We start from the raw sequence: 55,360 nt of genomic DNA, 5'->3' as shown, positions 1-55,360 counted from the left end.
TCCGCGATAGCGCCAGTTCTTTCTACTGTTTACAAGCTGGGTTCGCCAGTATCGCGTATGTTCGTCAATTATTTGGAATTGATACCCGGAATCGCGCAGCTTCGGCATCGTGAAGCCTTCGGGGATAATCAGTTCGTCATCGGCGTCGATGATCAACACGTAATCCGCGTGGCGCCGCGCGAGCTTCAGGGCCTCGTTTCGATTGAAAGCGAAGTCGACCCATGGCCGCTCGACAAGGACGCCCGGCATGTCGGCCATTGCCGCGCGGACGATGTCCTGGGTTCCATCCGTAGACCCCGTATCGACGACGACCCAGTGATCGATGATCGGGCGGACCGAATCCAGACATCGTCGTATAACGTGCGCCTCATTCTTGACGATCATCGACAAACAGATCGTCTGACCGGCTTTCTTTGTCATCGGTCCGCCCTGCGCATTCGCTTTCGAGTCTCACGAAAATCATCGCGAAGCCTAACACGCCGTTCTGACGGAGCAAAATAATAGATATACAGTGGTTTGTTTGAAATTTTGAAAAAGTAATTGCGCGTTTATCGCCATTTGATAGCAGAAATGCCGGAAATAAAGCAAACGAGCATCGGTTCAAGATGGTGCAAGTGACGGGTCTTCGGCCGTGCCTCAGACCGATACATAGCTAACAGGCCCATCGGACCGGGTCGGGTGCGCTCAGCCCCGGAGCGTCATCGTGCTGCCGGCGACGCTGAAGTCGTGCAGTCGCCTGAGGAACGACATCCCCAGCAGGCTGGTCGCGAGGAGCCCCCGCGGGATCACCACGGCTTCCACGTCCCGCACCGTAATCGAACCGATCTGCACGACCGCGATCCGGATCGGCGCGACGCGCACCGGCCCGTTCGCCGTGTTCCAGACGCGCGTGAAATCCGCCGGATCGACCCGGATCCCAATCCGCGCGGCATCTTCCTCCGAGAAAGCGCAGGCGCTCGCACCGGTATCGACCATCATCGGCAGCGTGCGGCCGTCCAGCAGGGCGTTGACGAAGAAGTGGCCGTTGCGGCCCGCCTGGAGCGCCACGCCTGCTGACACGGTGGCTTGGAGGACCAGCTCGGGCGGCGACGCGACGAGCAGGGCGACCGGGGCCGGGCGCAGGCCCTCCCGCAGCTTCTGGACGGCCATCACGCCCAGAAAGCCGAGCGTGCAGACGAGCAGGATGGTGCGCACGCAGGTCCGCCTGTGACGTGGAGAGGCTGCCGAACGGGGAAATACCCAGGGTCCGAGCGATGACACCGCAGACCCATGAAGGGATCATGCGCACAGATCACGGAGGCGGCGTCGAGAAAACCCAATCCCTCGGGTTTGGTATCCAGACCGTGACCGCAATCCCGGATTGTCGCCCGAGACGAGGCCTTATCCCGGAGGCGGGGTTGACCGGCGGCGCGCGGACGCCCAAATCTCACGTGTTCCAGGGAGATCCCCGGCAAGGGGCTGAGAAACCGCTGGCACGTCCGTCAGGACCTGCGGCGCGGAAATCCTTCGAACCTGATCCGGCTCACACCGGCGTAGGGATTGGACCTCGGCCGCCCGCAGGGCAGGCCACAGCTTCTCACCGAAGCCCCGGCCCGATCTCCACGTCGGAACCCTGTGGAGAGACGCGTGTCCCTGGACCGCCCCCCGTCACCGATCGGACACCGCCGCGGCCCCGCAGTCGCGGTCAAGCAGGCCCTTCGACCCGACGCCACCGACATCGCGGTCGTCGGCGGCGGGCTGATCGGCCTGTCGATCGCGTGGCGGCTCGCCCGCGCGGGCCATTCCGTCACCGTGCTGGAACGCGAGACGATCGGCGCGGGGGCGAGCCTCGCCGCCACCGGCATGCTGGCGCCCGCCGCCGAGCACGAGCCGGGCTCCGATCCGCTTCTGCCGCTCGCCCTCGACTCGCTGCGCCGCTGGCCGGCCTTCCGCGATGCCCTGGAGGCCGAGGCCGGCCTGGCGATCGATTACCGCCCGGACGGCACGCTGGTCCTGGCGGTCGGCCGCGATGAGGTCGAGCGCCTGCGCTTCCGCTACGATCTCCAGCGCCGCTCGGGGCTCGATGCGACGTGGCTGCCCGGCAGCGAGGTCCGGCGCCTGGAGCCGGGCCTGCGCCCCTCGGTCACCGCCGGGATCCACTGCCCGATGGATCATCAGGTCGATCCATGCCGCGTGATGGCTGCCCTGGCGGAGGCCTGCCGGCGCACCGGCGTCTCCCTGATCGAGCATGCCCCGGTCACCGCCCTCGACTGGTCGGGGGGCCGCATCGCGGGCCTTCGCGTGGGCGATCACGACCTCAAGGCCGGGACCGTGATTCTAGCCTCCGGCGCCTGGAGCGGGGAGGGCGGGCTGCTCCCCGACACGTTGTCCCTGCCGGTGCGGCCGCTGAAGGGCCAGTCCCTGGCCCTGCGCACTACGGCCCGCACGGGCACGCTCGGCCGGATGGTCTGGACCGAACAGGTCCACATGGCCCCGAAGAGCGATGGGCAGCTCATCGTCGGCGCCACCGTGGAGGATTGCGGCTTCAGCCCCGGCATCACCGCGGGCGGCCTCTACGCGCTGCTCGAAGGCGCGCGCCGGGTGTTGCCCGGGATCGAGGAGATGGAGGTCGCGTCCGTCTGGAGCGGCTACCGGCCGACCTCGGACGACGACGCGCCGATCATCGACACGCTGGCGCCCGGCCTCGTCGCCGCCACGGGCCATCACCGCAACGGCTACCTGCTCGCCCCCGTCACCGCCGACGCCGTGGCCGCGCTGGTGACCGAGGGCGCCTTGCCGGAGGTGGCCCGCCCCTTCACCCGGGCGCGGTTTGCGCGGCCAGACGAGCCCCGGAGGGCGACGGCATGAAGCTGTTCATCAACGGCGAGCCGCGCGAGCGCGACGCCGTGACCGTGGACGCCCTGTTCCGCCAGGAGGCGGATGAGGGGGGCATCGAGAGCCCCCAGGGCGTCGCCATCGCGCTGAACGGCCGAGTGCTGCGCCGCCGGGACTGGGGCGTGACCCCGGTCGCCGAGGGTGATCGCGTCGAGATCGTCCGCGCCATGCAGGGAGGTTGAGCATGGACCACACCATCACGCCGCTGCGCCACGAGACCGGGACCGACAGCTTCACCGTCGCCGGGGTGAGCCTGTCCTCCCGGCTGTTCATCGGCACGGCCGGCTATCCGACGCAGGCGATCCTGCGCGACGCCGTCGAGGCGAGCGGGGCCGAGGTGGTGACCGCCTCAATCCGCCGGGTCTCGCTGCAGGGCCACGGCTCCGACACGGTGTCGATGCTGAAGGGCAAGCGCTTCCTGCCGAATACCGCCGGCTGCGAGACCGCCCGCGACGCGATCATGACCGCCGAGCTGGCCCGCGAGGCGCTCGACACCAACTGGATCAAGGTCGAGGTGATCGGCGACCGCGAGACGCTCTACCCGGACGTCGCCGAGCTGATCGAGGCTTGCCGCCACCTCGTGGATGACGGCTTCGTGGTCCTGCCCTACTGCAACGACGATCCGATCGTCTGCCAGCGCCTGGAGGATCTCGGCTGTGCGGCGGTGATGCCGATGGGCTCGCTGATCGGCTCCGGGATGGGGGTGGCCAACCCGGCCAATCTCGCGCTGATCTGCCGCCGGGCGACGGTGCCGGTGGTGGTCGATGCCGGGATCGGCACCGCCTCGGACGCGGTGATCGCCATGGAACTCGGCGCCTCGGCCTGCCTGATCAACACGGCGGTCGCCAAGGCCGACGATCCGGTTCGCATGGCCCGCGCCATGCGCCGGGCCGTGGAGGCGGGACGGGACGCGCATTGCGCCGGCCGGATCCCGCGCCGCGGCCGGGCCGAGCCGTCGAGCCCGCAGCTCGGCCTCGTCGGCTCGTGAGGGCGCTGCCGTCGCCGCTGCTGGCGGTGACGGACCGGCACGGCCACGCACGGTCGCTTGCTGAGACCGTGCAGGCGATCCTGGACGGTGGCGGGCGCTGGATCTGGTTCCGCGACCGCGACCTGGAGCCGGCGGAGCGGCTTCGCTTGGGTGAGGTCGTGGCCGCACGCGTCAGGGCCGCAGGCGGATCCCTGACGGTTGGGGGTGATGTCGCGCTCACGCGCGTTCTCGGCGCCGACGGGGTGCATCTCGGCGGTGGGTCCGGCCCGGAAGCGATCGCGGCGGCGCGGGACGCGCTGGGGGCGGGGGCGCGGATCGGCGTCTCGGTCCACGCGCCGCAGGAGGTTGCGCAGGCCGCGGCGGCGGGCGCCGATTACGTGACGCTCAGCCCGATTTTTCCGTCCGCGAGCAAGCCGGGCTACGGGCCGGCACTCGGTTCCGGGGGCCTCGTTGCCGCCCGGAGGACTGGGCTGCCGGTGGTGGCGCTCGGCGGCATCGGACCCGACACGGTCGCGAAGTGCCGGAGGGCTGGGGCGGCGGCCGTCGCCATCATGGGCGGGTTGATGCGGGCCGGCGATCCGGCTGCAGCCGCCCGGGCTTTGCTGCAAGCCTGGGGCGAACAAAGCGCGGGCAACCCGGATAGCGAAGGCCCGGTACCGCGGGGATCCGGTCCATCCACCTCATCCTGAGGTGACCGCGAAGCGGGCCACGAGAGAGGGCTGCAGGGATCGCGCGGCAGGCTGGAGGCCTCTTCGAGGCCTTCGCTGTGCTTCGGCACCTCCGGATGAGGGGGGGGTGAATGAGATGCCGCCAACTGAACGCTCCGCACGCCGCGTGATACTTCGCTACTTCTCCGAAGGCCCATAGGGCGGCCGCGGGATCGCCCGGTGCGCCGCCCGCAGAGCCGCCGACCAGCGCTCGCGCAGATCGTGGAAGTAGCCCTCGCCGGCTTCGATCCGGTGGTTCACCTCCGGATCGAGCGCGTTCCGGCGCGCCACCGCGATGTCGATCGGCAACCCCACGCCCAGATTCGACCGCATGGTCGAATCCATCGAGACCAGGCTGACCTTGAGGGCGTCGTAGAGATCGGTCCGGTAGGTCACCGCCCGGTCGAGGATCGGCTTGCCGTACTTGTGTTCGCCGATTTGGAGGAACGGCGCGTCCATGCTGCACTCGATGAAATTGCCCGCCGAGTAGATCAGGTAAAGCCGCATCTCGCCGGTACCGATCTGGCCGCCGAACAGCAGCGAGATCGAGAAACGGATGTTGGCCGCCTCGAACCCGTCCTTCTCGATCATCCGGACCCGACGGATCGCCCGGCCGATGAGCTGCGCCGCCTGGAACATGGTCGGCGCCTCGACCAGCCTCTGGGGCGGCTCGTCCTCCTCGCCCGGGACGCCCTCCTGCAGCAGGCTCAACACCGACTGGGTGATCGACAGGTTGCCGGCCGAGGCCAGCATCATCACCCGCTCGCCCGGCACGTTGAAGTGGTGCAGCTTGCGATAGGTCGAGATGTCGTCGAGCCCCGCATTCGTGCGGGTGTCGGCGACCATCACCAGCCCGTCCTCGACCAGGACACCGACGCAGTAGGTCATCGTCTTCGGGCTCTCGTGCGGCCGGGGCCGGTGTCGGGGGAATCAGGACTGTATTGCGGCCCTGCCTTGCTCGACGCGGAGCTTCACGTCCAGTGTCTCGGTGCCGCCGCCGGTACGGCTGCCGCGGATCGGCGCGGCGCTGAGATAGTCGAGTCCCGAGGCGATCCGGATATAGCTGTCGGACGGGCTCATGACGAAGCACGGATCGAACGCGACCCAGCCGAGATCCGGCACCAGCGCCTCGGCCCAGCCGTGCGGCGCTTCGACCGCGGCCTCGCCGTCGTCCCGGGCACGGTAGCCCGCCACGTAGCGCGCCGGGATGCCGATGTGGCGCGCCGCCGCGATGAAGACGTGGGTCAGATCCTGGCAGATGCCCCGCCCCGCCGCGAAGGCCTTGCCGGCCGGGACGGCGTTCGCGGCCGGACCCGGCTCGAACGCCACCGCTTCGGGGACGGCCTCCATCAGGCGGTGGAGCAGCGCCAACGGTGCAGCGTCGCCCGCCGTGGCGACGCGCTCGGCGAAGACGTGCAGCTCGGGGTTCGCCGCACAGAGATCCGTATCGCGCAGGTAGAAGGGATCCGGCAGCCGCTCGATGGTACCGCGCACGACGCCCTGCGTGTCCTCGGTGTCGACCGCGCCGGTGACCCGGATGGTCAGGGCCTCGGCCGGTTCGTCCGGGGTGAACCAGTGGACGAGGTTTCCGAACCCGTCCTCCCGCGCGGTCAGCCGGCCGTCGACCGTGGTGTCGATCCGCCAGGATCGCACGTACTGCCCGTCATGGTCCCGGGGCGTCATCCGCAGGACCTGCACGAGCCCGCGGGCCGGCTGCTCGTAGGTGTAGATGGTCTCGTGGACCACGCGGATGCGCATGCGCCGTCCCGTCCGTGTTGCTCAGCCGACCAGATACTGCTTGGCGATGGCCTCGCCCACCCCGTTGTTCTCGGCGACGAACGCCTGAACGAACTCGTGCAGGCCCGAGGCGAACACCCGGTCGATATCCTCGCCCTCAAGCTTGGCCAGCATGTTGCCCGCGAGCCGCTGGCTCGGTCCCCGGCGGCCATAGGCGTCGGCGATCAGGTCGAGATACTCGACGATCACGCCGTAGCAATTGGCGAAGGAGCGCGGCATTTGCTTGTTCAACATCAGCAGGTCCGCCACCAGCAGCGGCTTGACGCTCTCCCGATAGACCCAGTGATAGGCGTTGAAGGCCGAGACCTCGCGCAGGATCGTGGTCCACTGGAAGTAGTCGAGGCTGCCGCCGACCGTCTCGTCGTGGGGGAGCAGGATCTGGTATTTCACGTCGAGGATGCGGGCCGTGTTGTCCGCGCGTTCGATCGCCGTGCCGAGCCGGGTGAACCAGAACGCATCGTTGCGCAGCATCGTGCGAAAGGCCGAGCCGTCGAAGGTCAGCGAGACGGTCTTCACCCAGTCGAGGAAGCGCCCGAACTCGTCGCGGTTCAGGTCCTTGCCGGCGTAGTTGCGCAGTTCGAGCCACGCGCCGTTGATCGCATCCCACATCTCGGTGGTCAGCGCCGTGCGGACCGAGCGGGCGTTCTCCCGGGCCGCCTCGATGCAGGTGCGGATCGAGGACGGGTTGTGCGGGCTGAAGGCCAGGAAGTCGCAGACCGTGTCGGCGTTGACCGCGCTGTAATGGGTCCGGAACGCCTCCGGGTCGCCCGCCGAGGCGAGGGCGGAGTCCCACTCGTTGCCCTCACCGCCGCCGTAGCTCGTCGGCAGCGAGGCGAAGCGGTGCGCCGCATCGAGGATGCGCGCGACGAAATCGGCGCGCTCGACGTAGCGCGAGAGCCAGAAGAGGTTGTCGGCAGTCCTGGAGAGCATTCTTTTTCAGCCACGTCAGGCGGTCCGGGCCGCGGAGCGTCGGGTCCTCGTGAATCTCAGGCGTCGAGCACCCAGGTATCCTTGGTACCACCGCCCTGGCTCGAATTGACCACCAGGGAGCCCTCCTTCAGCGCCACCCGGGTCAAGCCGCCCGGGACGATGCGGATCTGGTCGGCCCCGCACAGAACGAACGGCCGCAGGTCCACGTGCCGCGGCGCGACCCCCGAGGCCACGAAGGTCGGGCAGGTGGAGAGCGCGAGGGTCGGCTGGGCGATGAAGCCGTCCGGGGCATGCTTCAGCTTCTTGGCGAAGTCGTCGATCTCGCGCTTGCTCGCGTGGGGCCCGACCAGCATACCGTAGCCGCCCGAGCCGTTGACCTCCTTCACGACGAGTTCGGAGAGGTTGTCCATCACGTATCCGAACGCCTCCTTCTCGCGGCAGCGGTAGGTCGGCACGTTGTGCAGGATCGGCTCCTCGCCGGTGAAGAATTTCACGATCTCCGGCATGTAGCTGTAGACCGCCTTGTCGTCCGAGATGCCGGTGCCGACCGCGTTGGCCAAGGTCACCGAACCGCGCTCGTAGGCGTTCATCAGGCCGGGCACGCCCAGCACCGAATCCGGGCGGAAGACCAGCGGATCCAGGAAATCGTCGTCGAGGCGGCGGTAGATCACGTCGACCCGCCGCGGACCCTCGGTGGTGCGCATGTAGACCACGTCGTCCCGGGTGAAGAGGTCGGACGCCTCCACCAGCTCGACGCCGAGCTTGTCGGCCAGGAACGAGTGCTCGTAGAAGGCCGAGTTGTAGCGTCCCGGGGTCAGCAGCACCACGGTGGGATCCCGCGTGGCCGAGGTCGGGGCGAGGCTGCGCAGGGTTGCAAGCAGCGCATCGGGATAGTTCTCCACCGGCGCGACCCGGTGCTTCGAGAACAGGTCCGGGAACAGGCGCAGCATCACCTCCCGGTTCTCCAGCATGTAGGAGACGCCGGACGGGATGCGGGCATTGTCCTCCAGCACGAAGAAGTCGTTCTCGCCGGTGCGCACGATGTCGATGCCGGCGATGTGGACGTAGAGGTCGTGCGGCACCCGGAACGAGCGCATCTCCATGCGGTAATGCGCGTTGCGGTAGACGAGATCGGCCGGGATGATGCCGGCCTTGATGCATTCCTGAGCGCCGTACACGTCCTTCAGGAACAGGTTGATGGCGGTGACCCGCTGCTTGAGCCCGCGCTCCAGGAACGACCATTCCGGTTTGGTGATCACCCGCGGGATGATGTCGAACGGGATCAGCCGCTCGGTGGATTCGTTGTCGCCGTAGACCGCAAAGGTTATGCCGATCCGGCGGAACAACAGCTCGGCCTGGCTGCGGCGGGTGTTGAAATGCTCGGGCGGCGTCGCGTCGAGCCACGCCTTGAGCTGGCCGTAGGCGTCGCGGATCGCGGCCGGATCGGTGCTGGTGCCGAGCCCGCTCATCTCGTCGAAGGCCGTCGCCGCCATCCCACTCCTCCCTTACGCTCCCGCTTCTGAGGCAAGAGGCGCGCCATCCGTTCATGGCTATATGCGCGCTCGACAACGCTCAAGGCGTCCGGAGGATCAGATCAGTTTCAGGCCTTTCAGGCTGGCATGTCCGTTTCGCCCCAGGATGACGTGATCGTGCACGACGATCTTCAGGGGCGTGAGGACGGCGATGACCTCGCGGGTCATCGCGACGTCGGCGGCGGAGGGGGTCGGATCGCCGGACGGGTGATTGTGGGCGAGGATGATGGCGGTCGCCGAGAGTTCCAGCGCGCGCCGGGCGACCTCGCGGGGATAGACGGGGGTGTGATCGATGGTGCCGCGCCCCTGCACCTCATCAACGATAAGGTGGTTGCGCTTGTCGAGGAACAGGATCCGGAACTCCTCGCGCGGCGCGAAGGCCATGGTGGCGCGCAGGTATTCGTGGAGCGCGCCCCACGAGCTCAGCATTTCGCGCTCGCGGATCGCCCCCCGGGCGAGGCGCCTGCCGGCAGCCTCGATCACCTTGAGGTCGGAGGCCACGCCGGCGCTCACGCCCGGCACCTCCATCAGCCGCGCCGGCTCGGCGCTCAGCACCTCGGCGAAGCTGCCGAACCGGGCGACCAGAGCTTTGGCCAGCGGCTTCACGTCCCGCCGCGGGATCGCCCGGAACAGGACCAGTTCCAGAAGCTCATAATCCGGCAGCGCGTCGCCCCCCGCCGCCGCGAATTTTTCGCGCAGCCGGTCGCGGTGGCCGTGATAGTGCGGCTCCTCCTTCGCCAGAGACGCCGCCTCGGCGCTGTCGGCGAACAGCCCCGCCCCGACTTCATCCGGCAGCGGCGCCACGGGCGATCAGACGGCGGGATTGACGGGCTGGTGCAGCCCCTTGGGCGAGAGCGTGAAGATCTCCACGCCCGTCTCGGTGACCGCCACCGTGTGCTCGAACTGGGCGGAGAGCGACCGATCGCGGGTGACCGCGGTCCAGCCGTCGCCCAGCACCTTCACGGCGGGGCGGCCGAGGTTGATCATCGGCTCGACCGTGAAGAACTGGCCGGGCTTGAACGGCACGTCGTAGCTCGCCTCGACGTAGTGTAGGATGGTCGGCGCGTCGTGATAGGTGCGCCCGAGGCCGTGGCCGCAGAAATCCCGCACCACCGAGCAGCGCTCGCCCTCCGCGTAGGCCTGGATCGCCCGGCCGATATCGTTGGTCGAGCCGCCCGGCTTCACCGCCGCGACGCCGCGCATCAGCGCCTCGTAGGTGATCTCGCACAGGCGCTGCGCCTTGCGGGGCACCCCGCCGACATAGGCCATCCGGCTCGAATCGCCGTGCCAGCCGTCTAGGATCAGACAGATGTCGAGGTTGACGATGTCGCCCTCGCGGAGCGGCTTGTCGTTCGGGATGCCGTGGCAGACCACGTGGTTGATCGAGGTGCAGATCGATTTCGGATAGCCGCGGTAGAGCAGCGAGGCCGGGTAGGCGCCGTGATCCATGGCGAATTCGTAGGCGAGCTTATCGAGCGCCTCGGTGGTGACGCCGGGCTGCGTCGCCTCCATGAGCAGATCGAGGGCCTCGGCGGTGAGGCGCCCCGCGCGGCGCATGCCTTCAAAGCCCTCCGGGCCGTGGATCGGGGGCTCGGGGGCGCGGCGCGTCCCCTGCGCGGTGGCCTGTTCCTGCTGCATGGCGTGACTTTTCGCGGGCGTCATCAATCGGGCGTGCGACGTATGTACGGTGCGCGGCGCGACAGGCCAAGCGGCGTCCCACGCACGGGTGAGCGAGGCTTGCGCCGGCCGCGGGGCTGGCGGCATAAGCGGCCGTGAGGCGCCCGGGGGCGCGCGGGCAGATTCGCCGCGCGGTCGGTTGCGGGTCAGGCGAGGGCCGGATGGCAGGCAAGGCGGTACCCCACTTCCACAACGAGCCGGGCGTCCCGGTGATCGCCGTGGGGGTGAAGGAGTTCATGTGCATCGGCGCGCTGCCGCCGTTCGACCATCCGCACGTCTTCCTCGACATGGGCGCCGACACCGAGATCATCTGCCAGTACTGCTCGACGCTCTACCGCTACCGCGCCGGCCTGAAGCCGGATCAGGCGGATCCGCAGGCTTGCGTCTGGCACGACGACGCCAAGCTCGCCGCGGAGTAGGCGCTCCCGGCCGTGTCCTCCGACAGTCGACCTTTGCGGATCGGAATCGTCGGGGCCGGGATCGGCGGCCTGACGGCGGCCCTTGCGTTGTCCGACGCCGGCCACGCCGTCACGGTGATCGAGCGCCGCACCGGCTTCAGCGAGGTCGGGGCGGGGATCCAGATCTCGCCCAATGCCAGCCGTGTCCTCGGCGCCCTCGGCCTTTCGGCGGCCCTGCGCCGGGCTGCGAGCGAGCCGCCGGGCGTCGCGGTGCGCGCCCTCGCCAGCGGCCGCAGCCTCGGCGGCGTCGCCCTCGGCCCGGATGCGCAGACGCGGTTCGGCGCCCCCTACTACGTGATCCACCGGGCCGATCTGCAGACCCTCCTGCTCGACGCCCTGCGCGGGCGGCCCGCGATCCGCCTGATGATGGGCCGCACGGTCACGGGCTTCAGCGAGGCGGAGACCGCGGTGCAGCTCGCGGCCGAGGGGGCGAGCGGCGTGCAGGAGCTGGCCTTCGATCTCTTGATCGGGGCCGATGGGCTGCGCTCGCGCCTGCGCGACCGGCTCGATCCGGCGCGGCTCCAGCCGGGCCATGCGGCGGCGTGGCGGGCCCTCGTCCCGATCGATGCCGTGCCGGACGCCCTTCGCGGGCCGGCGACGGGCCTGTGGCTCGGCCGGAACCGGCACGTGGTGCATTACCCGGTGCGCGACGCCCAGTATCTCAACGTCGTGGCGGTCGTCCCCGAGGCGGTGGGCGACGAGGGCTGGGGCCGGCTCGGTGAGCCCGCCGTGCTGCGAAAATTCTTCCGCACCTGCGCCGAACCGCTGCGCGAGCTCCTCGCCGTGCCGGATTCCTGGCTGGTCTGGTCGCTGGCCGACCGGGCGGTGGCGCGGCCGCTGGCCCGCGGGCGGGTGGCGCTGCTGGGCGATGCGGCGCATCCGGTCCTGCCCTACCTCGCGCAGGGCTCCGCCCTGGCGATCGAGGATGCCGCGGTGCTGACGCACGCGCTGGCCGCCCACCCGAGCGTGCCGACGGCGCTCGCCGCCTACGCTGCGGCGCGCGCGGCCCGGGTCCGGCGCGTCCAGAAGGCGGCCCGCGCCAACGGCCGCACCTACCACGCGCGGGGTCTCATCGCGCTCGCCCGCAACACCGTGATGGCCCGGCTCGGCCCCGACGGCATGCGCGACCGCTACGCCTGGCTCTACGGCTGGACGCCCCCGGCTTGATCGCGGGGGCGGCGCCCGGTACCGAGGAGCCGATGCGGACGTGGCGGAACCGGTAGACGCACGAGACTTAAAATCTTGCGGCCGCAAGGCCGTGCGGGTTCGAGTCCCGCCGTCCGCACCACATGTTGCAGCCGTCCGGATCGGGACCTTGAGGCTGGTTCGAGCCCGCTTCCTTCAGCAAGCCGAAGCACGTTGCGCCAACGCCGGAGTCGCGCTCATACAAAGCCATGACGAATGACGCGCCGACCCCCGAGGACAATCTGATCTTGCGTCAGATGACCGGCCAAAGGGCTTGCAGCCTTTTGGAAACCCAAGATCTGGCGTTCGTGGTGAACTCCGTCTGCGTTAAGACTCAATAACACGCGCTCGACGACAGACGATCACCGATATGCTTTGCATTTGAGCGATCGTCTCAACCCACCCGCAGCACCTTCCTGGCACAAACGGCATTCGGAGGTTCCGCATGATCGACGCCCTTCAGACCGCCTTCACCGGCATGGCCCGCGCCACAGACCGCCTCGGCGCCGCCGCGCAGACTATCGCATCCGCCGGAGCGAGCGCTTCGGGCACCACCTTGGAGCCCGCCACGCAGGTGGACCTGTCCGACGCCGCCGTCGAGCTGCTCGGGGCCAAATCGGCCTTCGCGCTGAACACCGCCGTGGCGCGGACCGCCGACCGGATGACCGGTCAGCTCCTCGACATCAACGCCTGAGCGCCGGCAGCGCCAGGGCGGCCAGGATCGCCGCCGCCGCGAACAGCAGTGCTACGCCCACCGCGCGGTAGGCGACGACGCCCACCAGACCGCCCGCGAGGAACGATCCGACGGTCAGCAGGTGGAGCTGCAGCCGCACTGGGTCGTAGCGCTTGAGCGGCACCCGGTCGGGCGCGCCGCGATCAAGCCAGCGCGCGAGTTCGATGCCGATATCGGTGATCATCCCGGTGACGTGCGTGGTGCGCACCCGTGCCTCCGAGATCTTGGTCACCGCCGCGTTCTGCAGGCCCATCGTGAAGCTCAGGCCCAGCACCAGGGCGTGGCCCCGGATCGGCTCGTCGAGCGGCAGCGCCACGAGCCCGAGGACCACGAGGCAGAGCGCCTCCGCGCAGACGCTGTAGGCGTGGGAGCCTCGGACGGACCTGCGGCGGCGGTAGCGGATCAACAGCGTCGAGGCGGCGGAGCCCAGCACGAACAGCAGGACGAGCAGCAGCGCCTCCGCGGCCAGGGCGACGTCGCCGGTGCCCGTCCGGTCGGAGATCGCCGAGACGTTGCCGGTCATGTTCGAGGCGTAGAGGCCGACCGCGTAGAACCCGGCCGTGTTCAGCGCACCGGCCACCGCCGCCAGGGACAGGCCGAGCCTCCGGTCGGCTTCGGGGGTACGTGTTATGCCTTCGTGAACCAGCATCGGATCGTCTTATGGCGCGGGGCCTGAACACCCGGTTCACGCCCCGCGAAACTGGGCTGACACAACCCGTCTCGGCACCGGGCTCCGAGGGGGACCCATCCCGCAAGACCGGGCCCGGAGACAGCTCACCAGCCGCCGTAGGCGCGATATCCGTCGCCGCGGTAGCCGATATCCCAGTCGCAATCCCGGCGCCAGCGACGGGCCGGGCCATAGCTCACCGGAACGCGCTCGTAGGTCACGGTCCGGCGCGTCGCGTAGACCGGACCGTCCTCCTCGTAGGCCCGGTAGGCCGGCGCCGGCCGCACCACCACGGGCGCGTCGCCGTAGCCGCCATAGCGGTAGCCGTCGTAGCCGTATCGGTAAGCGGGCGTCGCGTGGGCCTGAGTCGCGGCACCGATCAGGGCGCCGGCCGCGAGGCCGCCGATGAGGCCCGCCGCGATGGCGCCGCCGCCGCGCGCCTCCGCGGTCGAAGACACCAAGCTGCCCGCGCCGATCAGCGCGGCGGCCGAAAGCAAAGCGAAGCGTGTCATGATCTGTCTCCGAATGAAGCGGGCGGTCCGAACCGTCCCGGATCATGAACCGGATGATGTCGCCACGCCGCTGCATCGAGCCTGAACTGCGTTTGCGGCAACCGTTCAGCTTGCGGGACTCTGCGCGGAGGCGGGCGATTCGCGGATGTAGCCCCGCGAGATCAGCCGGCTGCGCTCGCGGGTGCGCCGCTCGGCCTCCATCAGGTCGGACAACGCGTCGGCGATCGCGCAGCGCAGGGCGATCCCGGCATCGCCGCCGGCAAAGCCGAGATACGCGCTGCTGATCGCCTCGACGGGACAGGCGTGAGTGTCGCGCACGGCTTCAGCTGCAATCCGCATCGTGTTCTCCTCCTCGCACTCGGAACGGAAAGAGAACGAGCCAGAATGGTTAACGCTTCGTCAACGCGCCCGCGGCGGCCTCGTCGAGGACCGCCATAGCCTGTGGATATCGGGGTTTCGCCTCCCCGGGCGCTGTGGATAAGCCGGCTCAATCCGGCAGGCGGGGCAGGGGCTGGCCGTCCTTGGGAATCGGGTAGCGCGCCGCGTTCAGCTCCATGGCGAGCAGCGTGTAGTAGCCCGAGATCGCCGCCAGATCGACGATCGCCGGCTTGCCGAAGCGGGCCTCGGCCCGGGCGAAGGTTGCGTCCGAAACGCGCTTGGTGTCCTGCAGCTCGGAGGTGAACTCGTACACGATGGTCTCGTCGTCGCTCATCCGGGCCGGGCGGCGCCCGTCGCGGATCGCCGCGATGATGTCGGCCGAGATCCCCGCCTTCTCGGCGATCGGGGCGTGGACGTACCATTCGTAATCCTGGGTCCAGCGCCGTGCGGTCATCAGGATCACCAGTTCCGACAGGGTCGTGCCGATCTTAGGCTTGAAGCGCAGGTAATCGCCCATCGAGCGCGCGAGCGTCATGACCTCCGGCGAGTACATCAGCGGCTGGAAGGGGCCGAAGGGCGGCTTGCCCCGGGCCTGCGCGAAGGATTCGGACGCCTGCTTCTGCTCGGGGGTATAGTCCTGCGGCGGGATCGTCGGCAGCCTGTCCTGCGCGCGGGCGGCGCTTAGCGCGAGGGGCAGGGCGGCCAGGGCCAGGACAGTCCGGCGAAAGCGCATCGTTTCACTCCCGAGTCTTTTGGATACGTTCAAGCTTCGCGTCCGACCGGCTGAGAGGCCAGCGTCCGGCGGCCGAATCGGTATCGAACACGACCCGCCGTCACCGGATGGCCGGGTTGTTGCGCGCGGCGGGACTCCGCGCCATCAGCGGTAACGATGCCCGATCTCCAGACCGCATTGCCGATCGAGGCGGCGCTCCCCGCCCTGCGCGACGCCCTCGCGGCGCGCAACGCCGCCGTGCTGGTGGCCCCGCCGGGGGCCGGCAAGACCACGCGCGTGCCGCTCGCTCTATTGGATGCGCCGTGGCTCGACGGCCGGAAAATCATCCTGCTGGAGCCCCGTCGGCTCGCAGCCCGGGCCGCCGCCGCCCGGATGGCGCAGAGTCTCGGCGAGCCGGTCGGCGGCACGGTCGGCCTGCGCGTGCGGCTCGGCTCGAAGATCTCAGGCCGGACCCGGATCGAGGTGGTGACCGAGGGCGTGTTCACGCGGATGATCCTCGACGATCCGGAACTCGCCGGCATCGGCGCAGTGCTGTTCGATGAGTTCCACGAGCGCTCCCTCGACGCCGATCTCGGCCTCGCGCTCGCCCTCGACGCCCAGGGCGGCCTGCGCGAGGATCTGCGCCTCCTCGTCATGTCGGCGACGCTCGACGGTGCCCGAGTCGCGCGGCTGATGAACGACGCGCCCGTGGTCACCTCGGAGGGCCGGGCCTTCCCGGTCGAGACCCGCCATGTCGAGCGCGACCCGAACCGGCGGATCGAGGAGGCCGTGGCCGAGGTCACGCTGCGCGCCCTACGGGCGGATCCGGGCTCGGTGCTGGTGTTCCTGCCAGGACAAGCCGAGATCCGCCGGACCGCCGATCTGCTGGCCGGACGCGTCGATCCCGGCGTGGTGCTGGCCCCCCTCTACGGCGCCCTCCCGCCGGCCGAGCAGGATCGGGCCGTCGCCCCGGCGCCGCCCGGAAGCCGCAAGGTCGTGCTGGCCACCAGCATCGCCGAGACCTCGCTGACGATCGAGGGCGTGCGGATCGTCGTCGATTCCGGGCTCGCCCGGGTGCCGGTCTACGAGCCCGGCCTGGGCCTGACGCGGCTCGTGACCGCGCGGGCCTCCCGGGCCTCCGTGGATCAGCGGCGGGGCCGCGCCGGGCGGACCGAGCCGGGCCTGTGCTGGCGGCTCTGGTCGGAGGCCGCCACCAACGCCCTCGAACCGTTCGCGCGGCCCGAGATCCTGTCGGCCGATCTGGCGGGTCTGCTCCTCGACTGCGCCGCCTGGGGTGTGGCCGATCCGCGGAAGCTCGCCTTCCTGGACCCACCGCCGGCCCCCGCGCTGGCGGAAGGCCGCGCTATGCTGGCGGAACTCGGCGCCCTCGATCCGGACGGCCGGCTGACGGAGACCGGCGCGCGCCTGCGCGCCCTGCCGCTGCCGCCGCGGCTCGCCCGGATGGTCACGGTCGCGTCCATGTCCGGGCAGGCCCGCGCCGCCGCCGACCTCGCGGCCGTGCTGGTCGAGCGCGGCCTCGGCGGCGACGACGCCGATCTCGATACGCGCGTCGAGCGGTTCCGCCGCGACCGGGGCGGGCGGGCGGCCGACATGCGCCGGCTCGCCGAGGGCTGGGCGCGGATCGCGGGTCGCGGCAAGGACGCCGGACCGGTGCCGGCCGGCCGGCTCCTGGCGCTCGCCTACCCGGATCGCGTGGCGCGGGCGCGGGGCCGCGACGGCGAGTTCGTGATGGCGAGCGGCCGCGCCGGCCGCCTCGACCCGGCGAGCCCGCTCGCCCGGGAGACCCATCTGGTCGTCGCCGACCTCGCCGGCTCGGCCGGCAACGCCCGCATCCTGGCCGCGGCGGCGATCGAGGGCGCAGCCATCGAGGACCTGTTCGCCGACCGCATCGAATCGCGGACCGAGATCACCTTCGACTCCCAGGCCGCCGCGCTCAGGGCCCGGGCGAACCGGCGGCTCGGCGCCGTCAGCCTCGGTGCGCGGCCCCTGCCGGTTCCGAGCGATCTGGACAGCGCGACGATCCTGGCCCGGGGCATCGCCGGCCTCGGGCTCGACCGGCTCCCCTGGACGCCGGCCCTGTCGCAATGGCGCGCCCGGGTGCGCTTTCTCCACGCGGCGGAGGGCGATGCCTGGCCCGATCTGGCGGACGACGCGCTGGCCGGGACCGTGGAGACGTGGCTCGCGCCCTTCCTCGTCGGGCGCGCGTCCCTCGCGTCGGTCACCGCCGACGACCTCGCCGCCGCTCTGCACGGCCTGCTGCCCTGGGAACTCCGCACCCGGCTCGACGCGGAGGCGCCGACCCATGTGGACGTACCCACCGGATCGCGAATAGCGGTGGATTATGCCGCCGACGAGCCCGCCCTTTCGGTGCGGGTGCAGGAGCTGTTCGGCCTCGACCGGCACCCCCGGGCCGGCGGCCGGCTGCTCGTCCTGCACCTGCTGTCGCCGGCCCATCGGCCGATCCAGATCACCCGCGACCTCCCGGGGTTCTGGCGCGGTTCCTGGGCGGCGGTGCGCGCCGAGATGCGTGGGCGTTATCCCCGCCACCCCTGGCCGGAGGATCCGCTCGCCGAGGCGCCGACGCGCCGGGCAAAACCCCGGGGAACCTGACGGCACCCGCCGGTTTCCAGAGCCGCACGGAGACGGACGACACGATGACCAGCGAGAGCGACCCCTTCGACCCGGACGATGCGGGCTGGACCTCCATCGAGAACGCGGGCTTCATCGGGCATGTCGGCCCGCTGCACTGGCGCGCCGACGACGGCGCCTACGCGTTCCGCGCGGAGCAGAAACACGCCAACCTGATCGGCGTGGTTCATGGCGGCATGCTGATGAGCTTCGCCGACCGCGCGCTCGGGGAGGCGGCCATGCGGGCGGCCGACGGCGCGAATTGCGTGACGATCCAGCTCGAGATGAAGTTCATCGCCGTCGGCCACCTCGGTGACTGGATCGGCTTCCGTCCGCAGGTGGTCAAACGGACCGGCTCGCTCGTCTTCATGCGTGGCGACGTGCGCGCGGGAAGCCGGCTGCTGGCCTCGGCGGACGGGGTGTGGAAGATCCTTCGGCGCCGGTCGAGTTGACGAGAACAGGATTCCTGTCTCAAGATCGGACACAGCGCGCCGGAGAGGCACGCGAGGGCGAACCGGGGGGATCGCATGCAGGGGATGAGCAAGAATTCGGTGGCGTTCGAAGAGCCGCGCGGGCTCGCGACACCGTCGCGCCGCTCGCTTCTGGCCGGGTTGAGCCTCGCGCTGGGCTCGGCCGGTCTGGCTGCGGCCGAACCCGCGCCGCCCAGCACCATCACGAACCCGCCGCGGGACTTCCGCCCCAATGCTGCCCCCACCATCTACTTCACCGATCCCGACGTGCTCGCGGTCGATCCGGCCTTCGAGGCCTACATCGTACCCAACAGCGCGATCCGCCGCCTCTGGACCGGGGCGCTCTGGGCCGAAGGGCCGGCCTGGAACGCGGTCGGCCGCTTCCTGGTCTGGAGCGACATCCCCAACAACCGCCAGCTCCGCTGGCTGGAGGAGGACGGGCACGTCTCGACCTTCCGCATGCCCAGCAACTATGCGAACGGCAACAGCTTCGATCGGCAGGGCCGCCAGCTCGCCTGCGAGCACGCCAGCCGCCGCGTGGTCCGCTACGAGCTCGACGGCTCGGCCACGGTGCTGGCCGATGGCTTCGAGGGCAAGCCGTTCAATGCACCCAACGACGTGGTCCAGCACGCGGACGGCGCGTACTGGTTCACCGATCCGCCCTACGGCGCGCTGCTTTACGAGGGCCTGCCGGACGAGGCGGGCGGCCCCTCGAATCCGCAGGGCCATCTCAATCCGCGCCTCGGGGAGCCGGCCGGGGTCGCGCTGAAGCGGCGGGCGCTGCCCAACGCGGTCTACCGGATCGACCCGTCGGGCCGGATCGACCGGGTGCTGACCGACGAGCAGGTGCCGGATCCGAACGGCCTTTGCTTCTCCCCCGATGACCGGATCCTTTACGTCTGTTCCACCGGCAAGGGCCCCGGCGATACCGGCCCCGGCGGCAAGGGTGAGATCTACGCGTTCGACCTCGCCGATGGCGGCAGACCCTCGAATCGGCGCCTGTTCGCGGATTGCGTGGTGGACGGCATCAAGTGCGGGCCGGACGGCCTGCGGACCGATGTCGACGGCAATGTCTGGGCATCGAGCAACGCGGGCCGGGCGGTCGGCTACAACGGGGTGACGGTCTGGAGCCCGGCGGGCAAGCTGATCGGGCGGATCCGACTGCCCGAGGTCTGCGGCAACCTCACCTTCGGCGGCCCGAAGCGGAACCGCCTGTTCATGGCGGCCAGCCAGTCCCTCTACGCCGTGACGGTGAACACCCAGGGCGCCGGGCCGGCGTGAGTTCCGGTCGCGATCCTGGGTATCCGAAGGGCTGAAGCCCAGCCCTTTGGCAGGTTCTCAGGACGGAGACTCGCGATCCCGACCGGGCTTCGAATTCTCCGCGCGACGCGGACCGCCCGGCGTCCCCGTGAATCACGCGCCGATTGGTCGCGCCTGGAATTCCCCCGGGCTCGGTCGGGTCCGTGCCATGGCTGTCGGGCCGGTCGGACGCTATCTGTAGCGGGCATGAGCGAGGATTCCGCCGACCCGACCCTGAACCGCCTCAGCGCCGCCCTCGGCGATCTGCCGACCCGGGGGCCGCCGCCTGTGGAGCGCTGGAACCCGCCCTATTGCGGCGCGATCGACATCCGCATCGCCGCGGACGGAACGTGGTACCACACCGGCACGCCGATCCGCCGGCCGAAGCTCGTCCGCCTGTTCTCCAGCATCCTCCGGCGCGAGCCGGACGGGCGCATCGTGCTGGTGACGCCGGTGGAATGTGTCGGCATCACCGTCGAGGACGCACCGTTCGTGGCGGTCGAGATGGCGGTCGACGGGTCCGGGCAGGGCCGGCGCATCGCGTTCCGGACCAACGTCGACGACCTCATCCCGGTCGATGCCGAGCATACCCTGCGCTTCGCGGAGGCGGCGGACGGGGCCTTGAAGCCCTATCTCCATGTCCGGGCCGGTCTCTGGGCGCTCGTCACCCGGGCGCTGACCTACGACCTCGTGGATCTGGCCGAGCAAGGCATGCTCGACGGAGAGCCCTGGCTCGGGCTCTGGGCCGGCGGCCTGTTCCATCCGATCGCGCCGGCCGCCGCGTGAGCGACGCCATCGCCGATTTCCTCGCCCGCGCCGCCTCCGGCCTGTCGCCGCACCCGCCGGGGCCGGACGATCAGACGTCCAATCCGCGGGGCGATCACAGCCTCGATCCGGATGGTTCGGCGGTGATCCCGCCGCCGCCGCACCGACGGGCCGCCGTGCTGGTGCCGGTGGTGTTCCGGCCTGAGGGGCCGGGCCTGATCCTGACGCAGCGCGCGGCGAATCTCCGCGATCATTCCGGCCAGGTCGCGTTGCCGGGGGGCAAGATCGACCCGTCCGACCCGGATCCCGCCGCCGCGGCGCTGCGCGAGGCCGAGGAGGAGATCGGCCTCGACCCGGCTTCGGTGCGCCTCGTCGGCTACATCGATCCCTACCTGTCGGGGACCGGCTTCCTGGTCACGCCGGTGATCGGGCTCGTCGCCCCGGAGGCGACGATGCGGCCGAATCCGGCCGAAGTCGCCGACCTGTTCGAGGTGCCGCTGCCGGTGCTGATGGACCGGGAGCGCTACCGCCTGCGGTCGCGCGTGTGGCAGGGGCGAACCCGCTACTTCTACGCCCTGACCTTCGGCGAGCGGCTGATCTGGGGCGTCACGGCCGGGATCCTGAACAACCTCCGCGAGCGGCTCTATCCGGATTCCGAACCGGACCGGATCCGCCGCTCGGCCGGGTAGGGACGAACCGCCATGCTGCGTCGCGTCCTCGAAGAGTTCGGCCTCTTCCTCATCCCCTTCGCGCTGTTTCTGGTCTATCTCGTCCTGGCCGGCCGCAACCCGCTGCGCCGCGTCCACTGGGATGCCCAGATCTTCCGCCTCGTGCTCGCCGGGTTGACCATCGTGATCGCGACCCTCGTCTACGAAGGCCTGTTCTCCGAGCGCCGCGCCGGCGGCTACGTGCCGACGCATATGGAGAATGGCCGTCTGGTCCCCGGCGGCTTCCGGTGAGGCGAAACCTCGACCATGGCGGACTGACCGCGCTCCTCGCCCGCCCGGGCGTGCGTCAGACGCTCGCGGCCCTGGACGAAGCGGGCTCCGAGACCCGGCTGATCGGCGGCTGCGTCCGCGATGCCCTGCTCGGGATCGCCGCCGCCGATATCGACCTCGCCACCACCCTGTCGCCTGAGGCCGTGATGGCGCGGGCCCGCGCAACTGGCCTCAAGGCGGTGCCGACGGGGATTAAGCACGGAACCATCACCCTGATCACCGGGGACGGGCCGATCGAGGTCACCACGCTGCGCGAGGATATCGAGACCGACGGCCGCCACGCCGTCGTTCGGTTCGGCAGCGATTTCACCAGGGATGCGGAGCGCCGCGACTTCACGGTCAACGCCCTCTCGCTCGGGCGGGACGGGCAGCTCCACGACACGGTCGGCGGACGGGCGGATCTGGAGACCGGGCGGGTGCGCTTCATCGGCGACCCGGCGACCCGGATCCGGGAGGATGCCCTGCGGATCCTGCGCTTCTTCCGCTTCCACGCCCGATTCGGCGGCGGGGCGCCCGACGCCGCAGCGCTGAGCGCCTGCATGGCCGCACGGGACAGTTTGGCTCGGCTCTCGCGGGAGCGGATCCGCGACGAGTTCTTGAAGCTGCTGGCGGCCTCCGGCGGCCCCGCGATGGTCGTGATTCTGAGCGGGACCGGCTTGCTACAACGGATCACCGGCGGCGTCGGCGAACTCGGCCGGCTGCGGCGGGCCGCCGAGGCCGGGCTATCGCCCGTGCTGCGTCTGGCAGCGGTAGCCGTCGGCGCGCGGCACGATGCGGATCGGCTGCGCGACCGGCTGCGACTCTCGAATCTGGAGCACGGCCAGCTCACGGGCTACGCCGACGCGCTCGCGGCCCTGCACGGCCGGGCGATGGTCGATGGGGCGGCGGCCAGGGCCCTGGCCGCCGAGCACGGCGTGCCGATGCTGAACGGGGCGCTCCGGATCCTGGCGGGCGAACCCCGGCCGGAACTTGCGGATGACGTGCGGCCGGTGCTGCGGTCTTTGGAAGAAGCCGGGGGCACACCGATGTTCCCGTTAGCCGGCGCCGATCTGCTGGCCGGGGGGCTGAGACCGGGTACGGCGATCGGCCGCGGGCTTGCCGCAGCACGCAAACTCTGGCTGGATCGCGGCTGTCCAACGGGCCCGGATGCGCGGTCCGACTTGCTGGCCCTTGCACTCGCCGCGGCCCGAGAAGCGACGAGCGACCCGTAGCCGCACTGCGTCACCGGAGGAGATTATCCTCCGGACAAGGCAATGCGATCCGGAACGGTCTTAGAGCTTGAGCAGCGCCTTGGTTTCCTTGAGCTGGACGATCTGGCCGTTCAGCTCCTCGCGCTTCTGCAGATCCTCGGTGGCGTCGCGCTGGATCTCGACGGCCTCGATGTCCCGGTCGAGGGAATCCTGCGTCAGCTCCTCAATCGGAGCGGCGCGCTCGGCCAGCACGGTCACGGCGGTCGGGCCGATATCGGCGAAGCCGCCGCGGACATAGATCCGCTTGCCGCTGCCCTGGCTCTCGGTGACCACGATGACGCCGACCCGCAGGGAGGTCAGAACGGGCGCATGGCCAGGCATGACGGTCATCTCGCCCTCGGTGCCGGGCAGCTGAACGGCGGTCACCTCGCCGGAATACAGCGTCCGCTCGGGGCCGACGAAATCGAAGTGGAAGGTGGCCATCGGTCTCTAGCTTCCCGAACCCGCAACGCGCGCTCCTCCCCCTCGCGGGGAGGCGTTGGAGATGGGGGTGGTGCAGACGGCACCGCAACGCTCAATCCTGAAGCACCCCCACCCCGACCCCTCCCCGTAAGCGAGAGGGGAGGGAGCGGCCTTACGCCGCCTTGAGCTTCTTGGCCTTCTCCTGGGCCTGCTCGATCGTGCCGACCATGTAGAAGGCCGCCTCGGGCAGGTCGTCGTAATCGCCGTTCACAAGGCCCTTGAAGCCCTTGATGGTGTCCTCGAGCGGCACCTGCACCCCCGGCGACCCGGTGAACACCTCGGCCACCGAGAAGGGCTGCGAGAAGAAGCGCTCGATCTTGCGGGCGCGGGCGACTGTCAGCTTGTCGTCCTCGGACAGCTCATCCATGCCCAGGATCGCGATGATGTCCTGAAGCGCCTTGTAGCGCTGCAGGGTCTGCTGGACGCGGCGGGCGACGTCGTAGTGCTCCTCGCCGAGGATCGCCGGCGAGAGCATGCGCGAGGTCGAGTCCAACGGATCCACGGCCGGGTAGATGCCCTTCTCGGCGATCGAGCGCGACAGCACGGTCGTGGCGTCGAGGTGGGCGAAGGAGGCGGCCGGGGCCGGGTCGGTCAGATCGTCGGCCGGCACGTAGATGGCCTGCACCGAGGTGATCGAGCCCTTCGTCGTGGTGGTGATGCGCTCCTGCAGGGCGCCCATGTCGGTGGCGAGCGTCGGCTGGTAGCCCACCGCCGAGGGGATGCGGCCGAGGAGCGCTGACACCTCGGAACCGGCCTGGGTGAAGCGGAAGATGTTGTCGACGAAGAACAGCACGTCCTGCCCCTCGTCGCGGAACTGCTCCGCGATGGTCAGGCCGGTCAGCGCCACGCGCGAGCGTGCGCCGGGCGACTCGTTCATCTGGCCGTAGACCAGGGCGCACTTGGAGCCCTCGGCCGAGCCGTTATTCTCCTTCGGGTCCAGGTTCACCTTGGACTCGATCATCTCGTGGTAGAGGTCGTTGCCCTCGCGGGTACGCTCACCCACCCCGGCAAAGACTGAATAACCACTATGCACCTTGGCGATGTTGTTGATCAGCTCCATGATCAGCACGGTCTTACCGACGCCGGCGCCGCCAAACAGGCCGATCTTGCCGCCCTTGGCGTAGGGCGCCAGCAGGTCGACGACCTTGATGCCGGTGACCAGGATCTGCGCCTCGGTGGACTGATCGGCGTAGGACGGGGCCGGCTGGTGGATGGCGCGGTAGGTGTCGCAGACCACCGGGCCGGCCTCGTCGATCGGCTCGCCGATGACGTTCATGATCCGGCCCAGCGTGTTCATGCCGACCGGAACCTTGATGGGCTCACCGGTGTCGGTGCATTCCTGCCCGCGGGTCAGGCCCTCGGATGTGTCCATGGCGATGCAGCGCACGGTGCTCTCGCCGAGCTGCTGGGCCACCTCGAGGACGAGGCGGGCACCGTTGTTCCGGGTCTCCAGCGCGTTCAGGATCTCGGGCAGGTGGCCCTCGAACTGGACGTCGACCACGGGGCCGATGACCTGGGTGATCTTGCCGGTCTTGTTGGAGCCGGCGCCGGGGAGTGCGGTGTTCGCCATCGTGTACCTACCCTTCAAGCTGTGCGGTCAGGTCGCGGTGCCTCAGAGGGCTTCCGCACCCGAGATGATCTCGATCAGTTCCTTGGTGATCATGGCCTGACGCGTCCGGTTGTAGATCAGCGTCTGCTTCTTGATCATCTCGCCCGCGTTGCGGGTCGCCGAGTCCATGGCGCTCATGCGCGCGCCCTGCTCGGAGGCGGCGTTCTCCAGAAGCGCCCGGTAGATCTGCACCGTCAGGTTCTTCGGCAGCAGAGTCTCGAGGATCGCCTCCTCGGAGGGCTCGAACTCCAGGGCGGCGTTGCCGGCGGCGGACTTCGCGGTCGCGTCGGTTTCGGGCAGCTCGGCCGGGATCAGCCGCTGCCCGGTCGGGATCTGCGAGATGACCGAGCGGAACTCGGAGTAGAACAGCGTCGCGACGTCGAACTCGCCCGCCTCGAAGCGGGTCAGGATCTTATCGGCGATCTCAGCCGCGAACGGGTAATCCACCGGCCGATTGCCACGGATATCCATGCTCTCGATGATCTGGTCGCGGTACTGGCGGCGCAGGACGTCGTAGCCCTTCTTTCCGACCGTCATGATCTTCACGGTCTTGCCCTCGGCCATGAGCTTCTGGGCGTATTCGCGCACCGCCAGCCGAACGATCGAGGAGTTGAACGCGCCGCACAGGCCGCGGTCGCCCGTGCAGACCACCAGCAGGTGCGTCTGCTCCGAGCCCGTGCCGGAGAGCAGCTTCGGCGCGCCGACGCCGCCCACGAGGTTGCCGGCGAGGTTGCCGAGCACCGCCGACATCTTCTCGGCGTAGGGACGGCCCGCCTCGGCGGCCATCTGCGCCCGGCGCAGCTTGGCGGCGGCGACCATCTGCATGGCCTTGGTGATCTTCTGCGTCGCCTTCACCGAGGTGATGCGGTTGCGCAGATCCTTCAAACTCGCCATCGGGTGCGGTCCAGGTCCATTTGAAAGGGCCTCTCCTCCCCCTTGCGGGGAGGAGCCGGATGTCGGGGTGGTTCAGAGCGGAGCGGCCGGTACCTCCTGCACCACCCCCACCCCTTACCCCCCCGCAAGAGGGAGGGGTAGGTTCTTGCGGATGCCCGAGAGCCGTTTCCGATCGCGCTGTAATCTGAAACGGCTCTAAGTCTTTGTTGTCACGCGCTCTTTAGTGCCGAACCGCCGTCCACTTCGGCGGAGAACGCTCTAGCTGATCGACTTGGCGACGCTCTCGACGACGCTCTTCAGCTTGCCGGCGTTCTCATCCGACAGGTCCTTGGAGGCGGCGATCGAGTCGAGTAGATCCTGATGCTTCGAGCGGAGCGTGCTGAGCAGCGCATCCTCGAACGGGCGGACCTTGCTGACCGGCATCTTGTCCAGATAGCCGTTCACGCCGGCGTAGATCACCGCGACCTGCTCTTCCATCTTCAGCGGCGAGAATTGCGGCTGCTTCAGGAGCTCAGTCAGCCGCGAGCCGCGGTTCAGGAGCTGCTGGGTCGAGGCGTCCAGGTCCGAGCCGAACTGCGCGAAGGCGGCCATCTCGCGGTACTGCGCGAGCTCGCCCTTGATCTTGCCGGCGACCTTCTTCATCGCCTTGGTCTGGGCCGACGAGCCCACCCGCGACACCGACAGGCCGACGTTCACCGCCGGGCGGATGCCCTGGTAGAACAGGTCGGTCTCGAGGAAGATCTGGCCGTCGGTGATCGAGATCACGTTGGTCGGGATGTAGGCCGAGACGTCGTTGGCCTGGGTCTCGATGACCGGCAGGGCGGTCAGCGAGCCGTTGCCGGCGGCGTCGCCCATCTTGGCGGCGCGCTCGAGCAGGCGGCTGTGCAGGTAGAACACGTCGCCCGGATAGGCCTCGCGGCCCGGCGGGCGGCGCAGCAGCAGGGACATCTGGCGGTAGGCGACCGCCTGCTTGGACAGGTCGTCGTACACGATCACGGCGTGCATGCCGTTATCGCGGAAATACTCGCCCATGGCGCAGCCGGCGAACGGCGCGATGAACTGCATCGGCGCGGCGTCCGAGGCGGTGGCGGCGATGACGATAGAGTATTCCATCGCGCCCTGGTCCTCCAGAACCTTCACGAACTGCGCGACCGTCGAGCGCTTCTGGCCGATGGCCACGTAGATGCAGTAGAGCTTCGACTTCTCGTCACCGCCCGCGGCATGGCCCGGCTTCTGGTTCAGGATCGTGTCGAGGGCGATGGCGGTCTTGCCGGTCTGGCGGTCGCCGATGATCAGCTCGCGCTGGCCGCGGCCCACCGGGATCAGGGCGTCGATCGCCTTCAGGCCCGTGGCCATCGGCTCGTGCACGGATTTGCGCGGGATGATGCCCGGGGCCTTCACGTCGACGCGGCGGCGCTCGGTCGACTGGATCGGGCCCTTGCCGTCGATCGGGTTGCCGAGGCCGTCGACCACGCGGCCGAGCAGGCCCTTGCCGACCGGCACGTCCACGATGGCGCCGGTCCGCTTGACGGTCTGGCCCTCCTTGATCTCGCGGTCGGAGCCGAAGATCACGATGCCGACGTTGTCCTGTTCGAGGTTCAGGGCCATGCCGCGCACGCCCGACTCGAACTCGACCATCTCGCCGGCCTGAACGTTGTCGAGGCCGTAGGCGCGGGCGATGCCGTCACCGACGGACAGGACCTGCCCGACCTCGGAGACCTCGGCTTCCTCGCCGAAGTTCTTGATCTGCTCTTTCAGGATCGCGGAGATCTCGGCGGCGCGGATGTCCATACTCGGGCCTCTGTCGCTGATGCGTCTATGCGTTTTCGGGTCGGATGGGGGCGCTTACCGCGCGGCCCGCATCGCGAGGCGGATACCGTTGAGCTTGGTCTTGAGCGAGGCGTCGATCATGCGCGAGCCCATCTTCACGATGAGGCCGCCGATGAGGCTTGGATCGACCACGAGGTCGAGGTCGACCTCGGCCTTGGCGACGTCGCGCAGGGATGCCTTGATCTCCTCGACCACCGTGTCGGAGGGCTTCTCGGCCACCCGCACCTCGGCGCGCACGATGCCCTTCGAGTCCTGCACGAGCGCGCGGAACGCGGCGATCATGTCGGGCAGGGCGAACAGCCGGCGGTTCGAGGCCGCGAGGCGGATGAAGTTGCCCGCGAGCCCACCGATCCCGGCCTTGTCGAGCACGGCGCCGATGGCGCCCGCCTGCTCCTCGGCGCTGAAGACCGGGCTGCGGACGAGGCGGCGCAGATCCGCGCTCTCCTTCAGCAGCCCATCGAACTGGTTGAGGGATTGCGCGACGGCGTCGACCTGGCGCTCGTCGCGCGCGAGCTCGAACAGGGCGGAGGCGTACCGGCCCGCCACGCCTGCAACCAGGGGACCAGCCTCGGAACCGTTCTGCGCCACCCGTCGCTCTCTTCTCTGGTTGCCCGCCCGTTCCGCGCGCTCCGGCGGGGAGCGCGGTGCGAGACCGTTCGGGACGTGGGATCGCGCCGACGGGGGACAGGATCGAGAACCGTCCTTCCGGCGCGGCGACCGCCTAGCATGTCAGCATGGCCGCGCGCAACACGGACCGAAGCGCCGCTGCGCGATAGGACGGCGGAAGTGTGACGCAGTGCGTGCCTCAGCAGGCCAGCCGGTCGCAACGGCGAACGCTGGCGATCATCTTGGCCAGGGCGCGGGCGCCCGGATGGCCGAGGATCCCGCTGTTTCCGAGTACGTAGGACGGCGTGGCGTAGAGACCGAGGTCGGCGGCCATGCGCATCTGGCTCTTGAGCGCGGCACGGACCTCGTCGCTGTCGGCGATCTCCTCAATCTCCGGCTGCGGGATGCCAAGGGCGGAAGCGGCGGCCAGGGCACCGGGCCCGTCGATGCGGCCGGGCTTGCCGAGCAGCGTCTGGTAGAAGCCCCAGGCCGCCTGCGCGCCGAGCCGGCGCTGGACCGCCAGCATCACCTTGGCGGCCTGCGCCGATTGCGGCGACAGGATCGGATTGTGGACAAGGCCGATCCGCAATTCGCCGTCGCTGTCGTGCAGCGACACCACGTCGGCCGCGGCTTTCCGGCAGAACGGACAGTTGAAGTCGAAGAACTCGTAGAGCGTGGTGCCAGACTCGCGCGGTCCGGCATAGGTGACGCCGCGGAGCGCCGGGATCTGGCCGGTGATCTCACCGGGCAGAATGGAGTTGGCCACCGCCTTGCCGTCGTCCCCCGTGACGGCGACCCGCTGTCCGTAGGATTGCGCATCCGCGCGGCTCAGGCCCGTGCCGAGCAGGGCGCCGGCGGCGGTGAGGAGGAGACGTCGCGAAACGGGCATGGGACTCGTCCAGGCATCGATGTCCGGCTTCAGCCGCGGGGCCGGAGCCTGACCAAAGGGTGGAATCGGATTGATGGTCGAGCGGCGTGAACGCGGCCCTACCGCAGGCCCACTTACCGCAGACCCTTCGGCCGCTCGCCCGTGGCCCAGGCCAGGGCCTGCTCCAGGCGGTCGTTGCCCCAGAACAGCTCGCCGTCGTCGGCCAGGAAGGTCGGAGCCCCGTAGATGCCGCGGGAGCGCGCCTCCTCGACGCTCACCCGCAGCTTGGTCTTGTTGGCCTCCGCGGCGGCGGCGCGCACGGTCTGCGTCCCGTCGAGGCCGAGCGAATCGAGGATCTCGGCGACCGCGGTGGGTTCTGCGATCGAGCGGCCCTCGGCGAAGCTCGCGCTGAACACCGCCTTGGAGAACGGCACCAGCCAGTCCTGATCCTGGCCGAGGATTGCGACGCGCACGGCGCTGAGACTGTTCTGCGGGAACTGCGCGGGTCTGGTCAGCGGCGGCAGGCCGAGGCGGGCGGCCTCGCGCTCCACGTCCCGCCACATGTTCTTGCCCTTGGCCGGGTAGAGGTTGAACGGCGAGGTGGTCCAGCCCTGGGATGCGAAGAGCGGCCCGACCAGGAACGGGCGCCACCGCACCGCCACATCGGCTTCCGCGGCCGCCGCCTCGACGCGCATCGCCGCGAGATACGAATAGGTCGAGGCGAATTCGTACCAGAACTCCAAAATCGGCTGGCGCGCCATAGACTTCGCTTCTCCGAATGCACTCTCGGGCGCGGATGACAGGCAACGCCCGCGCCGTTTCTTTCACACCCGCAAGGCCGCCGTGAGGCGAAACGCGGCCGGTCGCGCGGCAGCAGGGCTACGCGCCAAACGGCACGCCGGTTGCAGGCCAATCCCACCCGCGATAAGCGGCACAGGCCCTGTCCCAGTTCCGGAAGCCGCATGTCCGTCCCCGCGAAGAGCCCCGTGAAAAAGGTCGTGCTGGCCTATTCCGGCGGCCTCGACACATCGATCATCCTGAAGTGGCTGCAGACCACCTACGGCTGCGAGGTCGTGACCTTCACGGCCGATCTCGGTCAGGGCGAGGAGCTGGAGCCGGCCCGGCGCAAGGCGGAGCTGCTCGGCATCAAGCCCGAGAACATCTACATCGAGGATCTGCGCGAGGAGTTCGTCCGCGACTACGTCTTCCCGATGTTCCGGGCGAACGCCGTCTACGAGGGCGTCTACCTGCTCGGCACCTCGATCGCCCGGCCGCTGATCGCCAAGAAGCAGATCGAGATCGCCGAGAAGGTCGGGGCCGACGCGGTGTGCCACGGCGCCACCGGCAAGGGCAACGATCAGGTCCGGTTCGAACTCGGCTACTACGCGCTCAAGCCCGACGTGACGGTGATCGCCCCCTGGCGCGAATGGGACCTGCGCTCGCGCGAGCAGCTCATCGCCTTCGCCGAGCAGCACCAGATCCCGATCGCCAAGGACAAGCGCGGCGAGAGCCCGTTCTCGGTGGACGCCAACCTCCTGCACGCCTCCTCGGAGGGCAAGGTGCTGGAGGATCCGGCGGTCGAGGTGCCGGACTACGTCTACTCGCGCACCCTCTCCCCCGAGGAGGCGCCCGACCAGCCGACCGTCGTCACGATCGGCTTCGAGCGCGGCGATGCGGTCTCGATCGACGGCGAAAAGCTGTCGCCCGCGAACCTGCTGGCGAAGCTCAATGAATTGGGCCACGCCAACGGCATCGGCCGGCTCGACCTCGTGGAGAACCGCTTCGTCGGCATGAAGAGCCGCGGCATGTACGAGACCCCGGGCGGCACGATCCTGCTCCCGGCCCACCGCGCGATCGAGTCGATCACACTGGACCGGGGCGCCGCCCACCTGAAGGATCAGTTGATGCCGCAATACGCGGAGCTGATCTACAACGGCTTCTGGTTCTCGCCGGAGCGCGAGATGATCCAGGCGCTGATCGACAGAAGCCAGGAGAAGGTGACCGGCACGGTGCGGCTCAAGCTCTACAAGGGCGGCATCCACGTGATCGGCCGCGAAAGCCCGCACTCCCTCTACGACCAGGATCTCGTGACCTTCGAGGAGGGCGCGGTGGCCTACGACCACCGGGACGCGGCGGGCTTCATCAAGCTCAACGCACTCCGGCTGCGCACCCTGGCGCAGCGCAAGAAGCGCGAGGGCTGAACCGTCAGGCCGGCTCCCAGATTCCGGACGATCCCGAGCGCCGGAAGTCGCCCGGCCCGAGATCAGCGTACCGCAAGAAGATCTGAAGGGCCGGCTGCATCTCGCGGTGCAGCCGGATCCGGTGCGTCTCACCGTCCTCGTCATCGTTGGCGGCGGCCTCCGGCACGGCCGCGAGAAGGCGGGCCATGACGGCGGTGTAGGCTCCCTCGCCGCCATAGGGGCGGGTCGGGTCCACCCGCGGCACGTCCCCCGCCGGGTCCCAGCCGTAGGCGAGATGCGGGATCAGCGCGAGGTGCTGCGGGGTCACCGCGAAGGTGATGTGCTCCGGCGTCTCGCCGGTCCGCGCGTCGCGGAAGACATCGCCCACGGTGCCGTGGTCGAGCTTGGCCAAGCCGTTGTGATACTGGTAGCGGCCGGGCTTGAGCCGCGCGTTCCGGGCGAAGACCGCCAGCCCCTGTTCCAGGGACCGGTGCTCCTCCTCTGCGCCCTCGTCGTCGCCGGTGACGTTGGCAATATCGCCGTCCCGGTCGAGACTGCCGTAGGGCGCCTCCGGGTGAATGGTCGGCGCCCCCGGCTCGCCGCCGCCCCAGGCGACGACCATCCGGCGGATCAGGGCGATGCGCTCCAAGGTGAGGTCGTAAACGGCATCGCTCATCGTGTGTCGGTCCCGGATCCAGCGGAGTTTTCGCACCTCTTACAGACCGGTCTCGACGGCTGCTACCATCCTGCGACGGCTTGCTCCGCGAACAGCTCGGGCTTAGGGATATGCCAGTCGCATATCCCACGCTGGTGAGGAGGCTGAACCATGACCAGTTCCACGGTCTTTACCAGCAACCGCAGTCAGGCGGTTCGCCTCCCCAAGGCGGTCGCCTTCTCGCCCGACGTGCATCACGTCGACATCCTGAAGATCGGTCGCACGCGGGTGATTGTACCGACGGGGCAAAGGTGGGAAGATCTGTTCCAGGAGGGGCCGCGCCTCAGCGAAGATTTTCTTACCCATCGCGAGCAGCCGCCTGCGGAGCAGCGTGAGCCTTTCTGATGCTGATCTACATGCTTGATACAAACATTTGTATCTACGTCATGAAAAACTATCCGATCAGCATCAAAGATCGATTCAACGCGCTGGCGGATCAACTCTGCATATCCAGCATCACGCTGGGAGAATTGCATTACGGCGTGGAGAAATCGGCGCGCCGTGCGGAAAATCTGGCTGCGATCACACAGTTCGTGGCGCGCCTCGATGTCCTGCCCTTCGGCGAAAAGGCAGCGGTTCACTACGGCCAGGTTCGGGCCGAACTGGAGAAGGCCGGCACGCCCTGTGGTGTGCACGACATGCAGATCGGCGGTCACGCCCGGAGCGAGGGGTTGATCGTCGTCACCAACAACCTGCGGGAGTTCACTCGCATGCCCGGGGTCCGATCGGAAAATTGGATCTCGGCCGCGTCCGGGCAGGCCGGCTGACACGGCGATGCATCTGATCGACCGCTACCTGCCGACCTATCACTTCAGCGAGACGCATGCCCGTCTCGTGTCGGCTCCGCCGGCGGCGATTCTGGCAGCCGTAGCCGCCTATCGTGCGGAAACCGATTGGTTCTTCCGCGTGATGATCCGACTGCGCGAGTCGCCGGCGCGCCTCGTCGGTCGACGCGACGCCGGGCGCGCACCCTTCAACCTCGACGCGTTCACGCTGCTCGCCCGGAACGAGGGTGAAATCGTCCACGGGCTGATCGGCCGGTTCTGGAGACTCGATTTCGGCCGCGCACCGGTCGCCGACGGTGCCGATTTCCTGGCCTACGACCAGGGAGACGCCGCCAAGCTCGCACTCACCTTCCGGACGCATCCGCATTCGGACGGCCGAACCCGGCTGGTCACCGAGACGCGCGTGGCCTGCCCGAGCCGATCCGCGCGATGGAAATTCACGCCCTACTGGTATGGGATTCGCCCCGTCAGCGGACTCTTGCGGCGGCGCACGCTGGCGGCGGTCGCCCGGGACAGCGAACGATCCGCCTGTCCGGCTCGGGCCGCTACCGCCGCAGGCAGCCCGTGAGACCCTCGACCTGGCCCATCAGCGCTTGGATCCGCGCGGCGCGGCGGCGCACACCGGTGGAGGGGCGTCCGGCGCTGCGGGTGATCGGGTTCGGCAGGACGGCGGCGAGGAGCGCCGCCTCGCCGCGGGTGAGCCGGCTCGCATCCTTGCCGAACCAGTGCTGGCTCGCGGCCTGCGCGCCGTAGATCCCGTCGCCCCACTCGGCAACATTCAAATAGATCTCCATCATGCGCCGCTTGCCCCAGAGCGTGTCGAGAGCGAGCGCCAGCGGGATCTCGATCGCCTTGCGGATGTAGGAGCGGCCGGGCCACAGGAAGACGTTCTTCACCGTCTGCATCGCCAGGGTCGAGGCGCCGCGGCTCGGCGAATCCTCATCCTCCACCACCTCGCGGATGGCACCGAAATCCACGCCGTGATCGAGGCAGAAGCGCTGATCCTCGGAGGCGATCACCGCGAGCGGCAGGGCCGGCGCGATCCGCGCGAGCGGGACCGGATCGCGGCTCACCGGCTGAAGCGTCAACCACCGACCCAGCATCAGGGTCGACGGCGGCATCACCGCGCTATAGACGAGCGCCAGACCCAGAACGAGGACGAAACCGATGGCGGGGAGCAGCAGCAGCATCCCCACGATCCGCCGGACCGGACGGGGGCGCCGCGGGCGGGCGCGCGGGAGATCGCGTTCCGCCGCCTCCGCCATGCGTCCGACCCCGCTCACCCTGATTTCGTTCCCGTACAACTGACACGCGATTGGTTTTCGCAAGGCCAGGACCGGACGCAGCGCCCGATGACCACGACCTCCTCAACGCAGGCACCGACCGGTTCGGTCAAGGCTGGCACGCCGGCCGTCGAGTTTACCCACAGGTTGACCGAGGTCGCCGGGACGGTCGAGACCTTCCTGGTCGAGCGCCTCGGACCGGAGGTCGGCCCCGGCGAGATCGCCCGGCCGCCCCGCCTGATGGAGGCCATGCGGCATGCGGTGCTGGGCGGCGGCAAGCGCCTGCGGCCGTTCCTCGCCATCGAGACCGCCCGGATGCTCGGCGGCTCCGAGGCGGCAGCGCTCGCCGCCGGCGCCGGGGTCGAGCTGGTGCATTGCTACAGCCTCGTCCACGACGACCTCCCCGCCATGGACGACGACGACATGCGCCGCGGCAAGCCGACGGTGCACAAGGCCTACGACGAGGCCACCGCGATCCTGGTGGGCGACGCCCTGCAGACCCTGGCCTTCGAGATCGTGGCCGACCCGACCTGGCAGCCGGAGGCACGGATCCGGGCCGACCTCGTTCTCGGCCTCGCCCGGGCCTCGGGCCTCGGCGGCATGGTGGGTGGCCAGCTCCTCGACCTCACCGCCGAGGGCCGGTTCGGCGCGGCCAACATGGATATCGACGACACCCTGCGGATGCAGGCGATGAAGACCGGCGCGATCCTGGCCTTCTCGGTGGAGGCCGGCGCGATCGTGGGCGGCGCCGACGCGGGCCAGCGCGCGGCCCTGCTGCGCTACGGCCTCGCCCTGGGGCAGGCCTTCCAGATCGCCGACGACATCCTCGACCGGGAGGCCTCTTCCGAGGCCATGGGCAAGGCCACCGGCAAGGACAAGGATGCCGGCAAGGCGACATTGGTCGACCGCCTCGGCATCGCCGGGGCGCGGGCCGAGTGCGACCGCCTCGTCGGCGTCTGCGAGGACGCGGTCGGTGCCTGGGGGGAGGGCGCCCGCATCCTGCGGGACGCGGCGCGGTTCACGGTGGCACGGAAGACCTGAGTCTTCGGATCACATCATGGTTTCGAAAGGGCGAGCCCTTTCGCGGGTCCAGGGCAGAGCCCTGGAGACCATCTCAGGGCTCTGCCGTGAACACCCGCCAAAGGGCTAATAAGTACTTGGGAAACCCGAAATCGCCGTCAGAGCGTCGTCCGCCCGATCAACCCTTATTCTTGTTGTAGACGTCGAGGCAGACGGCGGCGAGCAGCACGATCCCCTTGATCACCTGCTGGTAGTCGACGCCGATGCCCATAATCGACATGCCGTTGTTCATCACCCCGATGATGAACGCGCCGATCACCACCCCCGAGACCTTGCCGATGCCGCCGGAGGCCGATGCGCCGCCGATGAAGCAGGCCGCGATCACGTCGAGCTCGAAGCCCACGCCAGCCTTCGGGGTCGCGGTGTTGAGCCGGGCGGCAAAGATCATGCCGGCGAGGCCCGCCAGCGCGCCCATATTGGCGAAGGTCAGGAAGGTGAGCCGCTCGGTCTTGATACCGGAGAGCCGTGCCGCCTTGATGTTGCCGCCGAGCGCGTAGATCCGCCGCCCGATCGTCGTCCGGGTCGTGACGAAGCCGTAGAGTATCACCAGCACGAACATCACGAGCAGCACGTTCGGCAGGCCGCGATAGGCACTCATCTGGTAGGCGAAGGCGAGGATCACGATCGTGGCCACGCCGTTGCGGAGGATAAACGACGCCCCGGACTCGACCTCACCGCCGTTGCGGACCCGCGCGGCGCGGCGCCGCCAGTTCAGGCCGACGAATGTCAACGACAGGGCGAGCGCGATCAGCAGCGCGGTCCAGGGGCCGGCGACGTTGGCGAGGAAGCCTTTGGCGAGGAGCTGGAATACCTCGGGAAAGGGGCCGATCGAGGCGCCCTGAAGAAGGGCCAGCGTCATGCCGCGGAACACCAGCATGCCGGCCAGGGTGACGATGAAGCTCGGGATGCCGAGATAAGCGACGAACCAGCCCTGCAGCCCGCCGATGGCGGCGCCCACCGTCAGGCAGATGAACGTAGCGGTGAACGGATCGAACCCGAACCGGACCATCAGCAAGGCCGCGAGCGCACCCACGAAGCCGACCACCGAGCCGATCGAGAGATCGATGTGCCCCGCCACGATGATCAGCAGCATCCCCAGCGCCATCACCACGACGTAGCTGTTCTGCAGGATGAGGTTGGTGAGGTTCAGCGGCTGGAACAGCACGCCGCCGGTCGTGTACTCGAAGAACAGCGTGATGACCGCCAGCGCGAAGACCAACCCGTAGTCGCGCAGTTGCGCCATCGGCAGGAAGCCGCGCTGGGCACGCGGCGTGTCTGCAGCCAGGATGCCGGAGCGTCCTTCGGTGGCGGGAATCATGGGCTTGCTCACTGGGATATCGGTCATCCGTTCAGGTCCTTGGAGCGCATGATCGCGCGCATGATCGCTTCCTGGCTAGCGTCTTCGCGCAGGAACTCGCCCACGAAGCGCCCCTCGTTCATCACGTAGATTCGGTCGCACAGGCCGAGCAGCTCGGGCATCTCGGACGAGATCACCAGCACGCCCCGGCCTTCCTCCGCCAACGCGTTGATGATGCTGTAGATTTCGTATTTCGCGCCGACATCGATGCCGCGTGTCGGCTCGTCCAGAATCAACACCTTCGGGCCCGTGAACAGCCACTTGCTCAGCACGACCTTCTGCTGATTGCCGCCCGAGAGATTCATGGTCTGCTGCGCCACGCCGAAGGAGCGGATCCGCAACTTGCTGCGGTAGCTGCTCGCGACCCGGTACTCGGCGTCCTCGTCGATCACCGCGGCCCGGGAGACGCCCGGCAGGTTGGCGAGCGTCGTGTTCTTGGCGATGTCCTCGCCCAGGACGAGGCCGAGCTGCTTGCGGTCCTCGGTGACGTAGGCGGTTCCCGCGGCGATCGCCTTGTCGATCGTCGAGAGGTCGACCTCCGCGCCGTCGATCCGCACGGTGCCGCTGATGCCCTGCCCGTAGGAGCGGCCGAAGAGGCTCATGGCGAGCTCGGTCCGCCCCGAGCCCATCAGGCCGGCGATCCCCACGATCTCGCCCCGGCGCACGGTCAGGTTGACCCCGCGCACCATCGTCCGGTCGGGATGAATCGGGTGATGGACCGTCCAGTCGCGCACCTCCATCAGCAGTTCGCCGATGTTCGGCGTGCGCACCGGATAGCGATTCGCCATCGTGCGCCCGACCATGCCCCGGATGATGCGGTCCTCGTCCACCGCCTCGCGCCGACAGTCGAGCGTCTCGACGGTGGTGCCGTCGCGCAGGACCGTGATCCGGTCGGCGACCTTCGAGATCTCGTTGAGCTTGTGCGTGATCAGGATCGAGGCGATGCCCTGGTCCTTGAAGCTCAGGAGGAGCCGCAGCAGCGCCTCGCTGTCCGTCGCACTCAAGGACGCGGTCGGCTCGTCGAGGATGAGCAGCTTGACCTTCTTCGACAGCGCCTTGGCGATCTCGACGAGCTGCTGCTTGCCGACGCCCAGATGCGTCACCAGCGTGTCGGGGCTCTCGTCGAGCCCCACGGTGGCCAGCAATTCGCGCGACCGGGTGTAGACTTGATCCTGATCGATCACCCCGAACCGGGCCGGCTCGTTTCCGAGGAAGATGTTCTCGGCGATCGATAGGAACGGCACCAGAGCCAGCTCCTGGTGGATGATCACGATGCCGAGGCGCTCGCTGTCGGAGATGTTGCGGAAATGGCCGGGGCGGCCCTCGTAGACGATCTCGCCCGCGTAGGAGCCGTGCGGATAGACGCCGCTCAGCACCTTCATGAGCGTCGACTTGCCGGCGCCGTTCTCGCCCACCAGGGCGTGAATCTCCGCGGGCGCGACGGTGAGGTTGACGTCGTCGAGGGCTTTGACCCCGGGGAACGACTTGGAAATTCCCCGCATTTCGAGGACGGGCTGCATGCGACCCCTTGCGGCTCGGTCTTTGGAACGGGCCCCGCGCCGACGGAGAGCCGGCGCGGTCTCGGAGGGGCCGGCATCCGGCCCCGCGGCGCTCACTTGAGCTGGTCGAGGGTGTAGTAGCCCGAGTCGACCAGGACCGGCTTCCAATTGTCCTTGGTGACGATGACCGGCGTCAGCAGGTAGGACGGCACGACCTTCTTGCCGTTGCTGTAGGTCTTCGCGTCGTTGACCTCCGGCTGCTTGCCGGATTCGATGGCGTCAATCATCGCCACCGTGACCTTCGCGAGTTCACGGGTATCCTTGAAGATCGTCGCGGTCTGCTCGCCCGCGATGATCGACTTGACCGATTGCAGCTCTGCATCCTGGCCGCTGACCACGGGCAGCTTCTGATTGCCGGAGCCGTAGCCGACGCTCTTCACCGAGGAGATGATCGCCGTGGAGATGCCGTCATAGGGAAAAGCTATAGTCCACCGAAGCTCACTGCGCGGTGCTGGCGTTTGTATCTTAGCTTGCTGCAATCCTCTCTTGTTCACTCAACTCCACGCCCGCATATTGGACGCAAATTGGACAGGATCTGATCCATGGCCAACCGAGTACGTGACGCCGTTCTGGACTCGCCTACGGCGCGAGCGAAACTGAAGTCACAGGCGAAACCTTATTTCCGGTCCATCGATCGAGGACTTCACCTCGGCTACCGGAAGGGCAAGACCGGCGGGACGTGGGTCGCCCGCCGATATCTCGGCAACGAGCGGTACGTGGTCGAAGCGCTCGGCCGTGCCGATGATCGGCAGACTGCCAACGGGACCACCGTGCTGACCTTTCAGCAGGCGCAGACGCGGGCGCGCGGCAGGATCCGGGAGGTCGAGGAAGCCGAGCGGATCGCGGCGCTCGGGCCGACGATTACCGTGCGCGACGCCGTCAGTGCCTACATCGAGAGCTGCGAGACCAAAGAAGCGAAGATCAGGAACGGCCTGCCTCTGCGCCGGCACACCCGGTCCCGATTGGCACGGCACGTGCTGACAGCTGATCTCGCTGACAAGGCTCTTCAGGCGCTCACCGTCGACGACCTCCATGGCTGGCGAGCCGCTGCTTCGGCTACGCTGACGGACGCCAGCGTGAGACGAATCACCAACGACTTCCGGGCAGCCCTGAACGCAGCAGTCCGGCGATATGCCCCGCAGCTGCCCGCGGCGATTGGCATGACGATCCGCAACGGGCTCGCAGCTCAGACGGCGTCCGCGCCGGTCGCCCGCGAAGCCCAGATCCTTCCGGATGCCGATGTTCGGCGCATCGTGGCCGCTACGGCCGAGGTGGACGCGGAAGGGGGCTGGGAGGGGGACTTGCACCGGCTCGTCATCGTGCTGGCAGCGACCGGCCTCCGGTTCTCGCAGGTCACTCGGATGACCGTTGCGGACGTGCAGGTCGAGCAGAACCGGCTCATGGTCCCCTTGAGCCGGAAGGGCACTGGCAGCCGCCAGACTTCTCATATCGGGATCCGTGTCGCCCCGGACGTAATCGCCACCCTGCGACCCATCTTAGTCGGCCGCCGCGGAACGGAGACCCTGCTCCTACGTCCGCGGTGGCAGACTGTAACCGTGCGGGTTCAGCAGAAGGTCGGCCGAGTACCGTGGGGAAATGCCACTGAGATGGCCCGGACATGGAAATCCGTACTTGAGAAGGCCGGACTGCCAGGCGACCTCGTGCCCTACGCGCTGCGCCACAGCAGTATTGTCCGCGGCCTGCGAGCCAACCTGCCGGTTCGCCTTGTGGCCGCGCTTCATGACACCTCCACCGCGATGATTGAGGCGCACTATTCCGCGTACATCGTCACGGCCCTGGACGAACTAGCTGCGCTCGCGGCCGTCTCCCTGATCACGCCGGCTCCGACTCAATTCCGGAGCGCTGGATGAGCATCACAGCAAAATCCAGACTGCCTTGCGGCATAGACCTTATTGCCTCCGTCGCTCCGATGAGGAATGAATGCTCGAACCGCCTGCTAACAGACAGGCGTCTTGACGATGTTTGGCCTTCACTCAGAAAGCTCTCCGTCCACCGACAGCATTTCGACACGTCAATACCTTACTATTTCCGCAGCTACGGCCGGCTGTCCGCCGACCGGCTTGGAAATCTAACCTTCGGTGATCCGCTAGCTCAACTAGGTCTACCAGAGCCATTGAAGGCCACAATGCTGAGCATTCCCGGCGGCTATTCATGGCTGGAATACGATCTGGACACTGCAGAGCTGACCGTCTTCGACCACCTTGCGGCGGCATTGTTCTGCGAGATCGTGACCGAATTCGCCCAGAACCCGCCACACGGAACCCAATCATCGGTGAACTCCTGGGCTCAGCAGTGCTTCGACGCGGCAGAGTTATGTGGGATCTACAAGGAAGGCGACATCACAATTCAACACAAGCCGGACCTACAAGCCGCCCTCGCAATGGTTCACGACTATCTTCGCCAAAAGGGCGAAGAGCGCCTAATGAAACATAACCCGCGCATAGTTCAGAGAAGTAGTGGCAAGCGCGGAGATGACAAAATTCGCGGCACAGCTCGAAAAATAACGACGTTGGTTCAGGATTATTTTGGACCTTTTCCAACCGACTTTCCGCACGCTGCCGTCGCCCGGCTGCTACTTGTCGGATGGGGCCTCGACACCGATGCAAAGAGACTCACCAAGAAGGTGTCTGAATGGTGCGAGGATCTTATTGATCCGAGCGCGCAAGCGGAATGCAACCTACCCGAATAAGTACCGACCCTAGTTCGGGGATCCCGATCGGGCCGAGACGCAGGCATCTCTACTCCACCGCGCATTTCGCCGGTTCACGGAGTTGGCCCGATGCCTCGCAAGAGTGTTCAGGTTCAGGCGGATTAGACTGCGACCGCAGTCCCCCGCACTATTCAGATCGTCCGATCTGAAGACACCAGCGCAATCAGCGTTCCGGAGTTCTGCGCCCGAAACAAGATCGGCGAGAGTTCTTACTTCTACCTGAAGGCCATCGGCCGCGCGCCCAAGTCAACGCGCGTCGGCCGGCGCGTGATCATCTTCCCGCAGGATGAGGCGGCTTGGCGCCAGAGCATCCAGGACCACCCGCTTCCAACCTCGCTCCGGCGAGCCGCCGAAGCTGTCGCGAAGAGGGAGGCCGCGTAGCACGATGGCCCTGAAAATAGTTGAGGGACGGAGCGCCGGCCAGCGCTCACGTCCCTCAGAAGATGTCGCTCGGCAGACCGACGCTTCTGAAATAGCACTCAGCCCGCTCGAAATCCAGACCGCGCGGCTCCGAGCCCGCTACGATTTCAGCCCCAGCCTTGCCGCAGTGATCGCGGCCCACGCCTATTCCGTGGCGGATCGTTGGGGGCGCGCGTGAGCGCCCCCTCCGCGAACCCGCTTTATCCAGCTAGCTCGATAAAGCGCCAGCGCCGCTCTAAGATGGAGTTGGCCGTTATGCGCCGCGCTATGGTGAACACTGTGGCGTTGCAGAAGCCGATGACGCTGAGACAGCTGTTCTACGCGCTCACGGTCCAGGGCATCGTCGATAAAACCGAGCAGTCCTACGCCATGGTCGGCCACCAGCTCCTGAAGCTGCGCCGCGACGGCGTGATCCCTTGGGCCGATATCTCCGACAACACCCGGTGGGTTCGCCGGCCGCGCACCTACCATGGGGTTGAGCACGCGTTGTACCTCACCGCTGAGACCTATCGCCGATCCGTCTTCTCTCAGGTGGAGGAGCGGGTCGAGGTCTGGTGCGAGAAGGATGCGCTGGCTGGTATCATTATGGACGTGACGCAGGTCTACGACGTGCCGTTGTACGTCTCCCGAGGCTTCGCTTCCGACTCCTACCTGCACGAGGCCGCCGAGGGCATCTGCGCCGACGGTCGCCCGTGCGTGATCTACGAGTTCGGCGACCATGACCCGAGCGGGGTAGCGGCCAGCGCCGCCACGCAGCGGAAGTTGTTCACCTATATCAATGAGATCGCAGCGGACTCTGTCTACGCCGAGAACGTGACCTTCACCCGTATGGCGGTCACCCCGGAGCAGATCCGGATCCTGGGCCTTCCGAGCCGGCCGACGAAGCGGGAGGGCAACTCCCACGCGATTGGCTTTGAGGGCGACAGCGTCGAGTTGGATGCGCTGCCGCCTGATGATCTCCGCTACCTCGTGGAGGCGGCGATCAAGCAGCACATTCCAGACACGATGTTGGCGGCGCTGCAAGTCGCCGAAGCATCAGAGCGCGACGCGCTGCGGGCCTTCGCCCGAACTTTCGATGGAGGACGGGCATGAACGCGCCGATCCGCAATCCGGAGCGGGCGGCTATGCTCGCCCATACCTTTGAGGCCATCGTGGAGGCCGCCGGCATCGCCGAGACCTACGCCCGCACGGCGGCGGAGTTGGCTGCTATCGGGGACAGCAGAGGCGTCAACTACGCCCTGCGTCAGGCCGCCATTGCCATCGCCAGCGCCGCGGATACCGCCGCAACGCTCCGCCCGACGGGCTCGCGCGGAGGAGCGTGATGTCAGAACGCGCGTTCAACGGCTCCTCGCTGGACGATTCGGACCGGTTTCACGGCTGGCCCGGCCCGGACCCTGACGCCGTGCCGCGGAGCAAGGGTCGTGACAATGTCCCGCCCCACTCCCGAACGGGCATCAGCATCCGCTGGCACGGCGACGCGGATCCGAACGCCGACCGAGCGTGGCTCGTGCGGGATATAGTATTCGAGACAGGCAAGGGCCTGCTCGCTGGCGTGTGGGGTGGCGGGAAGACGTTCGGCGCCCTCGACCTCAGCGCGTCCGTGATGACTGGTAGCCCCTTCGCGGGGAAGCGGGTGATGCGGCAGGGCGGCGTCCTGTTCATCGCGCCGGAGGGATCCTTTGAAATCCCGATCCGGCTTCGAGGCATCGTTCAAGGCAAGCTCGGGCCAGACGCGCCGGATCGGTTGCCGTTCGCCTGGATTGAGGAATGCCCGCGCCTGCTCGATGCCGATGCCGTGCCGCAGCTCGCCACGGTGGCGAAGATGGCGGCCGAGCACTTGGCCAAAGTTTTCGACCTGCCGCTCGCATTGATCGTGATCGACACCGTCGCCGCCGGTGCGGGTTTCACGGACGAAAATTCAGCTGCTGAAACGCAGCGCGTGATGAACGCCATGGAGGCCTTGAGCCACCAGACCGGCGCCTTCGTCCTGGGCGTGGATCACTTCGGCAAGGCCGTAGAGACCGGCACACGGGGCAGCTCGGCGAAGGAGGCTGCCGCCGACGTGGTGCTGGCCATGCTCGCCAGCCGGGACGAGGCCGGCACGATCAGCAACACTCGCATGGCGATCCGGAAGGTCCGGGGAGGGCGCTGCGGCTACGAAATTCCCTATTCGCTGGAGGTGATCACCGTCGGTGAGACCTACGACCGCGAGCCGATCACGACGTGCATCGTGAACTGGCAGACGGATCAGATTTCCGCCACGGCCGTCACGGCAGCCAAGGAGCGCTGGCCCACGTCGCTGAAGGTCTTCCGAGAGGCGCTGCTCGCCAGCCTCGTGGATCACGGTAGCCGCGCTTGGCCGTTCGGGTCGGAAGGTGCCGAAGTTCGCGCTGTCCCCCTGCAAACCGTCAGGACCGCTTTCAGCACGATCTATCCGGCCGACGGTGACGACGACGCCAAGCGGGCTGAAGCCAAGCGCAAGGCCTTCAAGCGAGCCGTCGAGACCTGCCTCGGTCGCAGCCTGATCGGCTCCGTCGCCATCGGTGGCATCGACCACCTCTGGCTCAAGCCGGACACGGACTAACCGGACATCCGGGACCGGACAGACAGGACACTTCCTAGTGTCCTTGTCCTGTCCGTCCGGAAACGGACAGCCGGACAGCTGGGACATTTGTCCGCTTTGTCCGTTTTGTCCGGTCGATTGAGAGGGCAGGGGAAACCGCCGGAATGAGACGCGTCGATCCAAGCAAAACTCGCCGATTAAAGCTGCATCCGCGGAGAAATTGCCGTCTCACGGCAAACAAACACTGCAGTGGAGCGCAGTGAACCGTTACATGCCAATGACTTAGCACAATATTAGCGCTATCTTATCCAACCGATGTTCAATAAGGCGCGCGGATCGGTGGCAGATAGCCCGACCATTGCAGTTCAGAAGCCGTCGCACCGGAGCCGCGTCACCAACGGCAGCGTGCTGCTGCAGAACGTGGACGGGCGTTCGGGCTGGGCTCGGCGCATGCGGGACCTCATGGCCCTGCACCTGTCTGACCTCGGCGGGGAGGGCGCGGTGTCGGCTGCCGAGAAATCCATCATCCGCCGGGCTGCGACACTCACCGTCGAACTGGAGCGGATGGAGGAGCGGTTCGCCACGGACGGCGAGGCCGATGCCGACGCACTGGATCTCTACAGCCGCACCTCCGGCAACCTCCGCCGGCTGCTGGAGGCCATCGGCCTGCGGCGTCGCCCCCGCGACGTGACCCCCGATCTCCGGGACTACATCGACGCGAGGCCGGCCGCATGAACCTGCTTCAGGCCATGTCCGACCCGAAGCTGTTCGGGCCCTGGTTCAAGGATGCCGACACCTGGGCAGCCTGGAGGGGCTTCGTGGGCGCCCTGTTCGGCCTGCCGCTGTCCGAGACCGAGGCCGAGACCTACCGCGCCTGTACGGGCCGTACCGAGGCTCCAGCGGATGCCCACAGCGAGGCGTGGCTGATCTGCGGGCGCCGGGCCGGCAAGAGCTTCGTGCTGGCCTTGATCGCCGTCTACCTCGCCTGCTTCCGTGATTACCGGCGGTACCTTGCCCCGGGAGAGCGGGCGACCATCCTGATCATCGCCACCGACCGCCGGCAGGCCCGGACCATCTTCCGGTACATCAAGGGTCTGCTCACCGAGGTGCCGATGCTGGCGCGCATGGTCGAGCGGGAGACGGCGGACGAATTCGACCTCACCAACCGGGTGACGATCGAGGTCGGTACCTCCTCCTACCGTGCCGTCCGCGGGCGCACCCTGGCAGCGGCTCTGTGCGATGAGCTGGCCTTCTGGCCCTCCGATACCTCGGCCAGCCCCGACTACGAGATCCTCGACGCCCTGCGCCCAGCCATGGCGACGATCCCGAACGGGATGATGCTGTGCGCCTCCTCGCCCTACGCGCGGCGTGGTGCCCTCTACGATGCCTTCCAGCGGTATCACGGGCGGGACGATGCCCCGGTGCTGGTGTGGCGTGCTGCGACCCGCACCATGAACCCCAGCGTGCCGCAGCGGGTGATCGACGAGGCCTTGGCGCGGGATCTCCCGAGCGCCTCGGCCGAGTACCTGGCGGAGTTCCGCAGCGACGTGGAGACCTTCGTCTCCCGCGAGGTCGTTGAAGCCGCCATCCCGCGCAGCGTGATCGAGCGCGCGCCTCTGACGGGCCTCACATACCACGCGTTCGTCGATCCCTCGGGCGGGGCATCGGATTCCATGACGTTGGCGATCGGCCACCGGGAAGACGAGCGTGTCGTCCTGGATGCGATGCGAGAGCGCAAAGCGCCGTTCTCGCCCGAGGCGGTTGTGTCGGAGTTCTCGGACCTGCTGAAGCGCTATGGCCTTAGCAGGGTGGTTGGCGACCGGTATGCCGGTGAGTGGCCGCGGGAGAGCTTCCAGCGGCACGGCATCACCTACGAGCCATCCGAGAAGCCCAAGAGCCAAATCTACATCGACCTGCTGCCGAAGCTGAACTCCGGCGAGGTCGAATTGCTGGATGTGCCGGTACTGGCCACGCAGCTCATCACTCTGGAGCGGCGCACGGCCCGGGGCGGGCGGGACAGCATCGACCATGCTCCCGGGGCTCACGACGACGTGGTGAACGCTGTAGCCGGCGTGCTGGTGCTGGCAGCGATGGATCAGCAGCGGGTTATCGAAGTCCCACCGGAAGCCATGGACTGGGCCCGCAACTTGGCGTTCAGCCGCAGGCGCCGCGGCGCATTCTGACACGACACCTCGACACCACGACCGACTGAGAAATCATCCTCGACGAAACACATACTCTCAATCGGAGCACCACCATCAAACACCCAGCACTCGCCTACGACCGCATATCATTCCGAGAAGATTTGAGATCGACCATGGACCAGAAGGCAATCGAGATCATCCTGCGCTACTACATGGAGAAGCTGCCGGAGGGCGACCTTCGTGAGTTGGACGCCCTGCTTGAGGGCACGTCCCTCGACACGCCCCAGCCTGAGCGCGCCTCGACGCCCGCGATGGATACCGCCCTCGGGGACCGGGCACGGCAGGAGTTCATGCGGCTCGGCCCGACCGCCCGTAAGGCGATCCGTGCGGGCAGGACGGTCGGCCTCCGCGGCATGGCCACCGATAGCGCCGAGGCGAAGGAGTACCGGGAGCGGTTTCCCAACGCCGGCCGCCTGACTGGCACCGGCTACTGAGGAGCGGGACCATGCCGAAACAGTCCCCGCAGTCGCCGCTTCGCGTAGTCGATCCGTCCGTCGAGCCCGAGACGCAAGTTGCAGCCCTGGCCGCATCAGCCTTGCTGCCCGTGAACTTACACGAGGCAGCCCGGAAGAAACTCGCCGATGCCATCGCCAATGCTCATCGGCGCCGCGAACACATCGCATCTCTAGAAGCTCGGCTGGGGCGCGCTCACGACGTTCTCTATGCCGCCATGGGCCGCCAGCAGGCCGCGGAAAAGGAACTGACCGACGCGAAGCGGCAGAGCCTATTCAACGCTCCAGATGAGAATTGGCGTGAGAGCTTCGGCGTTGTGCGTGCTCAGGAGGAAGCCTCCCGAGCCGGGGAGGAGGCCGACCTCGCCCGCGGCGTGCGCGACGAAACGGCGTTCGAGCTTGAGGGGATCAAGAACGGCATCGACATGACCGCATGGCTTGTGTGCGATGCGGTGGCGGAGGTTGCCCGCACCCATCCGAAGGTGCCCGCCCTCATTGCGGAGGCGAAGGAACGCTATCGGGCGTGGCGGGAGATCGAACAGGTCTTGGACGTGTTCGAGGGTTTTTACATCCAGAGCGCGCTTCCGGGTTGGAGCGCGATCGGCGACAGCGACGGCCGAGCTGCCGGCACCGATGTCCGTGCCCGCCAGTATCGCGAGACCATTGCTTCCCTGCATCTCGATGCGGCCGCCGAGTTTCCGAGCTGAACCGCCGATTGTGCGGCTCACTCCATCGGCGATGTGCGCGCCGATCGCGGCCAGTCGGGCGGTGCCGCGAGAAGTAACACCCGACAGCCGGCGCGGGGCTTAGCCATGCCCTGGTGGCCGGCGACACAGGCTCCCGATGCCGCGGGGCTGCCGAGTGGGCCGCTGTCCAGCCTTCTCGGTCTCGCGGACAGCACGGGGCGCGTCCCGTGCCGCGGGTCTCGGCACCGCGCTCAAAATCGCCGACGCGGCTCGCTGGCGGCGTTCGTCGCCGTCTCAGCCCACGACACCGTCCCCGGCGCGCATGTCCGTGCCGGGGGCCTCTGAGAAGGCACCGGGATGACGTTCGCGCGCAAGAACATCGACGTGCAATTCAGCTTGTCGCTCGGCGAGTTTGAGGGCGGTGGAAACACCGCGTACCTGACAGGGCATCGCGTCTCGGTTGCGATCGAGCAGCCTGGCAGCCCCGACATGGCCAGGGCGGGCATCGGCATCTTTGGGCTGTCGCTCTCGACGATGAACCAACTCACAACGTTGCCGAGCGACCTCACGACGGTCGGCAAGAACAACGTGTCGGTCTTCGCCCATGAGGAGGGTCTGGCGCCCAGCTTGGTTTTTCAGGGCACGATCATGAGCGCGTATGTGGACGCCCGCGCGCAGCCAGAGGTCGGCTTCCGCGTCGAGGCTTTGGCGGGCTTGCTCGCGGCCGTCAAACCCGCGATGCCCACGAGCGTTCGAGGCTCGGCGGACGTGGCTCAGACGTTCGAACAGATCGTCAAGCAGTCGGGCTTCAGGTTCGAAAACAGCGGCGTTAATTGCCGGGTGCAAAACCCGTACCTGTGGGGCTCGGCGCGGCAGCAGATGCACAGGCTAGCCAAAGCAGCCGGCATTCAGTGGGTGATCGATAGAGATGTCGTTGCGATCTGGCCGAAGGGTAAGGCCCGGCAGGACGATGCCATCAAGATTTCAACTGCGACTGGCATGCGCGGCTATCCCGCGTTCAACTCCGGCGGCGTTGAGGTGACGGTTCTTTTCAATCCTTCGCTACAATACGGTGGCACTATCGAGATTGAAAGCGAACTCAAGCCCGCGTGTGGCAAGTGGATCATCTACAATATCGCGCATGAACTTGAGTGCGAGTCACCGGCAGGGAAGTGGTTCACGACCATCTCCGCGTCCAGGGTTGCGGCGTGAGGAGTGACATGGGCGAAATCGATCATCTGCTCGCCGATCCTGCTGTGCAGGCCGCCATTGAGGCGCAACGATCCGCACAGCGCTGGTGGAAGGAGTCCGACGACCCGGACCCGGATCCGGAATTGTACTTCGCCATGTGCACCCTCGCCGCATTCGCTAGGGCCGGCGGCAGCGTCGAGAAGTTCCGGAACTTGGCTGAGCCCGCCCTGGCCGAAGCGCGCCGGGAACGTATCCACCTCCGCATCGTGAAGGACTAGCCATGGCGACGATGATCGACGCCCTTTATGTGGGTCTCGGCTTGGATCCTTCGGCCTTCATAAAGGGCCAGAAGCAGACCATGGCGTCCCTCGCCAAGACCCGCGAGAGCGCGGTCAAGGAAGGCAAGGAGATCGAGCGTTCGCTGGATAGTGCCGGCGAGGCCGTCGAGCGGCTGGCCCGGAACGCCCTCAAGTTGCTCGCCATCTTCACGGGCGGCAGGGCCATCGGTCAGTTTGTCACCGACATCGGTCACGCCGATGCGGCCATGGGACGGATGGCGGATCGTCTCGGCGTGGCGCCCGGCCGGATCGCGGCCTTCGACAACGCGGTGAAGCGGATCGGCGGATCGGCCGGCGAGGGCGCTGCCTCGTTCCAGCGGTTATCCGACACCATCAACGAACTGCGCACGAGCGGCAACAGCTCGGCGTTGCCGGCCTTCGCCAAGCTGCAGGGCATCTCCCGTCAGCAGATCCGGTTGAACGGCACGCTGGAGGAATCCTTCGGTGACCTCGCGGAAGCCGCCAAAGGAACCGCCGAGAAGGTCGGCGCCTCGCAGGCCAGCTATTTGCTCCGGCAGGCCGGCTACAGCGAGGCCACCATCAACCTGCTGCTCAAGGGCCGGGCGGCTGTCGAGAAGGCTCTCACGCGCTCGCAGCGGCAAGGGCTGGTGTCCAAGGCGGATGCCGACGCCGCGCAGCACCTCGGCGAGCAGTACGAGGACCTATCCGACCGGATTACCGACTTCGCCCGGAAGATCAGCACCGCTTTGACGCCGGTCCTGACCGACCTGATGCGCCGGTTCGGCGATTGGCTGGACCAGAACAAGGAATGGTTGCGAACCGAGATCGTGGCCAAGGTCGAGGAGTTTGCTCAAGCTCTCCGATCCATCGACTGGGAAGGGATCGGCAAGGGCGTCTTGGCCTTCGCCCGTGGCGCAGACGATGCAGCCAAAAGCATCGGCGGCTGGAAGATCGCCGCGGAGGCGTTCTTTGGCCTCTGGGCCGCCAGCAAGATCGCCACGCTGTTCACGCCACTGTTCGCGCAGCTTGCCCTTGTGAGGCTCACCTTGCTGCGTATGGGGCCGATCGGGTGGGGACTGCTGGGGCTCGGTGCCGTAGCCGGCGCTCTTGCATCGGCCGACCCGTCAAAGAACATCGTCTCGGGCGGCGTGCCGGGCGGCAGCATGAACCCTGGCGATGAACTGCCGGGCGTGAACAGCAGCGAGAACCGGCCCGCCCGCGGCGGCATCTTCGCCCGCGCACGTCATGCAGTCGTGAGCCGATTGCAGCGGGGCCGAGGTGGGACGAAGCTCCCGGGCAATGTCGGTATCGGCGGCTGGTGGACGGCCGAGCGGCAGCAGCACGCCATCGACACGCTGGTGAAAGGCGGCGTCTCCGAACTCGGCGCACGCGCGCTCGTGGCGCGTTGGTCGGCCGTCGAGGCGCCCGGCGGCCCCACCTCCGTCAACCCGAGGAGCGGAGCCTACGGTATCGGCCAATGGCTCACGGCTGACCGGCGCGTGCCGATCCAGGGCAACCCAGACTTTGATGCTCAGCTCCAGCATGCCCTGAAGGAACTACACGGTCCTGAGGGACGCGCTCTGGCGGCATTGAACGCGGCTAAGACGCCGATGGAGGCGGCGCGTGGCGCCTCGATCTACGAGCGTGCCGAGGGCTGGAACGCGGCGGCTGGTACCGACAACTTCACGGGCCGTACCGCGGCGGCGATGGATAAGCTGGTGGGTGGTGGTGCTTCGGCCAGGACCGCGGCCTCTGCGACAGGCAACCCGGACGGCTCGCCGTTGCCGACCGATGGCACGGGGGTGAACAACGACCTGATGCGGGTGGTGAAGCGGGCGCAGGAGATCAGCGCGGTTCGCTTCCACATTCACGAGGGGCTCCGCACCCTTGAGCGTCAAAAAGAGATGGTCGCCCGCGGCTGGTCCAAGACGTTCAGTAGTAAACACCTAACTGGTCGAGCCGTTGACCTTCGTGCAGACGGAGATCCCGCAGTCGGGGATCTCGACTCTGCGAAATATGCCAAGATCAACGACGCCATGAAAAAGGCTGCAAGTGAACTTGGTGTGCCGGTACAATGGGGTGGCGACAGCTTTGGCAAGTTCAAAGACGTGCCGCATTTCCAGTTGCCCGATGGCTACAAGAGCAACGCAGGCGCCTATGGGGCCGATCCCGCCAAGACATCGGCCCTGCAAGCCCGACAGGCTGGGGCTATGGCGGCCGTAGCCCAAGCCCAGGCCGCGCAGTCGGCAATGGTGGCCAACACCACCAACGACAACCGCAGCTCCAGGACGTCGAGCGCTGAGACCCACTTCCACGGCGACTTCAACATTCAGACCGCCGCCACGGACGGGCCGGGGCTGATGTCCGATCTGAAGCGGAGTTTGCGCGGTCGTGCCGGCGCAATGGTGTCCAACACCGGGCAAGCGTAGTTTTATTGAAGATCGGTCGTGAAATACGATCCGTCTGTGCAACGGTGCCAGTCGAACTCAGCTCGCCCTTGGCCCTCTTTTCCGAGGCACCATCCGATCTGATTGAGCCGCGAGTTAAGGCGAGTGCGCCGCTCGCATTCTGGTGTGCCGGTATCACCCGGCACGCCCCGGCAGCCTTCATCGGCTTTCATGTACGCGGCGATCAATCGCTTGACTGTCGGCGCGTGCGGTGCGGAGGCTGCGGACACTGTGGCGGTCGCGAGGATTACGGCGGCTAGGGCGTAGCGCATACTGCACAGGTGGCATTGCCCCTTCAGGTTGTCGAGGGGCGCACGGACGCCTAGAGGCTTTCTATGGCCTTTGATCTGGGGCGCTTCGTCTTCAACCTAGATAGCAGCTTCCAGCAGGGCGGGGCGCACGCTCTGCGCGCCTTCATAGGCCGACATCTGACCGCGGACAGGTGGATCATCGCCAGCGACTTCAATACCGCCACGCGGGGGACCGGGCACGATGTCTACTCCTTCGCGCTGTACCCGGTTTCGCAACAAGGGCTCGACCCGGTTCGGGCGGTTCTGAGTCAATGCTTCCCGCGCGATTTCAAGCAGACGGGACGCTTAACATCTGAGCAGAAGCGGTTCTTCGAGACCGGGACATGCTTCTGCTTCGTGTTTCTGGTCTCACGCGACTCCCGCTTTCTGCGCAGTGACGACCGTCAGGCCGACCTAATCGCGGTGTGGGACTTATTCGAGAAGACGCTCTCCAGCATAAAGTGGGCTGGCACGCCGGATCGCTTCGTCCGCCACGTGCGCAAGCTCTACAACGAAGCACGCAAAAAGAATTTTAGCATCTACCTGCTGGAGCGCGTCCTACTTCTCAGCCTTTTCAACGCATATGTCAGTTGGAAGCTCGTCGCAAACACGCCGACCCAGCTGTTTTCGTGGTTTCCAGACGACGACGACATGACCAATTACTGCGACGGGGCCTTCTACGCCTGTACGACGTTGAATTTCAATTGGCTTTGGCAGACCAACCGTCCCGGCCAGCCGATACCAATTATCGGTATGAAGCACCACGCCAACGCAGATGCGAGCCTCGCGGCGCTCGTCGATGATCTCATCCGTGTGCCCGATTTCCTTTCGGCGGTGTTGTCGCGTTGGCGCGTCGAGGACAACAGGCTTCTCCCACCGCCCGGGGCGAAGCGTCCTGCTATTCGTCGCTACATGCAGCTCATGCGAGCATGGCTAAACGAGAACGACAATCTCTGGATCGGGAACTGCCGCCTGCGAGATGCCGACCTCTACACGACGAGGGTCATCAGCGCTCGGTCGCCCAAGCGCCTGCTGCGCTATCGTGAGCGTCTGACGGCGCGTTAGCCGCCACGAGACCAGAGTAGGACGGCGGTTGCCTTGGCTGACGCCGCGTTCGCGCTCTCCTTTTCGCCAGGACGAGCAAACCGCTTGAGATGCACATCGTGTTGGATCACGTCTGTTAGGTCAGCCTCCCACCGGTCACCGAGCGCCTGATAGTTGCCCTCCGGCCAGTCGTGCCCCGGGTCGCCTGGGGCTCCAGGCACCAGCACCAAGGCAAGATCGACGTCGCTGTCTGGTCGCGCGGTGCCCTTCGCTCGGCTCCCGAACAGCCAGACCTCGGCGACGTTCTCATTGCCAGCGGCCCACGTGCGAATGGCGTCGACCGCGGTTTGATGAAGATCCATCGAGCCTTGTCCTACGACGCCCGCAACAAGCGTTGCACCTCGGCCTCAGGCTCCGGCTCGACCCGCTTCCGGTTCAGTCGGGCCTGCATCCCCTTGCCGGCCTTGAACTGGATGTGCGCTCTCGCCGGGATGGCTACCCTATCGCCGGTTCGTGGGTTCCGGCTGGCGCGGGCTTACGGTCGCGCTGGCAGAACGTGCCGAAATCGCGCAACTCAACCCAGTGGCCGCGGGCCAGCGCTTCGGAGATGGTGCTGAGGACCGCGCGCACGATACCGCACCAGCGACGATTCGGAGCTGCGCGCTGCCAACCGCGGTGGGATCACCACCCTCTTCGCCGATGCCGGCTTCAATCGAGGCGGGTCCGCAGCCATGTTCATAGGTATGAGCGAGCACACTGCGGATCACATCTCCCGCTACCTCCGGGGGCGCGAGCGGACCAGGAAACCCGAGCAAATGGGTCGACCTCGCGGCCCCCAAAGATCAGCGGCTGAAAGCGAGTAACGGGAGGAGTGCCCAGGGCAGAGATCAGCAGGTGATCGAGAACGGCTTTACCTCCGCCCTCGACGATGACCCCGACCTCCCGTTCTGACGCCTCGCGCAGGCGTTCGACATATCGGTCTGCCGCCCGCGCCTACCGCATGGCTCGGACTAATCTGCGAGCGATCGACCTCAAAGAGGTATGCGCTGATCAAGCTCTCATTGCCCGCCCCCGTGACACTGCAGTGGGGACACATCACGCGCGATCGACTGTTCCCCACGCCCACAGCCGAAAGAACCCTATGACCAAGCTCATCCTCGCCGCGGCGTTTGCCGTGGCGCTTGCGACCCCTGTGTCTGCACAGGTCTTCGAGACCCCGACCACCACCACCGTGATCGTGCCGCCAGGCGCCCCGGGTGTCGTCACGCGCCAGTCCGGTTCGACCGGCGATGAGGGTGCCACCACCTACTCGCCGACGGGCCGAGCAGCCGATGGCATCTCGGAGGACTCGGCAGCGGCTGGCAACGAAGACCAGCCCTCGCGTGTCGGTTCGACGGGTAGCGGTGGCGCTGGTGGGAACGGTGGCGGCGGCTGAACGGGTTTGCAACCGAAGCCCGTCACAGTGAAAGCCGGATCGGCTTGATAGCGTTTGGGTGGGATAGCCATCAGCGCAGGAATATCCAGGATACGAGCCTCCGCGCAGCCTAAGGTGCGGGGGCTATTTTTGTAGTTCGTAGGTTTGGTCGTGCTGCGCGGGCATACACTCGAGATGGCGAGCGGCGGGGTCGGTGTCGAGGCTATCGTTCGAATTCGTTCACGTACTGAAAGCGCCAATCGGCCAATTTGTAGGGCCTAGCGAAATGCGGTCTTACAAAATACAAGCCCATGCCACAAAATACAGCATGTACATATTTTGATCAATTTGCGGATATTCCTTAGGCAATTTGTGGAAGCGACTATATTAAAACTATAAGCTCGCGTCGTCTAATTTTAATGAGATCGAGCATCCTAAAGAAAGATATGAAATGACTGTGAAATCTTCTCATGGGTTGCCCGCAGTCGCTGAGCGCCTCGCGGAAATTATGACGATCGCTGGAGGTCTTCGCCACGAGAACAAAGCTGTGGCTTTAAAGCCCAAGCCGGAGCAGATCGTTTCGACTGAATGTGGAAGCGGCTGGTATCACGACGCTGCGATCCAGCGCCTCAAGGATGTTCACTGAAACTAGTTTCGCCTGTTCAAACGGCATAAAAAACGGAGGCCGTTCTTTCCAATTGAGGGGAGGGGCGGCTCCTTCTGCGTTTGACGAGCAGAATTGAGCGCACGGGGGGATGCAAAAGCCCCTATCGTTGCGAGCTGGATCGCCAAGGCTTCAGGTGCCCGTGTCAGCTGATAATCGGGAACGGCGTTACCTACCCGCTTTCTGTCGCTTAACCGGCCAGCCTTAGATGAGCGTTCCAGGACCAATCGGGTCCCCTGGCACGAGATCTGGTCCGACCGGATCACCGGGCACTGGATCAGGTGCGGGAGCCGGCATCGGCGGATGGCCAGGTACGGGTTCGGTCGGCGGCGACTCGTCGGGTGCCGGCAGATCGGGACCGCCGGGATCGGGCATGCCAGGGTTGGCCATCGGCATCATCTCCGCGTCGCTAGTATCTATGGAACACAGACCGCCGCCGACTTGGTTCCCCTGATCAACCTCACCCCGGACCGGAGAGCAGATGCGGAGCAAGCTGCAGCCACCGCCTTGCTCAGGGTAGTTCGCTACCTGCAGCCACTGGTGCGAAGCGTCAGACCTAAGCCAACGAACAAGCCAACGCCTCACCGCTACGCTTTCTTCACGGCCGGTGGCACAGTCAGGCCCCCATGCCGATCCGGCCCGAGCACCGCTTCTTCTACCCTATCGACTGGGTGCAGCTCTCGGCCGTGATCCGGTTCGGCCGGGCGAGAGGCTGCTGCGAGGGCTGCGGGCGGCCGCATGGGCGGATGGTCTACCACCTCTGGGCGATGGGCGCTGGTGGGACACCGACGCCGGACGCTGGCGCGATGGCTGGGGCCGCCGGATCCAGATAGCGGTAGGAGCCGACATCCTCGGAAGGTTGCGCCGGACGCGGGTGGTCCTAGCCGCAGCTCATCGAGACCACGACACCTCAAACAACGCGGACGCCAACCTCGCGGTCTTCTGTCAGCGGTGTCACATGATCCACGACCGGCCGGAGCATCAGCGGCGGCGGTGGCGCACGCTGTTCCGGCGGAAGGCGCTCGGGGACCTGTTCGGCGGCCCCTATGCCTGATCGAACAGAACACTTTGAGCCGCGGTGTATGCAGCTCAAGCGACCGCGCGATTTTGCGCAGCATCCATATCCTGCCCGATCATGGCTTCGGC

General features: G+C 67.5%; 56 protein-coding genes, 1 tRNA gene, 4 pseudogenes and 1 riboswitch. Of the genes and pseudogenes, 35 read left to right on the top strand and 26 right to left on the bottom strand.

Annotated features, from left to right (window positions below; genetic code table 11):
- Nucleotides 1–129 precede the first annotated feature (129 nt).
- Together MKK75_RS05140 and MKK75_RS05135 are read right to left on the bottom strand one after the other, a co-directional pair.
- A pseudogene (locus MKK75_RS05140) lies at nt 130–384 on the bottom strand (glycosyltransferase); the annotation flags it as partial.
- Nucleotides 385–684: 300 nt separating this feature from the next.
- Nucleotides 685–1,194, bottom strand: a complete 510-nt coding sequence (locus MKK75_RS05135) for a TIGR02281 family clan AA aspartic protease (protein WP_244041550.1) — start codon at nt 1,192–1,194, stop codon at nt 685–687.
- Nucleotides 1,195–1,428: 234 nt separating this feature from the next.
- A riboswitch (TPP riboswitch) is annotated at nt 1,429–1,557 on the top strand.
- 69 nt (nt 1,558–1,626) lie between these two features.
- On the opposite strand from MKK75_RS05135, the gene thiO reads away from it, so the two are divergent.
- From thiO to MKK75_RS05115, 4 genes are read left to right on the top strand one after another with little or no spacing between them, the layout of a single operon-like run.
- On the top strand, nt 1,627–2,847 hold the full coding sequence (thiO, locus tag MKK75_RS05130) for a glycine oxidase ThiO (protein ID WP_244041549.1): 1,221 nt from the start codon (nt 1,627–1,629) through the stop codon (nt 2,845–2,847).
- Nucleotides 2,844–3,056, top strand: a complete 213-nt coding sequence (gene thiS / locus MKK75_RS05125) for a sulfur carrier protein ThiS (RefSeq protein WP_244041548.1) — start codon at nt 2,844–2,846, stop codon at nt 3,054–3,056. The genes thiO and thiS overlap by 4 nt, the downstream gene beginning before the upstream one ends.
- Before the next feature lie 2 nt (nt 3,057–3,058).
- The gene (locus MKK75_RS05120; protein WP_244041547.1) at nt 3,059–3,862 is read left to right on the top strand and encodes a thiazole synthase; all 804 of its coding nucleotides are present in this window, start codon (nt 3,059–3,061) and stop codon (nt 3,860–3,862) included.
- The gene (locus MKK75_RS05115) at nt 3,859–4,551 is read left to right on the top strand and encodes a thiamine phosphate synthase (RefSeq protein WP_244041546.1); all 693 of its coding nucleotides are present in this window, start codon (nt 3,859–3,861) and stop codon (nt 4,549–4,551) included. Before MKK75_RS05120 ends, MKK75_RS05115 begins: the two co-directional genes overlap by 4 nt.
- A gap of 156 nt (nt 4,552–4,707) precedes the next feature.
- Here the strand turns inward: MKK75_RS05115 and MKK75_RS05110 are convergent, their stop codons facing one another.
- The 6 genes from MKK75_RS05110 to map all read right to left on the bottom strand — a co-directional run bounded on the left by MKK75_RS05110 (nt 4,708) and on the right by map (nt 10,466).
- Nucleotides 4,708–5,457 (bottom strand): peptidase, encoded by a 750-nt coding sequence (locus tag MKK75_RS05110; protein ID WP_244041545.1) that lies wholly within the window; start codon nt 5,455–5,457, stop codon nt 4,708–4,710.
- A 42-nt stretch (nt 5,458–5,499) separates the two neighbouring features.
- A complete protein-coding gene (locus tag MKK75_RS05105; protein ID WP_244041544.1) occupies nt 5,500–6,327 on the bottom strand; it encodes a transglutaminase family protein in 828 nt (275 codons plus the stop codon).
- A 21-nt stretch (nt 6,328–6,348) separates the two neighbouring features.
- Entirely contained in the window at nt 6,349–7,296 is a 948-nt protein-coding gene (locus MKK75_RS05100; RefSeq protein WP_244041543.1) for an alpha-E domain-containing protein, read from the bottom strand.
- Between the two features lie 56 nt (nt 7,297–7,352).
- Nucleotides 7,353–8,789, bottom strand: coding sequence for a circularly permuted type 2 ATP-grasp protein (locus MKK75_RS05095; protein ID WP_244041542.1), 1,437 nt, complete (start codon nt 8,787–8,789; stop codon nt 7,353–7,355).
- A gap of 96 nt (nt 8,790–8,885) precedes the next feature.
- A complete protein-coding gene (gene radC / locus MKK75_RS05090) occupies nt 8,886–9,623 on the bottom strand; it encodes a RadC family protein (RefSeq protein WP_244041594.1) in 738 nt (245 codons plus the stop codon).
- A gap of 15 nt (nt 9,624–9,638) precedes the next feature.
- Nucleotides 9,639–10,466 carry a type I methionyl aminopeptidase gene (gene map, locus MKK75_RS05085; RefSeq protein ID WP_244041541.1) on the bottom strand — a complete coding sequence of 276 codons (828 nt, stop codon included), beginning with the start codon at nt 10,464–10,466 and terminating at the stop codon, nt 9,639–9,641.
- Between the two features lie 200 nt (nt 10,467–10,666).
- On the opposite strand from map, the gene MKK75_RS05080 reads away from it, so the two are divergent.
- The 4 genes from MKK75_RS05080 (at nt 10,667) to MKK75_RS05065 (ending at nt 12,842) form a co-directional block, all read left to right on the top strand.
- Nucleotides 10,667–10,924: a zinc-finger domain-containing protein gene (locus MKK75_RS05080; protein ID WP_244041540.1), complete on the top strand. Its 258-nt coding sequence runs from the start codon at nt 10,667–10,669 to the stop codon at nt 10,922–10,924.
- A 12-nt stretch (nt 10,925–10,936) separates the two neighbouring features.
- Nucleotides 10,937–12,130, top strand: coding sequence for an FAD-dependent monooxygenase (locus MKK75_RS05075; protein ID WP_409567528.1), 1,194 nt, complete (start codon nt 10,937–10,939; stop codon nt 12,128–12,130).
- A gap of 34 nt (nt 12,131–12,164) precedes the next feature.
- Nucleotides 12,165–12,251: transfer RNA gene (locus MKK75_RS05070), tRNA-Leu, on the top strand.
- Between the two features lie 342 nt (nt 12,252–12,593).
- Nucleotides 12,594–12,842 (top strand): flagellar protein, encoded by a 249-nt coding sequence (locus tag MKK75_RS05065; protein ID WP_244041538.1) that lies wholly within the window; start codon nt 12,594–12,596, stop codon nt 12,840–12,842.
- Here MKK75_RS05065 and MKK75_RS05060 read toward each other — a convergent pair.
- From MKK75_RS05060 to MKK75_RS05045, 4 genes are all read right to left on the bottom strand, one after another.
- The gene (locus MKK75_RS05060; protein WP_244041537.1) at nt 12,832–13,530 is read right to left on the bottom strand and encodes a YoaK family protein; all 699 of its coding nucleotides are present in this window, start codon (nt 13,528–13,530) and stop codon (nt 12,832–12,834) included. The genes MKK75_RS05065 and MKK75_RS05060 overlap by 11 nt on opposite strands.
- Before the next feature lie 125 nt (nt 13,531–13,655).
- Nucleotides 13,656–14,060, bottom strand: coding sequence for a hypothetical protein (locus MKK75_RS05055; RefSeq protein WP_244041536.1), 405 nt, complete (start codon nt 14,058–14,060; stop codon nt 13,656–13,658).
- 105 nt (nt 14,061–14,165) lie between these two features.
- Nucleotides 14,166–14,399, bottom strand: coding sequence for a hypothetical protein (locus MKK75_RS05050; protein WP_244041535.1), 234 nt, complete (start codon nt 14,397–14,399; stop codon nt 14,166–14,168).
- A gap of 148 nt (nt 14,400–14,547) precedes the next feature.
- Complete coding sequence (locus tag MKK75_RS05045; protein WP_244041534.1) at nt 14,548–15,171, bottom strand: carboxymuconolactone decarboxylase family protein; 624 nt, start codon at nt 15,169–15,171, stop codon at nt 14,548–14,550.
- 156 nt (nt 15,172–15,327) lie between these two features.
- Between MKK75_RS05045 and hrpB the strand changes: the two genes are divergently transcribed.
- The 7 genes from hrpB to MKK75_RS05010 all read left to right on the top strand — a co-directional run bounded on the left by hrpB (nt 15,328) and on the right by MKK75_RS05010 (nt 22,542).
- Nucleotides 15,328–17,781, top strand: coding sequence for an ATP-dependent helicase HrpB (gene hrpB / locus MKK75_RS05040; RefSeq protein ID WP_244041533.1), 2,454 nt, complete (start codon nt 15,328–15,330; stop codon nt 17,779–17,781).
- Nucleotides 17,782–17,825: 44 nt separating this feature from the next.
- Nucleotides 17,826–18,251 carry a PaaI family thioesterase gene (locus tag MKK75_RS05035; protein WP_244041532.1) on the top strand — a complete coding sequence of 142 codons (426 nt, stop codon included), beginning with the start codon at nt 17,826–17,828 and terminating at the stop codon, nt 18,249–18,251.
- Between the two features lie 75 nt (nt 18,252–18,326).
- Nucleotides 18,327–19,550: an SMP-30/gluconolactonase/LRE family protein gene (locus tag MKK75_RS05030; protein WP_409567527.1), complete on the top strand. Its 1,224-nt coding sequence runs from the start codon at nt 18,327–18,329 to the stop codon at nt 19,548–19,550.
- A 225-nt stretch (nt 19,551–19,775) separates the two neighbouring features.
- The gene (locus MKK75_RS05025; RefSeq protein ID WP_244041530.1) at nt 19,776–20,354 is read left to right on the top strand and encodes a DUF1285 domain-containing protein; all 579 of its coding nucleotides are present in this window, start codon (nt 19,776–19,778) and stop codon (nt 20,352–20,354) included.
- Nucleotides 20,351–21,022 carry a CoA pyrophosphatase gene (locus tag MKK75_RS05020; RefSeq protein WP_244041529.1) on the top strand — a complete coding sequence of 224 codons (672 nt, stop codon included), beginning with the start codon at nt 20,351–20,353 and terminating at the stop codon, nt 21,020–21,022. Before MKK75_RS05025 ends, MKK75_RS05020 begins: the two co-directional genes overlap by 4 nt.
- Before the next feature lie 12 nt (nt 21,023–21,034).
- The gene (locus MKK75_RS05015) at nt 21,035–21,292 is read left to right on the top strand and encodes a DUF6111 family protein (RefSeq protein ID WP_244041528.1); all 258 of its coding nucleotides are present in this window, start codon (nt 21,035–21,037) and stop codon (nt 21,290–21,292) included.
- Nucleotides 21,289–22,542 (top strand): CCA tRNA nucleotidyltransferase, encoded by a 1,254-nt coding sequence (locus tag MKK75_RS05010; protein ID WP_244041527.1) that lies wholly within the window; start codon nt 21,289–21,291, stop codon nt 22,540–22,542. The genes MKK75_RS05015 and MKK75_RS05010 overlap by 4 nt, the downstream gene beginning before the upstream one ends.
- Before the next feature lie 60 nt (nt 22,543–22,602).
- On the opposite strand, the gene MKK75_RS05005 is transcribed toward MKK75_RS05010, so the two are convergent.
- The 7 genes from MKK75_RS05005 to MKK75_RS04975 all read right to left on the bottom strand — a co-directional run bounded on the left by MKK75_RS05005 (nt 22,603) and on the right by MKK75_RS04975 (nt 29,611).
- On the bottom strand, nt 22,603–23,004 hold the full coding sequence (locus MKK75_RS05005) for a F0F1 ATP synthase subunit epsilon (protein WP_244041526.1): 402 nt from the start codon (nt 23,002–23,004) through the stop codon (nt 22,603–22,605).
- Between the two features lie 151 nt (nt 23,005–23,155).
- Entirely contained in the window at nt 23,156–24,613 is a 1,458-nt protein-coding gene (gene atpD, locus MKK75_RS05000) for a F0F1 ATP synthase subunit beta (protein WP_244041525.1), read from the bottom strand.
- Nucleotides 24,614–24,655: 42 nt separating this feature from the next.
- Entirely contained in the window at nt 24,656–25,546 is an 891-nt protein-coding gene (locus MKK75_RS04995) for a F0F1 ATP synthase subunit gamma (protein WP_244041524.1), read from the bottom strand.
- Between the two features lie 258 nt (nt 25,547–25,804).
- On the bottom strand, nt 25,805–27,337 hold the full coding sequence (atpA, locus tag MKK75_RS04990) for a F0F1 ATP synthase subunit alpha (protein ID WP_244041523.1): 1,533 nt from the start codon (nt 27,335–27,337) through the stop codon (nt 25,805–25,807).
- Between the two features lie 54 nt (nt 27,338–27,391).
- Entirely contained in the window at nt 27,392–27,964 is a 573-nt protein-coding gene (locus tag MKK75_RS04985) for a F0F1 ATP synthase subunit delta (RefSeq protein WP_244041522.1), read from the bottom strand.
- A gap of 217 nt (nt 27,965–28,181) precedes the next feature.
- Nucleotides 28,182–28,871: a DsbA family protein gene (locus MKK75_RS04980; RefSeq protein WP_244041521.1), complete on the bottom strand. Its 690-nt coding sequence runs from the start codon at nt 28,869–28,871 to the stop codon at nt 28,182–28,184.
- A gap of 113 nt (nt 28,872–28,984) precedes the next feature.
- On the bottom strand, nt 28,985–29,611 hold the full coding sequence (locus tag MKK75_RS04975) for a 2-hydroxychromene-2-carboxylate isomerase (RefSeq protein ID WP_244041520.1): 627 nt from the start codon (nt 29,609–29,611) through the stop codon (nt 28,985–28,987).
- A 201-nt stretch (nt 29,612–29,812) separates the two neighbouring features.
- On the opposite strand from MKK75_RS04975, the gene MKK75_RS04970 reads away from it, so the two are divergent.
- A complete protein-coding gene (locus tag MKK75_RS04970; RefSeq protein WP_244041519.1) occupies nt 29,813–31,051 on the top strand; it encodes an argininosuccinate synthase in 1,239 nt (412 codons plus the stop codon).
- 4 nt (nt 31,052–31,055) lie between these two features.
- Here the strand turns inward: MKK75_RS04970 and MKK75_RS04965 are convergent, their stop codons facing one another.
- Nucleotides 31,056–31,706: a hypothetical protein gene (locus MKK75_RS04965; RefSeq protein ID WP_244041518.1), complete on the bottom strand. Its 651-nt coding sequence runs from the start codon at nt 31,704–31,706 to the stop codon at nt 31,056–31,058.
- A gap of 150 nt (nt 31,707–31,856) precedes the next feature.
- Between MKK75_RS04965 and vapB the strand changes: the two genes are divergently transcribed.
- From vapB to MKK75_RS04950, 3 genes are read left to right on the top strand one after another with little or no spacing between them, the layout of a single operon-like run.
- Entirely contained in the window at nt 31,857–32,090 is a 234-nt protein-coding gene (gene vapB, locus MKK75_RS04960; RefSeq protein WP_244041517.1) for a type II toxin-antitoxin system VapB family antitoxin, read from the top strand.
- Nucleotides 32,090–32,512: a type II toxin-antitoxin system tRNA(fMet)-specific endonuclease VapC gene (locus MKK75_RS04955; RefSeq protein WP_244041516.1), complete on the top strand. Its 423-nt coding sequence runs from the start codon at nt 32,090–32,092 to the stop codon at nt 32,510–32,512. Before vapB ends, MKK75_RS04955 begins: the two co-directional genes overlap by 1 nt.
- Before the next feature lie 7 nt (nt 32,513–32,519).
- Nucleotides 32,520–33,098 (top strand): hypothetical protein, encoded by a 579-nt coding sequence (locus tag MKK75_RS04950; protein WP_244041515.1) that lies wholly within the window; start codon nt 32,520–32,522, stop codon nt 33,096–33,098.
- On the opposite strand, the gene mtgA is transcribed toward MKK75_RS04950, so the two are convergent.
- Nucleotides 33,076–33,726, bottom strand: coding sequence for a monofunctional biosynthetic peptidoglycan transglycosylase (gene mtgA, locus MKK75_RS04945; RefSeq protein WP_409567529.1), 651 nt, complete (start codon nt 33,724–33,726; stop codon nt 33,076–33,078). The genes MKK75_RS04950 and mtgA overlap by 23 nt on opposite strands.
- A 156-nt stretch (nt 33,727–33,882) precedes the next feature.
- Between mtgA and MKK75_RS04940 the strand changes: the two genes are divergently transcribed.
- The gene (locus tag MKK75_RS04940) at nt 33,883–34,854 is read left to right on the top strand and encodes a polyprenyl synthetase family protein (RefSeq protein WP_244041513.1); all 972 of its coding nucleotides are present in this window, start codon (nt 33,883–33,885) and stop codon (nt 34,852–34,854) included.
- Nucleotides 34,855–35,011: 157 nt separating this feature from the next.
- Here the strand turns inward: MKK75_RS04940 and mmsB are convergent, their stop codons facing one another.
- From mmsB to MKK75_RS04925, 3 genes and pseudogenes are all read right to left on the bottom strand, one after another.
- Nucleotides 35,012–36,238: a multiple monosaccharide ABC transporter permease gene (gene mmsB / locus MKK75_RS04935; protein WP_409567526.1), complete on the bottom strand. Its 1,227-nt coding sequence runs from the start codon at nt 36,236–36,238 to the stop codon at nt 35,012–35,014.
- A complete protein-coding gene (mmsA, locus tag MKK75_RS04930; protein ID WP_244041512.1) occupies nt 36,235–37,770 on the bottom strand; it encodes a multiple monosaccharide ABC transporter ATP-binding protein in 1,536 nt (511 codons plus the stop codon). The genes mmsB and mmsA overlap by 4 nt, the downstream gene beginning before the upstream one ends.
- A gap of 92 nt (nt 37,771–37,862) precedes the next feature.
- Nucleotides 37,863–38,225 (bottom strand): annotated as a pseudogene (locus MKK75_RS04925) (sugar ABC transporter substrate-binding protein); the annotation flags it as partial.
- Between the two features lie 126 nt (nt 38,226–38,351).
- Between MKK75_RS04925 and MKK75_RS04920 the strand changes: the two are divergent.
- The 13 genes from MKK75_RS04920 to MKK75_RS04860 all read left to right on the top strand — a co-directional run bounded on the left by MKK75_RS04920 (nt 38,352) and on the right by MKK75_RS04860 (nt 52,157).
- Nucleotides 38,352–39,680, top strand: a complete 1,329-nt coding sequence (locus MKK75_RS04920) for a tyrosine-type recombinase/integrase (protein WP_244041511.1) — start codon at nt 38,352–38,354, stop codon at nt 39,678–39,680.
- A complete protein-coding gene (locus tag MKK75_RS04915; protein ID WP_244041510.1) occupies nt 39,677–40,519 on the top strand; it encodes a hypothetical protein in 843 nt (280 codons plus the stop codon). The genes MKK75_RS04920 and MKK75_RS04915 overlap by 4 nt, the downstream gene beginning before the upstream one ends.
- Nucleotides 40,520–41,239: 720 nt before the next feature.
- Nucleotides 41,240–42,052, top strand: a complete 813-nt coding sequence (locus MKK75_RS04910) for a hypothetical protein (RefSeq protein ID WP_244041509.1) — start codon at nt 41,240–41,242, stop codon at nt 42,050–42,052.
- Complete coding sequence (locus MKK75_RS04905) at nt 42,049–42,282, top strand: hypothetical protein (protein ID WP_244041508.1); 234 nt, start codon at nt 42,049–42,051, stop codon at nt 42,280–42,282. Before MKK75_RS04910 ends, MKK75_RS04905 begins: the two co-directional genes overlap by 4 nt.
- Nucleotides 42,282–43,544, top strand: coding sequence for an ATP-binding protein (locus MKK75_RS04900; protein ID WP_244041507.1), 1,263 nt, complete (start codon nt 42,282–42,284; stop codon nt 43,542–43,544). The genes MKK75_RS04905 and MKK75_RS04900 overlap by 1 nt, the downstream gene beginning before the upstream one ends.
- Before the next feature lie 318 nt (nt 43,545–43,862).
- The gene (locus MKK75_RS04895; RefSeq protein WP_244041506.1) at nt 43,863–44,258 is read left to right on the top strand and encodes a hypothetical protein; all 396 of its coding nucleotides are present in this window, start codon (nt 43,863–43,865) and stop codon (nt 44,256–44,258) included.
- Nucleotides 44,255–45,706: a hypothetical protein gene (locus MKK75_RS04890; protein ID WP_244041505.1), complete on the top strand. Its 1,452-nt coding sequence runs from the start codon at nt 44,255–44,257 to the stop codon at nt 45,704–45,706. The genes MKK75_RS04895 and MKK75_RS04890 overlap by 4 nt, the downstream gene beginning before the upstream one ends.
- 134 nt (nt 45,707–45,840) lie before the next feature.
- Nucleotides 45,841–46,161: a hypothetical protein gene (locus tag MKK75_RS04885; RefSeq protein ID WP_244041504.1), complete on the top strand. Its 321-nt coding sequence runs from the start codon at nt 45,841–45,843 to the stop codon at nt 46,159–46,161.
- Nucleotides 46,162–46,172: 11 nt separating this feature from the next.
- Nucleotides 46,173–46,886 (top strand): hypothetical protein, encoded by a 714-nt coding sequence (locus MKK75_RS04880; RefSeq protein WP_244041503.1) that lies wholly within the window; start codon nt 46,173–46,175, stop codon nt 46,884–46,886.
- A gap of 336 nt (nt 46,887–47,222) precedes the next feature.
- Nucleotides 47,223–48,077, top strand: coding sequence for a baseplate hub protein (locus MKK75_RS04875; RefSeq protein ID WP_244041502.1), 855 nt, complete (start codon nt 47,223–47,225; stop codon nt 48,075–48,077).
- 8 nt (nt 48,078–48,085) lie between these two features.
- Entirely contained in the window at nt 48,086–48,334 is a 249-nt protein-coding gene (locus MKK75_RS04870; RefSeq protein WP_244041501.1) for a hypothetical protein, read from the top strand.
- 2 nt (nt 48,335–48,336) lie between these two features.
- On the top strand, nt 48,337–50,784 hold the full coding sequence (locus MKK75_RS04865; RefSeq protein ID WP_244041500.1) for a M15 family metallopeptidase: 2,448 nt from the start codon (nt 48,337–48,339) through the stop codon (nt 50,782–50,784).
- A gap of 353 nt (nt 50,785–51,137) precedes the next feature.
- Complete coding sequence (locus MKK75_RS04860; RefSeq protein WP_244041499.1) at nt 51,138–52,157, top strand: hypothetical protein; 1,020 nt, start codon at nt 51,138–51,140, stop codon at nt 52,155–52,157.
- Here MKK75_RS04860 and MKK75_RS04855 read toward each other — a convergent pair.
- Together MKK75_RS04855 and MKK75_RS36310 are read right to left on the bottom strand one after the other, a co-directional pair.
- Entirely contained in the window at nt 52,154–52,498 is a 345-nt protein-coding gene (locus MKK75_RS04855) for a nucleotidyltransferase domain-containing protein (RefSeq protein ID WP_244041498.1), read from the bottom strand. The genes MKK75_RS04860 and MKK75_RS04855 overlap by 4 nt on opposite strands.
- A gap of 11 nt (nt 52,499–52,509) precedes the next feature.
- Nucleotides 52,510–52,766, bottom strand: a pseudogene (locus MKK75_RS36310) (HU family DNA-binding protein).
- Between the two features lie 511 nt (nt 52,767–53,277).
- Here MKK75_RS36310 and MKK75_RS04850 point away from each other — a divergent pair.
- Nucleotides 53,278–53,571, top strand: a complete 294-nt coding sequence (locus tag MKK75_RS04850) for a hypothetical protein (protein WP_244041497.1) — start codon at nt 53,278–53,280, stop codon at nt 53,569–53,571.
- 1,269 nt (nt 53,572–54,840) lie between these two features.
- A pseudogene (locus MKK75_RS04845) lies at nt 54,841–55,268 on the top strand (hypothetical protein).
- Nucleotides 55,269–55,360: the final 92 nt, after the last annotated feature.

The organism is Methylobacterium sp. J-030 (genome assembly GCF_022829545.1).
GTDB lineage: Bacteria > Pseudomonadota > Alphaproteobacteria > Rhizobiales > Beijerinckiaceae > Methylobacterium.
This window is presented reverse-complemented; position numbering and strand designations above follow the sequence as displayed.

Bases quoted from the DNA above. Each gene is read 5' to 3' on its own strand.
- thiS (WP_244041548.1), top strand. From the start codon at position 2,844: ATGAAGCTGTTCATCAACGGCGAGCCGCGCGAGCGCGACGCCGTGACC.
- MKK75_RS05120 (WP_244041547.1), top strand. From the start codon at position 3,059: ATGGACCACACCATCACGCCGCTGCGCCACGAGACCGGGACCGACAGC.
- MKK75_RS05110 (WP_244041545.1), bottom strand. From the start codon at position 5,457: ATGACCTACTGCGTCGGTGTCCTGGTCGAGGACGGGCTGGTGATGGTC.
- MKK75_RS05105 (WP_244041544.1), bottom strand. From the start codon at position 6,327: ATGCGCATCCGCGTGGTCCACGAGACCATCTACACCTACGAGCAGCCG.
- MKK75_RS05100 (WP_244041543.1), bottom strand. From the start codon at position 7,296: ATGCTCTCCAGGACTGCCGACAACCTCTTCTGGCTCTCGCGCTACGTC.
- MKK75_RS05095 (WP_244041542.1), bottom strand. From the start codon at position 8,789: ATGGCGGCGACGGCCTTCGACGAGATGAGCGGGCTCGGCACCAGCACC.
- map (WP_244041541.1), bottom strand. From the start codon at position 10,466: ATGCAGCAGGAACAGGCCACCGCGCAGGGGACGCGCCGCGCCCCCGAG.
- MKK75_RS05080 (WP_244041540.1), top strand. From the start codon at position 10,667: ATGGCAGGCAAGGCGGTACCCCACTTCCACAACGAGCCGGGCGTCCCG.
- MKK75_RS05065 (WP_244041538.1), top strand. From the start codon at position 12,594: ATGATCGACGCCCTTCAGACCGCCTTCACCGGCATGGCCCGCGCCACA.
- MKK75_RS05060 (WP_244041537.1), bottom strand. From the start codon at position 13,530: ATGCTGGTTCACGAAGGCATAACACGTACCCCCGAAGCCGACCGGAGG.
- MKK75_RS05055 (WP_244041536.1), bottom strand. From the start codon at position 14,060: ATGACACGCTTCGCTTTGCTTTCGGCCGCCGCGCTGATCGGCGCGGGC.
- MKK75_RS05050 (WP_244041535.1), bottom strand. From the start codon at position 14,399: ATGCGGATTGCAGCTGAAGCCGTGCGCGACACTCACGCCTGTCCCGTC.
- MKK75_RS05045 (WP_244041534.1), bottom strand. From the start codon at position 15,171: ATGCGCTTTCGCCGGACTGTCCTGGCCCTGGCCGCCCTGCCCCTCGCG.
- hrpB (WP_244041533.1), top strand. From the start codon at position 15,328: ATGCCCGATCTCCAGACCGCATTGCCGATCGAGGCGGCGCTCCCCGCC.
- MKK75_RS05035 (WP_244041532.1), top strand. From the start codon at position 17,826: ATGACCAGCGAGAGCGACCCCTTCGACCCGGACGATGCGGGCTGGACC.
- MKK75_RS05030 (WP_409567527.1), top strand. From the start codon at position 18,327: ATGCAGGGGATGAGCAAGAATTCGGTGGCGTTCGAAGAGCCGCGCGGG.
- MKK75_RS05025 (WP_244041530.1), top strand. From the start codon at position 19,776: ATGAGCGAGGATTCCGCCGACCCGACCCTGAACCGCCTCAGCGCCGCC.
- MKK75_RS05015 (WP_244041528.1), top strand. From the start codon at position 21,035: ATGCTGCGTCGCGTCCTCGAAGAGTTCGGCCTCTTCCTCATCCCCTTC.
- MKK75_RS05005 (WP_244041526.1), bottom strand. From the start codon at position 23,004: ATGGCCACCTTCCACTTCGATTTCGTCGGCCCCGAGCGGACGCTGTAT.
- atpD (WP_244041525.1), bottom strand. From the start codon at position 24,613: ATGGCGAACACCGCACTCCCCGGCGCCGGCTCCAACAAGACCGGCAAG.
- MKK75_RS04995 (WP_244041524.1), bottom strand. From the start codon at position 25,546: ATGGCGAGTTTGAAGGATCTGCGCAACCGCATCACCTCGGTGAAGGCG.
- atpA (WP_244041523.1), bottom strand. From the start codon at position 27,337: ATGGACATCCGCGCCGCCGAGATCTCCGCGATCCTGAAAGAGCAGATC.
- MKK75_RS04980 (WP_244041521.1), bottom strand. From the start codon at position 28,871: ATGCCCGTTTCGCGACGTCTCCTCCTCACCGCCGCCGGCGCCCTGCTC.
- MKK75_RS04975 (WP_244041520.1), bottom strand. From the start codon at position 29,611: ATGGCGCGCCAGCCGATTTTGGAGTTCTGGTACGAATTCGCCTCGACC.
- MKK75_RS04970 (WP_244041519.1), top strand. From the start codon at position 29,813: ATGTCCGTCCCCGCGAAGAGCCCCGTGAAAAAGGTCGTGCTGGCCTAT.
- MKK75_RS04965 (WP_244041518.1), bottom strand. From the start codon at position 31,706: ATGAGCGATGCCGTTTACGACCTCACCTTGGAGCGCATCGCCCTGATC.
- vapB (WP_244041517.1), top strand. From the start codon at position 31,857: ATGACCAGTTCCACGGTCTTTACCAGCAACCGCAGTCAGGCGGTTCGC.
- MKK75_RS04955 (WP_244041516.1), top strand. From the start codon at position 32,090: ATGCTGATCTACATGCTTGATACAAACATTTGTATCTACGTCATGAAA.
- MKK75_RS04950 (WP_244041515.1), top strand. From the start codon at position 32,520: ATGCATCTGATCGACCGCTACCTGCCGACCTATCACTTCAGCGAGACG.
- MKK75_RS04940 (WP_244041513.1), top strand. From the start codon at position 33,883: ATGACCACGACCTCCTCAACGCAGGCACCGACCGGTTCGGTCAAGGCT.
- mmsB (WP_409567526.1), bottom strand. From the start codon at position 36,238: ATGACCGATATCCCAGTGAGCAAGCCCATGATTCCCGCCACCGAAGGA.
- mmsA (WP_244041512.1), bottom strand. From the start codon at position 37,770: ATGCAGCCCGTCCTCGAAATGCGGGGAATTTCCAAGTCGTTCCCCGGG.
- MKK75_RS04920 (WP_244041511.1), top strand. From the start codon at position 38,352: ATGGCCAACCGAGTACGTGACGCCGTTCTGGACTCGCCTACGGCGCGA.
- MKK75_RS04915 (WP_244041510.1), top strand. From the start codon at position 39,677: ATGAGCATCACAGCAAAATCCAGACTGCCTTGCGGCATAGACCTTATT.
- MKK75_RS04905 (WP_244041508.1), top strand. From the start codon at position 42,049: ATGAACGCGCCGATCCGCAATCCGGAGCGGGCGGCTATGCTCGCCCAT.
- MKK75_RS04900 (WP_244041507.1), top strand. From the start codon at position 42,282: ATGTCAGAACGCGCGTTCAACGGCTCCTCGCTGGACGATTCGGACCGG.
- MKK75_RS04890 (WP_244041505.1), top strand. From the start codon at position 44,255: ATGAACCTGCTTCAGGCCATGTCCGACCCGAAGCTGTTCGGGCCCTGG.
- MKK75_RS04885 (WP_244041504.1), top strand. From the start codon at position 45,841: ATGGACCAGAAGGCAATCGAGATCATCCTGCGCTACTACATGGAGAAG.
- MKK75_RS04880 (WP_244041503.1), top strand. From the start codon at position 46,173: ATGCCGAAACAGTCCCCGCAGTCGCCGCTTCGCGTAGTCGATCCGTCC.
- MKK75_RS04875 (WP_244041502.1), top strand. From the start codon at position 47,223: ATGACGTTCGCGCGCAAGAACATCGACGTGCAATTCAGCTTGTCGCTC.
- MKK75_RS04870 (WP_244041501.1), top strand. From the start codon at position 48,086: ATGGGCGAAATCGATCATCTGCTCGCCGATCCTGCTGTGCAGGCCGCC.
- MKK75_RS04865 (WP_244041500.1), top strand. From the start codon at position 48,337: ATGGCGACGATGATCGACGCCCTTTATGTGGGTCTCGGCTTGGATCCT.
- MKK75_RS04860 (WP_244041499.1), top strand. From the start codon at position 51,138: ATGGCCTTTGATCTGGGGCGCTTCGTCTTCAACCTAGATAGCAGCTTC.
- MKK75_RS04855 (WP_244041498.1), bottom strand. From the start codon at position 52,498: ATGGATCTTCATCAAACCGCGGTCGACGCCATTCGCACGTGGGCCGCT.
- MKK75_RS04850 (WP_244041497.1), top strand. From the start codon at position 53,278: ATGACCAAGCTCATCCTCGCCGCGGCGTTTGCCGTGGCGCTTGCGACC.